The organism is Enterobacter sp. DNB-S2, from assembly GCF_019443845.1.
GTDB classification, from domain to species: Bacteria; Pseudomonadota; Gammaproteobacteria; order Enterobacterales; family Enterobacteriaceae; genus Enterobacter; species Enterobacter asburiae_B.
This window is the reverse complement of record NZ_CP050520.1, coordinates 3880729-3937544: the sequence shown is the minus strand read 5'-3', so window position 1 is coordinate 3937544 and position 56816 is coordinate 3880729. Positions and strand designations below refer to the sequence as shown.

Genomic DNA, 56816 nt, shown 5'->3' with positions numbered 1-56816 from the left:
TGCGCCAGTCTTCTGATCCGTACATTATGGTGCGTGAAGCGTACTTCCAGAATCATGACTTTATTGCCAACGGCGGTAAGCTGAAGCCGGAAGAGAATCCAAACGCGAAGGCGATCGAAAACGAACTAAAAGATATCGATTCGGAGTAAATAAAAAAGGTGAGCAATGCTCACCTTTTTTGATTCCAGCGCGATTAGAACGCGTAGTTGAAGTTCGTACCGAACAGCCAGGCTTTACCTTCAGAGGTAAACTCGTACGGACCTTCCTTGAACGTTACTTTCTGACCGTGCATATAAGATACGCCCGCATCGATGGATGCATTTTCGTTCAACGCATAGGTCGCACCAGCACTTAACCAGAAGCGGTCCTGATCCGGAATGGAAATGGAACGTTTGTCTGCCGGAACCGGGCTGTCGTCAAATGCGATACCGGAGCGGAAAGTCCAGTTTTTATCGTAGTAGTAGGTGGTACCCAACGCTATACGATAGGCATCGTGGAAGCTTTCGTCCTTATAGAACAGCGTTTGACCATTGGTTCCGGTCGCTTTCAGCTCCTGGAACTGGCTCCAGCTGGTATAGGCCAGGCTATAGTGAATAGCCCATTGTGGTGCAACGCGGTTGTAACCGGAGACTTCCCACATTTCTGGCAAATGCAGCGACAGTGAACCCGGAACGGTCTGGTTGGACGTTCCCCAAGGAATGGTAGTGCCTGCACCTGGAACCAGATTGTTCACAGGCGTCAGGATGCCGCTCTTGTAATCGCCGTCGAAGTCAATTTTCACTTCGGAACGATAGGTCAGGCCCCAACGGTTGTTTTTGTCCAGCTCGTACAGGATACCGGCGTTCCAGCCATAGCCCCACTCATCACCTTCAAGACTGGCAATTTTATTGCTGTTTTTAGGCAGGCGAGCGGTCTGTTCCCCGGAATAACGTTCGATCTTCGCATCGGCGTAGACGGCATCAAAGCCCAGGCCAAAACTCCAGTTATCGTTCAGGCGATACGCACCGCTCAGGTTGAGGTTCAGCGTAGTAAGGTCTGTTTTACCGCCGTATTCACCAGCCGGGTAGTTGTTATTGAACTCGGTAGCCAGGCCGTAGTTAGACGTTACCGATGCACCCCAGCCAAACTGTTCGTTGATAGGTGCAACGAAGTGCAGGTTTGGGATCCATGCTGTTGGGGCAATATTGTCCGCTTTAAGGCTCGCACCCGTGTAAGGCGACTTACCAGAAACGTTGACATCAGGATCGATATAAACCGCACCGGCAGAGAAAGTCGGACGATCGAACATCATGATCAACGCGGGGTTACGACTTGCGTTACCCGCATCATCAGCGATAGCGCCTTCCCCGGAATACGCACGGCCAAGGCCAGAGGAAGAAAATTCGTTTAACTGAAAGCCCGCTGACCAGGCGGAAGTGGAGACGAGTGCCACTGCGACTGCCAGCGCAGTCTTGTTGAACAGGGTTTTCTGGCTCATGACCATAACCTCATTGAGTTATTTTTATTCAATAATTGTTACATACCGTAACAGGAGCGCGAAGTGTAGGGTCTGAGGTATGACAGACAAATCAGACCAGTGGCCAGAGTATAGGTCTGACCAGCCGGAATGTTGCAAGTTTGTTTATTAATATTTTCAAACATGTTTCGTGAAACGAGATCTGGTTGGCAAAATTGTGACCATAACGACTCACCCAAAAGTGTGGTTTTTGTTTTAGATCATTTTTTAGTGTGATATTGGTCACTTATCCGATTTTGCGCCATTAACGGCTGGAGAGCGCCCGCTCCGGGGCGTAAAATATCAGCATCGTGTCTATCTCGCGCGCTGCGCGAATACAGAGGAAATTGAGCTATGAGTAAATGCAGTGCTGATGAAACCCCGGTTTGCTGCTGTATGGATGTTGGGACCATCATGGACAACACCGATTGCACCGCCTCTTACAGCCGTGTATTCACCAACCGTGCCGAAGCGGAAGAGACCCTGACCGCGCTGAGCAAGCGTGCGCGTGACGTTGAATCCGATCCGTGTGAAATCAAGTCTACCTTTACCGAAGTGGAAGGCGGCGTGAAGCTGGACATCGACTTTGTCTTTGCCTGTGAAGCAGAAACGCTGATTTTCCAGCTGGGCCTGCGTTAATCTCTGCGGCCTGATGCCCTTCCCCCCAGCCCTCTCCCACGGGAGAGGGTGCAAACACTAAAAACGGTAACCTATGGGTTACCGTTTTGCTTTTTCCTTAGGGGCATTTTCTTTTTCTTCTCTGTGTTTTAGCTCGCACTTTTTCGTTTCCCCGATTGGCTGAATGTAAAAAAATGGTTAAGACTATTATCAGGTCAGACCACTTTATGTTTGCGAAAATTTTTTACAGGGGAGTGTTATGAGTCAGGCATTACCGCTTATTACCCGTCAGGGCGATCGCATTGCCATAGTCAGTGGATTGCGCACGCCATTTGCGCGTCAGGCAACGGCGTTTCATGGCATACCGGCCGTCGACCTGGGGAAAATGGTAGTGGGGGAGATGCTGGCTCGCAGCGAAATTCCGCCTGAGGTCATCGAACAGCTGGTATTCGGTCAGGTCGTGCAGATGCCTGAAGCCCCCAATATTGCGCGTGAAATCGTCCTCGGTACCGGGATGAACATGCATACCGATGCCTACAGCGTCAGCCGCGCCTGCGCAACCAGCTTCCAGGCTGTGGCTAACGTCGCTGAAAGCCTGATGGCGGGCACTATTCGCGCCGGGATTGCGGGTGGAGCGGACTCCTCTTCGGTGCTGCCAATTGGGGTCAGTAAAAAGCTGGCGCGCATCCTGGTGGATGCCAATAAAGCCCGCACGACGGGTCAGAAACTCAAACTCTTCTCGCGTTTACGCCTGCGCGACCTTATGCCTGTACCACCTGCCGTAGCGGAATACTCCACCGGCCTGCGCATGGGCGATACCGCCGAGCAGATGGCGAAAACGTACGGCATTACGCGTGAACAGCAGGATGCCCTGGCGCATCGCTCGCATCAGCTTGCGGCAAAAGCCTGGTCGGAAGGCAAGCTGACCGACGAGGTCATGACCGCCTATATTCCCCCCTACCGTGAACCGCTTGCGGAAGATAACAATATTCGCGGCACCTCAACGCTGGCGGATTACGCCAAACTGCGCCCGGCGTTTGACCGCAAACACGGCTCGGTGACGGCGGCGAACAGTACGCCGCTGACGGATGGCGCCGCCGCCGTGATCCTGATGACCGAATCCCGCGCGAAGGAGCTGGGCATCACTCCCCTGGGATATCTACGCAGCTATGCCTTCACCGCCATTGATGTCTGGCAGGACATGCTGTTAGGTCCGGCGTGGTCCACGCCGCTGGCGCTGGAGCGCGCGGGGCTGACGCTGGCTGATTTAACCCTGATTGATATGCATGAAGCGTTTGCCGCGCAAACCCTGGCAAACGTACAGCTGCTGGCAAGCGAGCGTTTCGCGCGCGATGTGCTGGGCCGCGCCCATGCCACAGGCGAAGTGGATCAAAGTAAATTCAACGTGCTGGGCGGCTCTATCGCCTACGGTCATCCATTTGCCGCCACAGGGGCGAGGATGATCACGCAAACTTTACATGAACTCCGTCGCCGTGGCGGCGGGTTTGGCCTCGTTACCGCCTGTGCGGCGGGTGGCCTTGGCGCAGCAATGGTTCTGGAGGCTGAATAATGGATATGTCATCTGCATTTAATCTGACGGTTCGCCTCGATAACGTGGCCGTTATCACTATTGATGTGCCTGATGAAAAGATGAATACCCTGAAGGCCGAATTTGGTGTTCAGGTGCGCGCGATGCTAAAGCAGATCCGCGACAACAAAGCGATTCGTGGTCTGGTCTTTATCTCTGCCAAGCCGGATAACTTTATCGCCGGCGCGGATATCAACATGATCGCCCGGGCGCAAAGCGCTCTGGAAGCCGAAGAGCTGGCGCGTCAGGGCCAGCAGGTGATGGCGGAGATCAACGGTCTGCCGATCCCGGTTATTGCCGCGATCCACGGTGCCTGTCTGGGCGGCGGGCTTGAGCTGGCGCTGGCCTGTCACAGCCGGATTTGCACCGACGATGCGAAAACGATTCTGGGTCTGCCGGAAGTGCAGCTGGGCCTGCTGCCTGGCTCCGGCGGAACGCAACGGCTGCCGCGCCTGGTCGGCGTCAGCACGGCGCTGGAGATGATATTAACCGGTAAACAGCTGCGCGCCCGTCAGGCGCTGAAAGCCGGTCTGGTCGATGACGTCGTGCCGCAGTCCATTTTGCTGGAGGCCGCCGTTGAGCTTGCGCTGAAAGGGCGTCAGGCAAAACGTCCTCTGCCGGTACGTGAGCGCGTGCTGGCCGGCCCGCTGGGAAGAACGCTCCTGTTCAACATGGTGGGCAAAAAGACCGAACAAAAAACCAAAGGCAATTACCCGGCGGCAAAGCGGATCCTCGAAGTGATCGAGACCGGGCTGTCGCAGGGAAGCAGCAGCGGCTATGCCGCGGAGGCCAAAGCCTTTGGCGAACTGGCGATGACGCCGCAGTCGCAGGCGCTGCGCAGCATCTTCTTCGCCAGCACGGACGTGAAAAAGGATCCGGGCAGCGAGGCGCAGCCTGCGCCGCTGCGTGCGATTGGCGTACTGGGTGGGGGGCTCATGGGTGGCGGAATCTCTTTTGTTACCGCCAGCAAAGGCAAATTGCCTGTACGAATCAAAGACATTAATCCTAAGGGGATCAACCACGCGCTGCAGTACAGCTGGCAGAACCTTGATCAAAAGGTCAAGCGCCGCCATATCAAGGCAAGCGAGCGCGATAAAACCCTGGCGATGATATCCGGTACGACGGATTACAGCGGTTTTGCGCACCGCGATCTGGTGATTGAAGCCGTGTTTGAAGATCTGGCGCTTAAGCAGCAGATGGTGGCAGACGTTGAGCAACATTGCGCCCCGCATACCATTTTTGCCTCCAATACGTCGTCATTACCGATTGGCGATATCGCTGCGAAAGCCGCGCGTCCTGAGCAGGTGATTGGGCTGCACTTCTTTAGCCCGGTCGAAAAAATGCCGCTGGTGGAAGTTATTCCACACGCGACTACCAGCCCGCAAACTGTTGCCACCGTGGTGAAGCTGGCGAAAAAACAGGGCAAAACCCCGATTGTGGTAGCGGACAAAGCTGGCTTCTACGTCAACCGCATTCTGGCTCCCTACATTAATGAAGCAATGCGGTTGCTGACGGAAGGGGAGAAGATTGAGCACGTCGACGAGGCGCTGGTAAAGTTTGGTTTCCCCGTTGGCCCAATCCAACTTTTGGATGAGGTGGGAATAGACACCGGCACTAAAATTATACCAGTGCTGGAAGCTGCATATGGCGATCGTTTTAGCCCACCTGCAGACATTGTTTCTGCGATTTTGAAGGACGATCGCAAAGGCAGAAAAAATGAACGCGGTTTCTATCTTTACGGCGCGAAAGGGCGTAAAAGCAGGAAACAGGTCGACCCTTCGGTATATGGACTCATTTCGACCACAGGTCAGGGAAAACTGTCCGCCGTTCAGTGCGCTGAGCGCTGCGTGATGATGATGCTCAATGAAGCGGCGCGCTGCTTTGATGAGCAGGTGATTAAGAGTGCACGCGATGGTGACATCGGCGCGGTATTTGGCATTGGTTTCCCGCCGTTCCTTGGCGGCCCGTTCCGTTACATGGATACGCTCGGCGCGGGTGAAGTGGTTGCTATCCTGCAACGTCTGGCTTCGCAATATGGTCCACGGTTTACACCGTGTGACGAATTATTGCAGATGGCGGAACGCGGCCAGACATTTTGGCCTGCAAGGGAAACTGTCCTCGTAAGCTGAGGTCAAAGAAGGGTAAATCCTGAAGTGAATGGACCTGTTCTGGCGATTTTGTAAACAGAGATTGACTATACTTACGCCATTGAGGTAAAAAACAGCGTTTCATTCACCGAATGGATCAGGCACAATGCCCGGCCATCGGGTTTTCTACCTCTTAGCATTTATCGCGGGTAGTTAACGCCGGTGATTCTGGTTAACAAAAGCGGTGCAATATGCAAGTTTTTATCATGCGTCACGGCGACGCGGCACTCGATGCCGCCAGTGACTCAGTACGTCCTTTGACCGTCTGTGGCTGCGACGAATCTCGTCTGATGGCGACCTGGCTTAACGGTCAAAAAGTGGACATCGAACGCGTTCTGGTGAGTCCGTTCCTGCGTGCAGAACAGACGCTGGATGTGGTAGGGGAGTGTATGAACCTGCCGACCAGTGTAGATGTTCTCCCTGAACTCACCCCGTGTGGCGATGTAGGCCTTGTCAGCGCTTATCTTCAGGCTCTGTGCAATGAAGGTGTCGCTTCCGCGCTGGTCATTTCCCACCTGCCACTGGTTGGCTATCTGGTATCTGAGCTGTGCCCGGGGGAGACCCCGCCGATGTTCACGACATCCGCCATTGCCAATGTTTCTCTCGACGAAACGGGCAAAGGTGTCTTCAACTGGCAAATGAGTCCGTGCAACCTGAAGATGGCAAAAGCGATCTGACGTGACGTGCGATATGGCGGGGTGCAATGTGCTTCCCGCCATTCTGTCAGGGCAACTCTGGCGGCTGCCACTCTTCCACTTCAATCAACACCAGCAACGCGGCATCTCCGCCGTACTCTTTCGGTGCCTGATGAAAAGCCATTACGTGTGGGTGCTGAGCCAGCCACAGCGGCGTTTGTTGCTTGAGGATATGTTTACCGTGGCCGTGCATCACGCAGGCGCAAAAAACATGTTCACGGCGACAGGCGGCGATCAACGCCCCCAGCTCTTGTTTCGCCTGCATCTGCGTTAAACCGTGCAGATCGAGAAACAGCTCCGGCGAATAATCCCCGCGGCGTAATTTTTTCAGCTCAAAATGGCTGACGTCTTCGCGTACGTACTTCACAGCCCCTTGCGTGTTGAGCAGCGGCTGAAATTCATCTGAAAAATAGTGGCTGTTATCGGCCTGCTCCTGCAGAAGACGCTTGACCGGTACTTCGCTGATTTTTTTACGCAGCGGGCGATGGACGATGGTGTCCTGCGTGATTTTACGCGTCCCGGTCATCAGCTGACGGAAGAGCGCCTGATCCTCCTCGCTGAGCGATGTTTTCTTTTTCATTCGTCATTCTCATCTCGTATTTCCGACAGTGTACCCGACTAAACGCATTTTTTAACCTCAAGCGCGACGCGTCATTGCTGATTTATCGCCGTCTTCATGGCAAACTAGCCGCCGAAAATTATGCGAGCATGCCCTGGAGGAAAGAGTGGATAAAATATTTGTCGATGAAGCAGTAAACGAACTGCATACCATACAGGACATGTTGCGCTGGTCGGTTAGCCGCTTCAGCGCCGCCAATATCTGGTACGGTCACGGTACCGATAATCCGTGGGATGAAGCCGTACAGCTGGTGCTGCCGTCTCTCTACCTGCCGCTGGACATTCCGGAAGACATGCGCACCGCGCGCCTGACTTCCAGCGAAAAACACCGCATCGTTGAGCGCGTGATCCGCCGCGTGAACGAGCGCATTCCGGTCGCCTACCTGACCAACAAAGCCTGGTTCTGCGGCCACGAGTTCTATGTCGATGAACGCGTGCTGGTGCCGCGCTCGCCGATTGGCGAGCTGATCAACAACCACTTTGAAGGCCTGATCGGCCATCAGCCGCAGCACATTCTGGATATGTGTACCGGCAGCGGCTGCATCGCGATTGCCTGCGCGTACGCCTTCCCGGAAGCGGAAGTGGACGCGGTAGATATCTCCACCGACGCGCTGGCCGTGACCGAGCACAACATCGAAGAGCACGGCCTGATCCATCACGTTACGCCAATTCGCTCCGACTTGTTCCGCGATCTGCCGACGCTGCAGTACGATCTTATCGTCACCAACCCGCCGTACGTTGATGCGGAAGACATGTCCGATCTGCCGAACGAATACCGTCACGAGCCGGAGCTGGGTCTGGCGTCAGGCTCTGATGGCCTGAAGCTGACCCGCCGCATTCTGGCCTGCGCGCCGGATTACCTGACCGACGACGGCGTTCTGATTTGTGAAGTGGGCAACAGCATGGTACATCTGATAGAGCAGTACCCGGATGTGCCGTTCACCTGGCTTGAGTTCGACAACGGCGGTGACGGCGTCTTTATGCTGACCAAAGCGCAGCTGCTCGACGCGCGCGAACACTTCAGCATCTATAAAGATTAATCCAGCGGGCTTCGGCCCGTTTCACAACGCTCAAACACAAACTACAACATCGGAGCCGTGATGGCAGGAAACAGTATTGGACAGTTATTCCGCGTGACCACCTTTGGCGAGTCGCACGGGCTGGCGCTGGGCTGTATCGTTGATGGCGTACCGCCAGGCATCGAACTGACCGAAGCCGATTTACAGCACGACCTCGACCGTCGTCGCCCGGGCACCTCTCGCTACACCACGCAGCGTCGCGAGCCGGATCAGGTCAAAATTCTCTCCGGCGTCTTTGAAGGTCGCACCACCGGGACCAGCATTGGCCTGCTGATCGAAAACACCGATCAGCGCTCCCAGGACTACGGCGCCATCAAAGACGTCTTCCGTCCGGGCCACGCCGACTACACCTACGAACAAAAGTATGGCTTCCGCGACTATCGCGGCGGCGGACGTTCTTCCGCGCGTGAAACCGCGATGCGCGTGGCGGCAGGGGCGATTGCTAAGAAATACCTGCAGCAGAAATTTGGCATCGTTATCCGCGGCTGTCTGACCCAGATGGGCGACATTCCGCTGGCGATAAAAGACTGGGATCAGGTTGAACAAAACCCGTTCTTCTGCGCCGATGCCGACAAGCTTGAGGCGCTGGACGAACTGATGCGTGGCCTGAAAAAAGAGGGCGACTCCATTGGCGCGAAAGTGACCGTGGTGGCCGACGGCGTCCCGGCTGGCTGGGGCGAGCCGGTATTTGACCGTCTCGACGCCGACATTGCCCACGCGCTGATGAGCATCAACGCGGTGAAGGGCGTAGAGATTGGCGACGGCTTTGACGTGGTTCAGCTTCGCGGCAGCCAAAACCGCGATGAGATTACGAAAGCGGGCTTCCAGAGCAACCATGCGGGCGGCATCCTGGGCGGTATCAGCAGCGGGCAGCAGATTGTTGCCAACATCGCGCTGAAGCCAACTTCCAGCATCACCGTGCCGGGCCACACGATTAACCGCGATGGCGAAGAAGTTGAGATGATCACCAAAGGACGTCACGATCCGTGCGTGGGGATCCGCGCGGTGCCGATCGCAGAAGCGATGCTGGCGATCGTGCTGATGGATCACTTCCTGCGCCAGCGCGCGCAGAATGCGGATGTGACGACCACCATTCCACGCTGGTAAACATGAAAAAAACCGCAATTGCTCTGCTGGCGCTGCTTGCCAGTGGAGCCAGTCTGGCCGCGACGCCATGGCAAAAAATCACCCACCCGGTGGCGGGGAGCGCGCAGTCCATTGGCGCCTTTTCCAACGGCTGTATCGTCGGTGCCCAGGAGCTTCCTCTCCAGTCTGATACCTATCAGGTGATGCGCACCGATCAGCGACGTTATTTCGGCCACCCGGATCTGGTGCTGTTCATCCAGCGTCTGGGAAACCAGGTGCATAACCTTGGGCTGGGCACGATGCTGATTGGCGATATGGGGATGCCTGCCGGCGGTCGCTTTAACGGTGGACACGCCAGCCACCAGACCGGACTGGATGTCGATATCTTCCTGCAGCTGCCGAAAACGCGCTGGACCTCCGCCCAACTGCTGAAACCGCAGGCGCTGGATCTGGTGGCGAGCGACGGTAAGCGCGTGGTGCCGTCCCTGTGGACGCGGGACGTATCCAGCATGATCAAGCTGGCCGCGGAAGATAACGACGTCACGAGGATTTTCGTTAACCCGGCCATCAAGCAGCAGCTCTGCCTGGATGCCGGAACCGATCGCGACTGGCTGCGCAAAGTGCGCCCGTGGTTCCAGCATCGTGCGCATATGCACGTTCGTCTGCGCTGCCCGGCGAATAGCCTGGAATGTGAAGATCAGCCGCTACCTCCGCCAGGCGATGGCTGCGGTGCGGAACTGCAAAGCTGGTTTGAGCCGGCAAAACCTGGAACCTCTAAGCCTGAGAAGAAGACACCGCCTCCGTTGCCGCCTTCCTGCCAGGCGCTACTGGATGAGCATGTACTTTAATGGATAATTTCGTCGATCTGTTTATGGTGTCGCCGCTGCTGCTGGTGGTGCTGTTCTTTGTGGCCATGCTGGCCGGTTTTATCGACGCGCTCGCGGGCGGCGGCGGGTTGTTAACCGTGCCCGCGCTGCTGGCGGCGGGCATGAGCCCGGCGCAGGCGCTTGCCACCAACAAGCTGCAGGCCTGCGGCGGTTCGCTCTCGGCGTCGCTCTATTTTATCCGCCGCAAGGTGGTGAGCCTTGCCGATCAGAAGCTCAATATCCTGATGACCTTTATCGGCTCCACGTCGGGCGCGCTGCTGGTTCAGCACGTGCAGTCCGATATTTTGCGCCAGATCCTGCCGATTCTGGTCATCTGCATCGGGCTTTACTTCCTGCTGATGCCAAAGCTCGGTGAAGAAGACCGCCAGCGTCGCCTGTACGGCCTGCCGTTTGCCCTGATTGCCGGGGGCAGCGTGGGTTTTTACGACGGTTTCTTCGGGCCGGGGGCGGGTTCATTTTATGCGCTGGCGTTCGTGACGCTGGCCGGGTTTAACCTCGCCAAATCCACCGCCCATGCCAAAGTGCTCAACGCGACCTCAAACGTCGGCGGCCTGCTGCTGTTTATCATCGGCGGCAAGGTTATCTGGGCAACCGGATTTGTGATGATGGCAGGGCAGTTCCTGGGCGCGCGCGCGGGCTCGCGTCTGGTATTAAGCAAAGGACAAAAACTTATTCGCCCGATGATCGTCATCGTCTCGGCCGTAATGAGCGCCAAACTTCTTTATGACAGCCATGGACAGGAGATCCTCACCTGGTTGGGGATGCACTAATGAACAGTACGCATAAATACGAACAGCTGATTGAGATTTTCGACGGCTGTTTTGCTGACGATTTTAATACCCGTCTGATTAAAGGCGACGACGAACCGATCTATCTTCCTGCTGATGCGGAGGTTCCGTATAACCGCATCGTCTTTGCCCACGGCTTTTATGCCAGCGGCTTGCACGAGATTTCGCACTGGTGCATTGCGGGGAAAGCGCGGCGCGAGCTGGTGGACTTCGGTTACTGGTACTGCCCGGACGGACGTGATGCCGCCACTCAGGGCCAGTTTGAAGATGTGGAAGTGAAGCCGCAGGCGCTGGAATGGCTATTCTGCGTCGCGGCGGGTTTCCCGTTCAACGTCAGCTGTGACAACCTCGAAGGCGACTTCGAGCCAGACCGTATCGTCTTCCAGCGCCGCGTTCACGCGCAGGTGATGGAATATCTTGAGAAAGGCATCCCGGAACGTCCGGCACGTCTGATCGAGGCCTTACAGAATTATTACCACACGCCGGTTATCACGGCGGAATGCTTCCCTTGGCCGGAAGATCTTTAACAGAGGAAAGAAGATGATCGCAGAATTTGAATCACGCATTCTGGCGTTAATTGATGACATGGTGGAACACGCCAGTGATGATGAGCTGTTCGCCAGCGGTTATCTGCGTGGTCACCTGACGCTCGCGGTAGCCGAGCTGGAAGCGGGGGACGATCACTCTGCCGACGCCGTTCACGCTGAAGTCACTCGCAGCCTGGAAAAAGCCATTCTGGCCGGGGAGCTCTCGCCGCGCGACCAGTCGCTGGTGCTGGGCATGTGGGACACTTTGTTCCAGCAGGCGAAAGCCAAGTAAGTGTTTCACCACCCTCTCCCTGTGGGAGAGGGTTAGGGTGAGGGCACCAGACCGCACCTTACTTAACCTTCTTCCCCTTCAGCAGTTTCCGTACCCACAAGCGATTCGGATTCAGCCCTGCAAGCGTAACCCTGTCCAGCGGCATCGGCTCGCCGCTCATTTGTGCGGCTAACACTTCTGCCAGTAGCGGTGCGGAACAGAGCCCGCGAGATCCTAATCCACCCAGCATAAACAGCTCCGGATAAACCGGCGCGCTTACCGCGTTATCCCGGTTATCAGCAAGATCCTGATAGGCCTCAAGCGTCGCATCGTAGTCCGGCACATTTCCCGCCATCGGCAGATGATCGCGGGTGGCGCAGCGCACGCCGCAGCGCGCGTCACCCTCGCTGACGTCAACCTCTCTCGCCCACGCCGCATCCGGGAAACAGTCAATCAGGCGCTGGCGGTTCTGGGCCTGATCCGCGTCGCTGTAGCGCATATCCGTTTCGCCACGATGATAGCTGGCCCCGATGCAGTGGTGGCCGTTAGACGTATTTTGCGGCGTCAGATAGCCGTCATAGCACAGCACCTGACGCAGTTTGTTCAGTTCGGGCGCGGAAGGAATATGGCTTACCTGGCCGCCGACCGGATAAACCGGCAATGACTCTGTCTGGATAAACTGGCTGATGTTATGTCCGTTTGCCAGCACAACGCTGGCATGGCTTGCCTCTTTGCCATCAGCAAAACGCAGATTCCAGCGTTCTGTCCGGCTCAACGATTCAACCTTGTGAGCATAATGCGCCGTCAGCCCGCGCGACTGCGCCAGCGCAATGACCGCCGAGGTCAGTTCAGCCGGGCACAGCCAGCCGCCGAGCGGATACTGAATGCCCCCCCACCCGGTTTCCACGCCAGCGGTGTCTGCCACCTCTTGCGCACTTACCGCACGGGCAATCTCGTCAGGCAGACCCAGCGACAGCATCTGCGTGATTTTTTGCTGGCTCTTTTCATCCCAGCCGAGCTGCGTCACGCCGCACCAGTCATGCTCGAACGCCACCGGCAGGGCGTCATACAGGCGACGAGCGAAGGTAAACGCCGCCGGGAAAAACTGGAACAGGGCCGGGTCGTGCGCGCTTAAAAGCGGATAGAGCGCACCCTGACGGTTGCCGGATGCGCCGCTTGCTGGCGCGTCGTCGGCACAGTAGAGCGTGACCTGCCAGCCGCGGTGGAGAAGCGCGAGAGACAGCAGAGCGCTGGCGATTCCCCCGCCGACTATCGCCACCTCACGGGATGCGCTGGTGCCGCGTGCAAACCAGGGGGTACTTGCGGGGATGTCCAGCGTCTGCTCCATTCTGCCGACCAGCATGTCGCGCTTGCGGCCAAAACCTTTGGTTTTCTGCATGGTAAAGCCCGCCTCCTGCAGCCCGCGGCGGACAAAGCCTGCCGAGGTGAAGGTGGCAAGCGTTGCGCCCGGGCGCGCCAGCCGCGCCATCGCGCTAAACAGATGCTGGCTCCACATGTCCGGGTTTTTGGCGGGGGCAAAGCCGTCAAGGAACCAGGCGTCCACCGTCTGGTTCATTGAATCATCGAGCGTATCGGTCAGGTCATTGATGTCGCCAAGCCATAAATCCAGCGTCACGCGACCGCCGTCCAGAATCAGACGGTGGCAGCCGCCGATGTGGGGTGGCCACTGCGCCTGAAGCTGCTCCGCCCAGGCTGCAAGCTCTGGCCAGCGCTGATGAGCGAGCCGCAGATCGTGCGCGGTGAGCGGGAATTTTTCGAAACTGATGAAATGTAATCTTTGTAGCGTAGCCTCAGGGTGGGCAGCGTGAAACTGGTCAAACGCCTGCCAAAGGGTCAGAAAATTGAGCCCGGTACCGAATCCGCTTTCCGCGACCACAAACAGGCTCCGCGGATGCTCCGGGAAGCGGGTGCTGAGCTGGTTTCCGTCGAGGAAAACATAGCGAGTTTCTTCGAGTCCGTTATCATTAGAAAAATAGACGTCATCAAAATCTCGGGAAACAGGTGTACCCTCAGCGTTGAATTCGAGGTTGGCGGGTTGTATAGCGTTTTGTTTCACGTAAGTTACTCGTCTGACAGGCAGTGGCACGATCTTAACGATGTGAGTCCATCGGTGCAAATTTCCGCAGAAAATGTCTGATCGGACTTGTTCGGCGTACAAGTGTACGCTATTGTGCGACTCGAAACTTACTATAGTGCGACTTACAGAGGTATTGAATGAAACGTGCAGTGATTACTGGCCTGGGCATTGTTTCCAGCATCGGTAATAACCAGCAGGAAGTCCTGGCATCTCTGCGTGAAGGACGCTCCGGGATCACTTTCTCTGAAGAGTTTAAAGATTCAGGTATGCGTAGCCACGTATGGGGTAACGTCAAACTGGACACCACCGGTTTGATTGACCGCAAAGTGGTTCGTTTCATGAACGATGCCTCTATTTATGCTTATCTCTCCATGCAGGAAGCGATCAAAGATTCCGGCCTGAGTGAAGAGGTTTATCAGAACAACCCGCGCGTGGGTCTGATCGCCGGTTCCGGCGGCTCATCAAAAGCGCAGGTATTCGGCGCTGACGCAATGCGTAGCCCGCGTGGTCTGAAAGCTGTAGGTCCGTACGTGGTCACCAAAGCTATGGGTTCTGCGGTTTCCGCGTGCCTGGCGACCCCATTCAAAATCCACGGTGTGAACTACTCCATCAGCTCCGCGTGTGCGACTTCCGCGCACTGCATCGGTAATGCTGTTGAGCAGATCCAGCTGGGTAAACAGGACATCGTATTTGCTGGCGGCGGCGAAGAGCTGGGCTGGGAAATGGCCTGTGAATTCGACGCGATGGGCGCACTGTCCACCAAATACAATGAAACCCCGGATAAAGCCTCCCGTACCTATGATGCGCACCGTGACGGTTTCGTTATCGCTGGCGGCGGCGGTATGGTTGTGGTTGAAGAGCTGGAGCATGCCCTGGCACGTGGCGCGCACATCTACGCTGAAATCGTGGGCTACGGTGCAACGTCTGACGGCGCCGACATGGTTGCGCCATCCGGCGAAGGCGCGGTGCGCTGCATGAAGATGGCGATGCACGGCGTTGACACCCCAATCGACTACCTGAACTCCCACGGTACCTCTACTCCGGTAGGCGACGTGAAAGAGCTGGGTGCGATCCGTGAAGTCTTCGGCGATAACAGCCCGGCGATCTCCGCGACCAAAGCCATGACCGGTCACTCTCTGGGTGCGGCTGGCGTGCAGGAAGCGATCTACTCTCTGCTGATGCTGGAAAACGGCTTTATCGCGCCAAGCATCAACATCGATGAGATGGACGAGCAGGCTGCTGGCCTGAACATCGTGACCAAACCAACGGAAGCGACGCTGACCACCGTCATGTCAAACAGCTTCGGCTTCGGTGGCACCAACGCCACGCTGGTTATGCGTAAGCTGAAAGCATAAGTTTTACGTTTGATTCCGGAAGGGAGCCATAAGGCTCCCTTTTTTATGCATTGACAAGCGGCTGATCTCACAGGCAAACTTCACCCCTCAACATTATCCTCACGATAATGCGTAAGCGTTTAACGTCAACCAACGCACCTTAATCCTGATAATCAGGTAGAGGGGGCGTGGCATTTCCCCGCCTTACTCTTCATTTCGGAGTAAAGCATGACTGCAGTAACTCAAACAGAAACAACCCCTTCAGCGAACGTCTCGCTGTTCCGTATCGCTTTCGCGGTATTTCTAACCTATATGACCGTCGGCCTGCCGCTGCCGGTGATCCCGCTGTTCGTTCATCAGGAGCTGGGCTATGGCAACACCATGGTCGGCATTGCCGTGGGCATTCAGTTTTTAGCCACGGTATTGACCCGCGGTTACGCCGGACGGCTGGCGGATCAGCACGGTGCAAAACGCTCGGCGCTACAGGGGATGTTTGCCTGTGGGCTGGCGGGCGGCGCATGGCTGCTGGCTTCTCTCCTGCCGGTAGACGCCGCGTATAAGTTTGCGCTGCTGGTGCTGGGCCGCTTAATCCTGGGCTTTGGTGAAAGCCAGCTGCTGACCGGCACCCTGACCTGGGGAATGGGTCTGGTGGGGCCGGCACGCTCCGGCAAGGTGATGTCCTGGAACGGTATGGCCATCTATGGCGCGCTGGCCGCAGGCGCACCGCTTGGGCTGCTGATCAATAGCCAGTTTGGATTTGCGGCGCTGGCTGCCACCACCATGGTTTTACCCCTGCTGGCGTGGGCGTTTAACGGCTCGGTGCGTAAGGTGCCCGCGCACAAAGGCGAGCGTCCTTCCCTGTGGAGCGTGGTCGGCCAAATCTGGCAGCCGGGTCTTGGCCTGGCGCTGCAGGGCGTGGGTTTTGCGGTGATTGGTACCTTCGTCTCGCTCTATTTTATGAGCCGCGGCTGGGCGATGGCCGGTTTTACGCTCACCGCGTTTGGCGGCGCGTTTGTGCTGATGCGCGTGCTTTTCGGCTGGATGCCGGATCGCTTTGGCGGCGTGAAGGTGGCGGTGGCGTCGCTGGTGATTGAAACCATCGGTCTGCTGCTGCTGTGGAATGCACCCGTTGCATCCGTTGCGCTGCTTGGCGCGGCGCTGACCGGCTGCGGCTGTTCACTGATCTTCCCGGCGCTGGGCGTTGAAGTGGTGAAGCGCGTGGCCCCGCAGGTGCGCGGTACGGCGCTGGGCGGCTATGCGGCCTTTCAGGATATCTCATACGGGGTAACCGGACCGCTGGCCGGGGTGTTAGCCACCTCGTTTGGTTATCCGTCCGTCTTTCTGGCCGGTGCGGTTTCCGCAGTGGTGGGGATCGTGGTGACGCTGGTGGCGTTTCGCAGGACTTGAGCCGTTGTTGCCGGGGGGGCTATACCTTACCCGGCCTACGGTTCGAGCCGCTGTAGGCCCGGTAAGCGCAGCGCCACCGGGCAAAATATCAGGCAACCAGCCAGAAAATCGCCAGCGCAATCAGTAACGCAATAAACATCAATCCCGGACGCGCAGAGAGCGTTCTGAACGTCTCCACGACTGGCGCAAACAGCGGGCTGTAGATCGGCTGAATGTTTCTCACCTCCGGCACGCCGCCCTCGCGCTCGGCGCGGCGAACGAAGATTTGATTGAGCAGATCCTGCACCTGCGCGGTGGTCAGAACCGTTTGCGGCGTGGCCTGCCAGTTTTGCTGGGCGTAATCCCGAATGACTTCAAACTCGTGCGGCTCAAGCGGCTGCTTCAGTGCCGCCTGGACGGTATGCAGGGTAGGGGCATTCTGGGTGCTGAGCGTCTGGCGCGCCTGGAGCCAGGTCACCAGATGCGTAAACTGTTTGGCCGGGATCAGCTCACCCGCCTTCACGCCGGACAGCTCCAGCATGGATTGCCAGATAAGCTTCGTCGGTTCGCCGGTGGCCGCAGCCAGCTTCGTCACCATCTGCTTGAGCGTGTTGTGCTCGGCAGGCAGCAGCGGACGCTCGGTCGCCTGGCGCACCTGAGGCTGCGGAATAGACAGCTCGTTGTTCTGCAGCAGGGTCAGCACGGTTTTGAGCTGGTCGGGCGTCAGCTGGCCCAGCGCGGTCTGACCATACTGCTGGCGAATAAAATCGCTCACCGCCTGCCGGTTATTACCCTGGCCCAGCAGCTCCGTCAGCTGAGCGACAATCTGGCGCGTGGTGTGGTTCTGCTGCGCGGTATTAATACGCTGGTTCAGGTTTTGCTCGGCCGCAGGGAAATGGCGCGACTGCAGCGGTGCGTCGTTCCTCACGCCTAAATCATGCTTTACCCCGGCCCAGACTTCCGCGTTTTGCTGTGAAGTCAGCGCAATCAGGCGCGTGATCAGTCGCTCCAGCACGGTGCGCTGTTGCGTGGATAGCGGTTGTTCACCGGCAACGTTTGGCGTGACGGGGCCTTCACCCGGAGGGCGTGGCGGCGTACCTGAAATGGGCTGCATCGTCAAAAATCCTTAAAGTCAAAACTCAGCGTAAACCAGGCATACATATATGCCTGGCGGCGAGATTATGGCACACTTGGCAGGTTTTCTTCCTCTCAAACAGGTACTCAGACGTGAAAATCCTCGTTGATGAAAATATGCCTTACGCCCGTGAGCTGTTTAGCCGCCTGGGTAACGTTAAGGCTGTCCCTGGTCGCCCGATCCCGGTCAACGAACTGGATGACGCAGACGCGCTGATGGTGCGCTCGGTGACTAAAGTAAATGAGGCGTTGCTCGCCGGTAAAGCGATTAAGTTTGTCGGAACCGCAACGGCAGGGACCGATCATGTGGATGATAAATGGCTGAAGCAGGCCGGAATCGGTTTTTCCGCCGCGCCGGGCTGTAACGCCATTGCCGTTGTGGAATACGTTTTCTCCTCCCTGCTGATGCTGGCCGAGCGCGACGGGTTTGCGCTGAAGGACCGCACCGTGGGGATTGTCGGCGTGGGTAACGTCGGCGGGCGCCTGCAAAAGCGCCTTGAAGCGTTAGGGATCCGCACGCTGCTGTGCGATCCGCCGCGTAAAGATAACGGCGATGACGGGGATTTCCGCTCGCTGGATGAGCTGGTTGAACAGTGTGACGTGCTGACGTTCCACACGCCGCTGTTTAAAGAGGGGCCGTATAAGTCGCTGCATCTTGCTGACGAGGCGCTAATCCGTCGTCTGAAGGCTGGCACTATTCTGATAAATGCCTGCCGTGGTCCGGTGGTAGATAACGCCGCGCTGCTGACATGCCTGAACGAAGGACAAGACCTCAGTGTAGTGCTGGACGTCTGGGAGCCGGAGCCGGATCTCAACGTTGAGCTGCTTAACAAGGTAGACGTGGGCACGGCGCATATCGCCGGTTATACCCTCGAGGGGAAAGCGCGCGGCACGACGCAGGTCTTCGAAGCCTACAGCGCTTTTATCGGCCATCCGCAGCAGGTGGCGCTGGATACCTTACTCCCCGCGCCTGAGTTTGGCCGCATTACCCTGCACGGCCCGCTCGATCAGGCAACGCTGAAAAGGCTGGTGCATTTGGTGTATGATGTGCGCCGCGATGATGCGCTGCTGCGTAAAGTGGCGGGGATCCCGGGTGAATTTGATAAGCTGCGCAAGAACTACGTTGAGCGCCGCGAGTGGTCTTCCCTGTATGTAATATGCGACGACGCCCCGGCGGCGACGCTGCTGCATAAGCTGGGGTTTAACGCCGTTCATCACCCGGCGCATTAATGTCTTCTTAATGCTCCCTGTCGGATACTCCGACAGGGACGCTTTTTTATTTCTGGAGTAAACCACCATGTCTGAAGGCTGGAACATTGCCATTTTAGGTGCCACGGGTGCCGTGGGCGAAGCCCTGCTCGAAACCCTTGCTGAGCGTCAGTTCCCGGTGGGCGATATCTATGCGCTGGCCCGTACCGACAGCGCAGGTGAGCATCTGCGTTTTAACGGTAAATCCGTCATGGTTCAGGACGCGGCCGCGTTCGACTGGACGCAGGCGCAGCTGGCATTTTTCGCCGCGGGCGCTGAAGCGACGGCTGCTTACGTTGAAGAGGCGACCAACGCTGGCTGCCTGGTGATCGACCTGAGCGGTCTGTTCTCAATGGAGCCGGATGTGCCGCTGGTGGTGCCGGACGTGAACCCGTTTGTGCTGGCTGACTACCGCAACCGTAACGTCATTGCGGTTCCGAACAGCCTCACCAGCCAGCTGCTGACCGCGCTGAAACCGCTGATCGACGACGGCGGCCTGTCGCGCATTTCCGTCACCAGCCTGCTGTCCGCGTCCGCGAACGGCAAAAAGGCCGTTGACGCCCTGGCCGGGCAGAGCGCGAAGCTGCTGAACGGTATCCCGATTGACGAAGATGATTTCTTTGGCCGCCAGCTGGCGTTCAACATGCTGCCGCTGCTGCCGGACCGCGAGGGCTCCGTGCGCGAAGAGCGTCGTATCGTCGATGAAGTGCGTAAAATTCTGCAAGACGATGGCCTGATGATTTCCGCGAACGTCGTGCAGTCTCCGGTCTTCTACGGCCACGCGCAGATGGTCGGCTTTGAAGCCCTCCGTCCGCTGGCGGCAGAAGAGGCGCGCGACGCGTTTGGCCGCGGTGAAGACATCGTGCTCTCTGAAGAGAGCGAGTTTCCGACCCAGGTTGGCGATGCCACCGGTAGCGCGCATCTTTCCGTTGGCTGCGTGCGTAACGATTACGGCATGCCGGAGCAGGTTCAGTTCTGGTCCGTTGCCGATAACGTTCGCTTCGGCGGCGCGCTGATGGCGGTCAAAATCGCGGAAAAACTGGTGCAGGAGTACCTGTACTGATGTCAGACGTGGAACAAAAGCCGGTCCATAGAATTGCCCTCGGAATTGAGTACGACGGCAGTAAATATTATGGCTGGCAGCGTCAGAACGAGGTGCGCAGCGTCCAGGAGAAGCTGGAGAAAGCGCTCTCTCAGGTGGCAAACGAGCCGATTAACGTCCTGTGCGCGGGACGTACGGACGCGGGAGTTCACGGCACGGGGCAGGTGGTGCACTTTGAAACCACCGCCGTGCGTAAGGATGCCGCCTGGACGCTGGGTGTAAATGCGAATTTGCCTGGTGACATTGCGGTGCGTTGGGTAAAAGCTGTGCCGGATGATTTTCACGCGCGCTTCAGCGCCACGGCGCGTCGCTACCGTTATGTCATCTACAACCAGCGCCTGCGTCCGGCGGTGTTAAGCCAGGGCGTCACGCATTTTTATGAACCGCTTGATGCAGAACGTATGCATCGCGCGGCGCAGTGTCTGATTGGTGAAAATGACTTTACGTCGTTTCGTGCGGTGCAGTGTCAGTCCCGCACGCCGTGGCGCAACGTCATGCACATAAACGTCAGCCGTTTTGGCGCGTATGTGGTGGTGGATATCAAAGCCAATGCCTTTGTACATCATATGGTTCGGAATATTGTAGGCAGCCTGATGGAAGTGGGTGCCGGACACCAGCCGGAGAGCTGGATTGCAGACCTGCTGGCAGCGAAGGACAGAACGCTTGCGGCAGCCACGGCGAAAGCGGAAGGATTGTATCTGGTCTCAGTAGACTATCCGGATCGATTTGACCTGCCGAAACCGCCAATGGGCCCGCTGTTTTTAGCGGACTAAACAAAGGTGCAATTAGGGCTTAGACAATATGGACGTAATACGTTTTCTGATTGATTTCATTCTGCATATTGATGTTCACCTGGCAGAGCTGGTCGCGCAGTATGGCGTCTGGGTTTACGCCATTCTGTTCCTCATTCTGTTTTGTGAAACCGGTCTGGTCGTTACCCCATTCCTGCCAGGGGATTCACTGCTGTTCGTTGCCGGGGCGCTATCGGCGTTACCCACTAACGATCTGAATGTGCATCTTATGGTTGTGCTGATGGTGATTGCCGCCATTGTCGGTGATGCGGTCAACTATACGATTGGACGGGTGTTCGGTGAGCGGCTTTTCAGCAATCCTGATTCGAAAATTTTCCGTCGCAGCTATTTAGACAAAACCCATGCGTTTTATGAACGCCATGGCGGGAAAACCATTATCCTTGCGCGTTTTGTGCCTATTGTGCGCACATTTGCACCGTTTGTGGCGGGAATGGGGCATATGTCCTATCGTCATTTTGCGGCATACAACGTGGTTGGCGCGCTGCTGTGGGTACTGCTGTTTACCTACGCAGGCTATCTGTTTGGCGATCTTCCGGTGGTGCAGGAAAACCTTAAGTTACTGATTGTAGCGATTATTGTGCTTTCCGTACTGCCTGGCGTTATCGAAATCATTCGTCACAAACGTGCGGCGGCAAAACAAGCGAAGTAAATGCACACTGGCGGTTCGACCACTTTTTTATCCAAAGTTTCGGGCTGTTATGTTTTAATGTGCAACATTCATGGTCTGTTGGAGGCAAAAATGGCATTATTCGCCTCTTATAGCAAAACTGGCATACGACCAGGTTCAGGCAGAAAGGTTATCAATGAGCTGGATTGAACGAATTAAAAGCAACATTACCCCAACGCGCAAAGCGAGCATTCCTGAAGGGGTATGGACGAAGTGTGATAGCTGCGGTCAGGTTCTGTATCGCGCAGAGCTGGAGCGCAACCTTGAGGTGTGTCCGAAGTGTGATCACCATATGCGTATGTCGGCGCGCAACCGCCTGCATAGCCTGCTGGACGAAGGCTCTCTGGTAGAGCTGGGCAGCGAACTTGAGCCAAAAGACGTGCTGAAGTTCCGCGATTCCAAAAAATACAAAGATCGTCTGGCCTCTGCACAGAAAGAGACCGGCGAGAAAGACGCGCTGATCGTCATGAAAGGCACCCTGCATGAGATGCCGGTTGTCGCCGCTGCCTTTGAGTTCTCCTTTATGGGCGGCTCAATGGGCTCCGTGGTCGGTGCGCGCTTCGTGCGTGCCGTTGAGCAGGCGCTGGAAGACAACTGTCCTCTGATCTGTTTCTCTGCCTCCGGCGGTGCACGTATGCAGGAAGCGCTGATGTCGCTGATGCAGATGGCGAAAACCTCTGCTGCGCTGGCGAAAATGCAGGAGCGCGGTCTTCCGTACATCTCCGTGCTGACCGACCCAACCATGGGCGGCGTCTCCGCGAGCTTCGCGATGCTGGGCGACCTGAACATCGCTGAGCCAAAAGCGCTGATCGGCTTTGCGGGTCCTCGCGTTATCGAGCAAACCGTTCGTGAAAAACTGCCGCCGGGCTTCCAGCGCAGTGAGTTCCTCATTGAGAAAGGCGCTATCGATATGATCGTCCGCCGTCCGGAAATGCGCCTGAAGCTGGCGAGCATTCTGGCGAAGCTGATGAATCTGCCAGCGCCGAACCCGGATGAGCCGCGCGAAGGCGTGGTGGTACCGGATCAGGAACCCGAGGCCTGATAACTGAAAAGGGCAGGGCCGGTTGGCGCTGCCCTTTTGCTTTCTAATCTGTTAATGACAACCGGGCATTATGGAAAATAAAAGCATTCCCCAAGCCACGTCGCCCCTGGCCGCGTGGCTTTCTTATCTGGAAAACCTGCACAGTAAAACCATCGATATGGGGCTTGAGCGCGTAAGCCAGGTCGCCGCGCGTCTTGATGTGCTCAAACCGGCACCTTTTGTGTTCACCGTCGCGGGCACCAACGGTAAGGGCACAACCTGCCGCACGCTGGAATCTGTCCTGATGGCTGCGGGTTACAGGGTAGGCGTTTACAGCTCTCCACACCTGGTCCGCTACACCGAGCGGGTTCGCGTGCAGAACAGCGAGCTGCCGGAATCGGCGCATACGGCGTCGTTCGCGGAAATTGAAGCCGCACGCGGTGAGATCTCATTAACCTATTTTGAATACGGCACCCTGTCGGCGCTGTGGCTGTTCAAACAGGCGCAGCTGGATGTCGTGATCCTTGAGGTTGGCCTCGGCGGACGTCTTGATGCGACCAATATGGTGGATGCGGACGTGGCGGTGGTCACCAGCATCGCGCTGGACCATATCGACTGGCTGGGACCGGATCGTGAAAGCATTGGCCGCGAGAAGGCCGGTATTTTCCGGGCGAATAAACCCGCCGTGGTCGGCGAGCCGGACATGCCGCACACCATTGCTGACGTGGCAAACGAGAAGGGCGCGCGTCTGCTGCGCCGCGGCGTTGACTGGCAGTATGAGGTTCAGGATAACGGCTGGCGCTTCAGCGATGCCCAGGGAGCGCTGGACAACCTGCCGCTGCCGCAGGTGCCGCAGCCGAACGCGGCCACCGCGCTGGCGGCACTGCGCGCCAGCGGATTAGCGGTCAGCGAGCAGGCAATTCGCGACGGCATTCAGAGCGCAATTCTGCCCGGGCGCTTCCAGATTGTCAGCGAGTCACCGCGCCTGATTCTGGACGTGGCGCATAACCCGCATGCGGCGGCGTATCTCGCGGGACGTCTCAAATCGTTACCAAAAACCGGGCGCGTGCTGGCGGTTATCGGTATGCTTCATGATAAAGATATCGGCGGGACGCTGGCCTGCATGGAGACTGTGGTAGATAGCTGGTATTGTGCTCCTCTGGAGGGGCCGCGCGGCGCGACGGCTGAGCAGTTGATGGAACATCTCGGCAAAGGCGCAATCTATAGTAGCGTGGCGCAGGCCTGGCATGCCGCGATGGCGGATGCTAAACCAGAAGATACCGTGCTGGTGTGTGGTTCATTCCACACGGTGGCACATGTCATGGAAGTGATGGACGCGGGGAGAACCGGTGGCGAGTAAGTTTCAGAACCGTTTAACAGGAACCATTGTGCTGGTCGCGCTCGGGGTGATTATTCTCCCGGGTCTGCTCGACGGGCAGAAAAAGCATTATCAGGACGAGTTTGCCGCTATTCCGCTGGTGCCGAAACCGGGTGACCGCGATGAGCCGGATATGCTTCCCGCGGCGACGCAGGCGCTGCCTGCTCAGCCTCCGGAAGGGGCGGCGGAAGAGGTGCGCGCAGGCGATGCCGCCGCCCCGTCGCTCGATCCGTCTCGTCTGGCGGCAGCGAGCAGCAGCGATATCGATCCGGTGCCGGTAGAGCAGCCTAAACCCGTTGAAAAACCGAAGCCGGTTGAGAAGCCGCAGCCGAAACCGCAGCGGGATAAAGCCGCAGAGCAGCTGGCTGCCGCATCAGAAACCCCACCGCCGGCAAAACAAGACGCGGCACCGACCGGAAAAGCGTACGTTGTGCAGCTCGGCGCGCTGAAAAACGCCGACAAAGTTAACGAGGTCGTGAGCAAACTGCGCAGTGCGGGATATCGTGTTTACACTTCACCTTCCACGCCGGTGCAGGGTAAAATTACCCGTATCCTCGTGGGGCCAGAAGCGTCCAAAGATAAGCTTAAAGGTTCGCTCGGCGAGCTGAAGCAGATCTCCGGCCTGAGCGGTGTGGTGATGGGCTACAGCGCGAACTGATAAGATCTTACCCAACCTCGGAGTGGTTTGCTCCCTCTCCCTTGAGGAAGAGGGCCGGGGTGAGGGGGAGCAGACGTCCACAGAGACGTCAAATGAACCGTGGCGTTGAACATTTTTTCAGCGCCTTTTTTATTTACGCGCGGGAAGGAAATCCCTACGCAAACGTTTTCTTTTTCTGTTAGAATTCGCCCCGAACTGGATGACAGGGCGTTAAATCGTGGGACACATATGGTCTGGATTGATTACGCCATCATTGCGGTGATTGGTTTTTCCTGTCTGGTTAGCCTGATCCGTGGCTTTGTTCGTGAAGCGTTATCGCTGGTAACCTGGGGTTGTGCTTTCTTTGTTGCCAGTCATTACTACACTTACCTGTCTGTCTGGTTCACGGGCTTTGAAGATGAACTGGTCCGAAACGGAATTGCCATCGCGGTGCTGTTTATCGCAACGCTGATTGTCGGCGCTATCGTGAATTACGTGATAGGTCAGCTGGTCGAGAAAACCGGTCTGTCAGGAACGGACAGGGTGCTCGGGATCTGTTTCGGGGCGTTACGAGGCGTGCTGATTGTAGCCGCGATCCTGTTCTTCCTGGATACCTTCACCGGGTTCTCCAAAAGCGAAGACTGGCAGAAATCGCAGCTCATTCCAGAATTCAGCTTCATCATCAGATGGTTCTTTGACTATCTGCAAAGCTCGTCGAGTTTTTTGCCCAGGGCATAAACCCTGAGATGTGGCTTAACGAGGAAAAGACGAATGTGCGGTATTGTCGGTATCGCCGGTTTCATGCCGGTAAACCAGTCGATTTATGACGCGTTAACGGTGCTTCAGCACCGTGGGCAGGATGCTGCGGGTATCATCACCATTGATGCAAACAACTGCTTCCGTTTACGCAAGGCGAATGGCCTGGTAAACGATGTGTTTGAAGCCCGCCATATGCAGCGTCTGCAAGGTAATATGGGGATCGGTCACGTTCGTTATCCTACTGCTGGCAGTTCCAGCGCCTCTGAGGCACAGCCTTTCTACGTCAACTCACCGTATGGCATCACCCTTGCTCATAACGGCAACCTGACCAACGCGCATGAGCTGCGTAAAAAGCTGTTCGAAGAGAAACGTCGCCACATTAACACCACCTCTGATTCTGAAATCCTGCTCAATGTGTTCGCCAGCGAGCTGGATAACTTCCGTCACTACCCGCTGGAAGCAGACAACATCTTTGCTGCGATTGCCGCGACCAACCGCCAGATCCGCGGCGCGTACGCCTGCGTAGCGATGATTATCGGTCACGGCATGGTGGCCTTCCGCGATCCAAACGGCATTCGTCCCCTGGTGCTCGGCAAGCGCGACCTTGGCGATGGCCGTACCGAATATATGGTTGCCTCTGAGAGCGTGGCGCTGGATACCCTGGGCTTTGAGTTCCTGCGTGACGTTGCGCCGGGCGAAGCGGTCTATATCACCGAGAAGGGCCAGCTGTTTACCCGCCAGTGTGCCGATAACCCGGTCAGCAACCCGTGCCTGTTTGAATACGTTTACTTTGCCCGCCCGGATTCCTTCATCGACAAGATTTCCGTCTACAGCGCGCGCGTCAACATGGGCACCAAGCTGGGCGAGAAGATTGCCCGCGAGTGGGACGATCTCGACATCGACGTGGTTATTCCTATCCCGGAAACCTCCTGCGATATCGCGCTGGAGATCGCCCGCATCCTGGACAAGCCATACCGTCAGGGCTTCGTGAAGAACCGCTACGTTGGCCGCACCTTTATCATGCCGGGCCAGCACCTGCGCCGTAAGTCCGTGCGCCGCAAGCTGAACGCCAACCGCGCGGAATTCCGCGACAAGAACGTTCTGCTGGTGGATGACTCCATCGTTCGCGGCACCACCTCTGAGCAGATTATCGAGATGGCGCGCGAAGCGGGTGCGAAGAAAGTCTACCTGGCCTCTGCTGCGCCAGAGATTCGCTTCCCGAACGTGTACGGCATCGATATGCCAACCGCCAACGAGCTGATCGCTCACGGCCGTGAAGTGGATGAAATTCGCCAGATCATCGGTGCCGACGGCCTGATTTTCCAGGATCTGAACGATCTCATCGACGCGGTGCGTGCCGAGAACCCGGAAATTCAGCAGTTTGAATGTTCCGTGTTCAACGGTATTTACGTGACCAAAGACGTTGACCAGCAGTATCTCGACTATCTTGATTCGCTGCGCAACGACGATGCGAAAGCCGTTCAGATGCAGAACGATCTTGAAAGCTTAGAGATGCACAACGAAGGTTGATGCTCCGGCAGGTGAGGGCGAATGCCCTCACTTGCAACTCCCCGCAAAATCCTGCACAGTCTGCCCTGAAATCAGTAAGGGCGAAAATCATGAAACGACTCATTGTTGGGCTCAGCGGCGCCAGCGGCGCGATTTACGGCGTACGTCTGTTACAGGTTCTGCGTAACGTGGCGGAAGTCGAGACCCATCTGGTGATGAGCCAGGCGGCGCGGCAGACCCTCTCTCTGGAAACCGATCTCTCCCTGCGCGATGTTCAGGCACTGGCGGACGTGGTTCACGATGCCCGTGATATTGCCGCCAGCATCTCCTCAGGCTCGTTTAAAACGGCCGGCATGGTTATCCTGCCCTGTTCGATTAAAACGCTCTCCGGCATTGTGAACAGCTATACCGACACCCTGGTGACGCGCGCGGCGGATGTGGTGCTGAAGGAGCGTCGTCCTCTGGTGCTCTGCGTGCGGGAAACGCCGCTGCATCTCGGCCATCTGCGTTTAATGACCCAGGCCGCCGAGCTTGGGGCCATCATCATGCCGCCGGTTCCGGCGTTTTATCATCGCCCGACCTCGCTGGACGACGTGATTAATCAGACCGTTAACCGCGTGCTGGATCAGTTTGACATCGACCTGCCTGAAGATCTCTTCACCCGCTGGCAAGGGGCCTGATTCTGTGCACAAACAGAGTGCATGAAAAGAGACGTTGCCCTGTTTCAGGGCAATTATGCAACGGCGATCATATCCTCGACATTTAATTCGTTTTTTCCCTTTTTCTCTTTCCGGTTCGTTCGGCAGACCTGCTATCTTTCACCATTAAGGCAATATCGCAACGTTTTATTAACATATTTAACGTCGAAGTTTTGACCAGACGGCAATGTGGCATAAGACCTGCAAGATGAAGCCTGCAACACAACACACAACACAATACATAATAAAATCACGGTACTTGAGGGTAAATGTATGAAGAAGACGGTTCTGGCTCTGTCTTTGCTCGTGGGGTTAAGTGCGGCAGCAGGTAGCTACGCAGCGCTTCCACAGACGGTTCGTATCGGTACAGACGCAACCTATGCGCCATTCTCTTCCAAGGATGCGAAAGGCGATTTCGTGGGGTTTGATATCGATCTGGGAAATGAAATGTGCAAACGCATTGCGGTGAAATGCACATGGGTGGGCAGCGACTTTGACGCGTTAATCCCGTCGCTGAAAGCCAAGAAAATCGACGCCATTATCTCTTCTCTTTCCATCACCGAAAAACGCCAGCAGGAGATTGCCTTCTCTGACAAGCTCTACGCCGCGGATTCTCGCCTGATTGCGCCGAAAGGCTCCCCGATTAAGCCCACCATCGACTCGCTGAAAGGCAAGCATGTTGGCGTGCTTCAGGGGTCGACGCAGGAAGGTTATGCCAACGCGACCTGGCGTGAGAAGGGCGTAGACGTGGTGGCTTACCAGAACCAGGATCTGATTTACTCTGACCTGGCCGCAGGCCGTCTGGATGCGGCATTCCAGGATGAAGTCGCCGCGAGCGAAGGCTTCCTGAAACAGCCTGCGGGTAAAGACTATGCGTTTGCGGGCCCGTCGGTAAAAGACAAAAAATACTTTGGTGACGGCACCGGTATTGGCCTGCGTAAGGATGATACCGAGCTGAAAGCCGCCTTCGACAAAGCCTTTGCAGAGCTGCGTAAAGACGGTACTTACGACAAACTGGCGAAGAAATACTTCGACTTCAACGTATACGGTGAATAATGCCTGACGCTAACGCACCGCAAAGGTGCGTTGCGGGAGCGGTTGACCCAATGCGGTGCATTTGTTGCACCGTATTGGATCGCTTTGTGCATACTTACGCATTTATAATGCAAAAATTCCCGCCTTAAGGGCATTAGTCTTTGCCTGAAAGAGGGGATTAATGGCACATTAGCACCACCCCGTCGTCGTAAAAATCCCGTATGAAGACAGTTTGTTGAGGACAAATATGAAAAAACTCGTGTTGTCACTATCTCTGGTGCTGGCCTTTTCCAGCGCCACCGCGGCATTCGCAGCCATTCCGCAGAAAATTCGGATTGGTACCGATCCAACCTATGCGCCGTTCGAATCGAAGAATTCAAAGGGTGAACTGGTCGGTTTTGACATCGATCTGGCCAATGAGCTGTGCAAACGCATCAAAGCACAGTGTACCTACGTTGAGAACCCGCTGGATGCGCTGATCCCGTCCCTGAAAGCGAAAAAAATCGACGTGATTATGTCCTCGCTCTCCATCACCGAAAAACGCCAGCAGGAGATTGCCTTCACCGACAAACTCTACGCGGCCGATTCTCGTCTGGTGGTGGCTAAAGCTTCTGACATTCAGCCAACGCTGGAGTCCCTGAAAGGCAAACGCGTCGGCGTGCTGCAGGGCACCACGCAGGAAACCTACGGCAACGAACACTGGGCGCCGAAGGGGATTGAAATCGTCTCCTATCAGGGCCAGGAAAATATCTACGCTGACCTGACGGCAGGCCGAATTGATGCGGCATTCCAGGATGAAGTCGCGGCAAGCGAAGGCTTCCTGAAAACGCCGGTGGGTAAAGATTACAAGTTTGGCGGCCCGTCCATTAAGGACGTGAAGTTGTTTGGTGTGGGCACCGGCATGGGCCTTCGCAAAGAAGACAACGAGCTGCGTGAGGCGCTGAACAAAGCGTTTGCTGAAATGCGCGCTGACGGCACCTATGACAAGCTGGCGAAAAAGTACTTTGATTTTAATGTTTACGGCGGCTAATCGCCCCGTCAAATAACGTGCGGCCCCTCCCGCAGTGGGAGGGGAAAAGACACGGTTCCACCACTCACGATACGACAGGGCTCGCGGTATGCTGTACGGATTTTCTGGCGTTATTTTACAGGGCGCGCTTGTCACCCTTGAGCTGGCTATCAGCTCCGTGGTGCTGGCGGTGCTGATAGGTCTGGCGGGCGCAGGGGCGAAGCTTTCGGCTAACAAACCGCTGGCGCTAATTTTTGAAGGCTACACCACGCTTATTCGCGGCGTTCCCGATCTGGTGCTGATGCTGCTGATCTTTTACGGTCTGCAGATTGCGTTGAACAGCGTGACGGACGCGATGGGCATGGGACAAATTGATATCGACCCGATGGTGGCCGGTATTATTACCCTCGGTTTTATCTACGGTGCCTACTTCACCGAAACCTTCCGCGGTGCCTACATGGCCGTGCCGAAAGGCCACATTGAGGCGGCAACCGCATTTGGTTTTACCTCTTCACAAACGTTTCGTCGGATTATGTTCCCGGCCATGATGCGTTATGCGCTCCCGGGCATCGGCAACAACTGGCAGGTTATCCTCAAAGCGACAGCGCTGGTCTCGCTGCTCGGTCTGGAAGACGTCGTGAAAGCGACTCAGCTGGCGGGCAAGAGCACCTGGGAGCCGTTCTACTTTGCGGTGGTCTGTGGCGTGATTTATCTGGTCTTTACGACCGCCTCCAATGGTGTGCTGCTTCTGCTCGAGCGTCGCTACTCCGTGGGTGTGAAGAGGGCTGACCTGTGATTGAGATTATTCAGGAATACTGGAAATCGCTGCTGTGGACGGATGGCTACCGCTTTACCGGCGTGGCGATTACGCTCTGGCTGCTGATCTCCTCCGTGGTGATGGGCGGCATTCTGGCGGTGTTTCTTGCCATTGGCCGCGTGTCGAATAATAAATTTATCCAGTTCCCGATCTGGCTGTTTACCTACGTGTTTCGCGGTACGCCGCTGTACGTTCAGCTGCTGGTGTTCTATTCGGGGATGTATACGCTTGAGATCGTAAAAGGCACTGAGATGCTGAATGCGTTCTTCCGCAGCGGTCTGAACTGTACGGTGCTGGCGTTGACGCTCAACACCTGCGCCTACACCACCGAGATTTTCGCCGGGGCAATTCGCTCTGTCCCTTACGGTGAGATTGAAGCGGCGCGCGCGTACGGCTTTTCCTCAGTGAAACTTTATCGCTGCATTATTCTGCCGTCGGCACTGCGTATCGCGTTACCGGCGTACAGTAACGAAGTGATTTTGATGCTGCACTCCACCGCGCTCGCCTTTACCGCGACGGTGCCGGATCTGCTCAAAATCGCGCGCGATATTAACTCCGCGACCTATCAGCCGTTTACCGCGTTTGGCATTGCGGCGGTGCTCTATTTAATTATCTCTTATGTTCTGATTAGCCTGTTCCGTAAGGCTGAAAAACGCTGGTTGCAGCATATAAAACCTTCTTCGACGCACTGAGAAAGATGATGGCTGAGAACAAATTAAACGTTATTGATTTGCACAAACGCTACGGCGAACATGAAGTGCTGAAAGGGGTATCGCTGCAGGCGAATGCGGGCGACGTGATCAGTATTATCGGCTCATCCGGCTCGGGTAAAAGTACCTTCCTGCGCTGCATTAACTTCCTCGAAAAACCGAGCGAAGGCTCGATTGTGGTGAGCGGGCAGAATATTAACCTGGTCCGTGATAAAGACGGCCAGCTGAAGGTCGCGGATAAGCACCAGCTGCGACTGCTGCGTACGCGCCTGACGATGGTGTTCCAGCACTTCAACCTCTGGAGCCACATGACGGTGCTGGAGAACGTGATGGAAGCACCGATTCAGGTGCTGGGCCTGAGCAAGCAGGAAGCCCGCGAGCGCGCGGTGAAATACCTGGCGAAAGTGGGTATCGACGAGCGCCAGCAGATGAAATACCCGGTGCATCTCTCCGGCGGTCAGCAGCAGCGTGTCTCTATCGCGCGCGCGCTGGCGATGGAGCCCGAAGTGCTGCTGTTCGACGAACCGACTTCCGCGCTGGACCCTGAACTCGTTGGCGAAGTGCTGCGCATCATGCAGAAGCTGGCCGAAGAGGGCAAAACGATGGTGGTGGTGACGCACGAGATGGGCTTCGCCCGTAACGTCTCGAACCACGTTATCTTCCTGCATCAGGGGAAAATTGAAGAGCAGGGCCACCCGGACGAGGTGCTGGCGAACCCGCAAAGCCCGCGCCTGCAGCAGTTCCTGAAAGGGTCGTTGAAGTAGGTTTTGCCTTTCCCCCTCTCCCTGTGGGAGAGGGCATCAAGCCGCACTGTACTCCAGCCGATACACCCAGTCGTCATAGCGCACGCCGTCAATTTCATACGCCTTTTCCAGCACCTGCGTACGCACAAACCCGGCTTTCTCCAGCACCCGCACCGAACCGCCGTTATCTGCCAGCACGTACGCGTTAATCGCTTTCACGCGGGTCTGGTTAAACGCGTAATCACACACCGCGCGCAGCGCCTCGCTGGCAATCCCTTTTCCCTGCGCGGCAGGCACAACCGTATAGCCAATATCGGCCTCTTCACGATTCTCAGGGCTGATTTGCAGGCCGATATCGCCCAGCGGCGTATCGTCCTCCAGAGAGCGGATCACAAAGACATGCTCCGCCATCAGGCGTGCGGCAAACGTGCGTCGGGTCTCTTTTTCCGGCGCGATGGCGGCCATGTAGCGCATGATGCTGCGATCTTCACGCAGCGAACGGAAGAAGGCCCAGTCAGTGGGTTCGAAAGGAGTGAGGTGAAGCCGGGGTGTGGTGATGGTTGCCATTGTTACGCCATTTCTTCGGAACATGGCCTGTCACTGTAACATATTCACCGCACCACATCCCCCAGCGCCTCTTCTAATTCATACCAGCGGAACGCAAAGCCGGCCGCTTCCAGCCGTTTTGGCAGCGCCCGCTGTCCGCCTAGTACAAGCACGGACGCTTCACCCATCATCAGGCGAATGACCGTGGCAGGCACGCGCAAAATCGCCGGGCGGTGCAGGGCATGACCCAGCGCGTGGGCGAACTGTTCGTTACGCACCGGATACGGCGCAACCATGTTAAACGGCCCGCGCAGATCGTTATCCAGCAGCCAGAGAATACCGTTGACCATATCGTCGATATGGATCCAGGCCAGATACTGACGGCCATTACCGATCGGCCCACCGAGTCCAAGCCGGAAGGGGGGAAGCATCTTCGCCAGAATGCCGCCCTTCGGCGCAAGCACGACGCCGGTCCGCAACAGGCAGACGCGGGTGCGATCGCTCTGCGCCGCACAGGCGATACGCTCCCACTGTGCGCAGAGCTTATGGGTAAACTCGTTATGCGGCGGCTCTTCCTCGGTCACCACCACCTCGCCGAGATCGCCGTAATAGCCCACGGCTGAACCCGAAATCAGCACCGAAGGCGGCGTGTGGCTATTGCGGATCAGCTCGACCAGCTTTTCGGTGATGTTCCACCGACTGCTGCATAACAGCTGTTTTTGCTCTTCCGTCCAGCGCTTATCGGCGATGGGTTCCCCCGCGAGGTTAATGACGGCGTCGAAGCCGTCCAGATTTTGCTGCTCGGCCAGATTTTTCCAGATATCGATACCCGCCCCGAGCACCTGGCGCGCTTTCTCCGGGCTGCGCGTGACCACGGTAATGTCGTGATGCAAGGCCTGCAGACGTGCAATGAGGTGACGACCAATAAGGCCCGTGCCGCCGGTCAGCAAAATCTTCATACAACCTCCAGGATTACGCCTGGCGTCGCCAGCTTAGCGTCATGGAGACGGAATCGGCGTAGCGCAGGGCGTGAAGTTTATCGATCTCAACTTCAGCATAAGTGACCCAGTGATGTTCGCGTGCGATATCGAGCACATCCTGAGTTAATTTTTCCAGCAGAGAGAAGCGGTTATTCTCCACGTACTGAATGATGTTTTTGGTTATTGTGCGGTAGTTCAGCGCGTCGTTGATGTCTTCGCTGGCCCGCGCTTTGTCTGCGGGATAGTGAATTACCACGTTAATGACAATATCCTGACGGTTGGCGATCTCTTCCTCTTTGATACCGATGAAGGTACGCAAGCGTAAATTTTTTATACGAATAATAGCGTCTGGCTGTGACATTGCAGGTCTTCTCCGTGTCAGTATTTCACGCTCATCATACATGAGAGGCTCGCGGGCACCCAGCCTCATAGAGGGTTAAATCTGCTGGATTTTTTGCATCGCCCGCTCGGTGGCCGGGCGGGTCCGAATGCGCTCAAACCAGTTATTCACCGCCGGGTAAGCGGCCAGGTCAATTCGGTGTTTTTCATGCGTATTCACCCAAGGCCAGCAGGCGATATCGGCAATACTGTAATGATCGCCCCCGAGCCACGGCGTTTTCTTCAGCCGACGGTTCAGAACGTCATACAGCCGTTGAGTCTCAACCTGATAGCGTTCGATCGCGTAGGGAATGGGCTGCGGGGCGTAAGCGGTAAAATGATGATTTTGCCCCAGCATGGGCCCCAGCCCGCTCGCCTGCCAGAAGAGCCATTGCAGGGTATGGTGACGCTCGCGCAGTTCGCCGCTCAGCAGTTTGCCGGTTTTCTCCGCCAGGTAGAGCAAAATTTCACCGGATTCAAACAGGCTCAGCGGCCTGCCCCCGTCCGCTGGCTGGTTATCAATAATGGCCGGGATTTTATTATTCGGCGAGATAGCCAGAAAGAGAGGGCTGAACTGTTCGCCTTTGCTGATATCCACGCGAATGATCCTGTAATTCAGCTCGGCTTCTTCAAGAAAGAGGGTGATCTTATGGCCGTTTGGGGTAGGGGCGTAATAAAGGTCGATCATTCTCAACTCCTGTCCATGCGAATAGTGGTGCCATGACAAATGAGTATAGGTGGTTGTTGTAAATCGTGAGTTTTCATCAAGTGACAGCGAGGCAAAGAGATTATATGTTGAGTAAAAACCCGATCAGCCGATGAGGATGTTATGAACCAGCCCGTAATCACGTTGTGGTCCGATGCGAATTTCTTTTCTCCCTATGTTATGAGCGTATACGTTGCGCTGGCCGAAAAAGGACTCACTTTTACGCTGAAGACCGTTGATCTCGACGGCGGTGAGCATCTCAAGCCACAGTGGCAGGGTTACGACCTGACCCGACGCGTGCCGGTGCTGGAGATCGACGGTTTTGCCCTGAGCGAATCGTCGGCGATTGATGAATATCTGGAAGATAGGTTCGCGCCGCCCGAGTGGGAGCGGATCTATCCGCACGACCTGCAAAAACGCGCGCGGGCGCGGCAGATCCAGGCGTGGCTGCGAAGCGATCTGGTGCCAATTCGCGTGGAACGCTCAACGGACGTCGTGTTTGCCGGGGTCAAAAAGCCAGCGCTCAGCGCAGAAGGCCGTGAAAGCGCGCAAAAACTGATTGAAACCGCCACCTCGCTCCTCGCACACGGCAACCCGAACCTGTTCGGCGAGTGGTGCATCGCCGACGCCGATCTGGCGTTGATGCTAAACCGCCTGATCCTCAACGGCGATGAGGTGCCGCAGCAGCTGGTGGATTATGCCGCGTTTCAGTGGCAGCGCGCCTCCGTGCAGCGCTATGTGGCACTCTCGGCTAAGCGCGCGGGCTGATAAGCCCTGACGCTTCAGGTATGATGGGGGCAGTCTGTTTTCCCGAGGAGTGACTGATGAAACTGATGTTTGCGTCGGATATCCATGGATCGCTGCCCGCTACCGAGCGTGTCCTTTCCCTGTTTGCACAAAGCGGCGCGCAGTGGCTGATTATTCTGGGGGATGTCCTCAACCACGGCCCGCGCAACGCGCTGCCGGAGGGCTACGCCCCGGCGCAGGTCGCGGAAAAGCTCAACCCGTACGCCTCGCGCATCATTGCCGTTCGCGGCAACTGCGACAGCGAGGTGGACCAGATGCTGCTGCATTTTCCCCTTACCGCGCCATGGCAACAGGTGCTGCTGGAACAAAGCCGCCTGTTCCTGACGCACGGGCATCTTTTTAGCCCTGATAATCTCCCGGCGCTCGCGGCTGGCGATGTCCTGGTTTACGGTCATACTCATATTCCGGTTGCTGAAAAACGCGGTGAGATTTATCACTTCAATCCGGGTTCGGTCAGCATACCGAAAGGCGGTTATCCTGCGAGCTATGGCATGCTGGATGGAAATACCCTGAGCGTTATCGCACTTAATGATCAGCAAGTTATTGCGCAGGTAGCGATTAATCCGTAAGTTACACCTCAACTGCAAACGCGCCGAAAGAGCGCTTAGAAGAGAAGGTTTCCCGATGGTGGAGCAGAGTCATTTGGCAAGTACAGAGTGGGTTGACATTGTCAGCGAAGAGAATGAAGTGATCGCGCAGGCCAGCCGCGAACAAATGCGTGCGGAGCGTCTGCGCCACCGCGCAACATACATCGTTGTGCATGACGGGATGGGCAAAATTCTGGTCCAGCGCCGCACGGACACCAAAGATTTTCTCCCGGGTATGCTGGATGCCACCGCTGGCGGTGTTGTTCAGGCAGATGAAGTGCTGCTGGATTCCGCACGTCGCGAAGCAGAAGAAGAGTTAGGCATCGCCGGTGTGCCGTTTGCCGAGCACGGTCAGTTCTATTTCGAAGACGAAAACTGCCGCGTCTGGGGCGGGCTGTTTAGCTGCGTCTCCCACGGCCCGTTCGCTCTCCAGGAAGAAGAGGTGAGTGAAGTCAGCTGGATGACGCCAGAAGAGATCACCGCGCGCTGCGACGAGTTCACGCCGGATTCGTTAAAAGCGCTGGCGCTGTGGATGACCCGCAACGCCAAAAACGAATCGACCAAATCAGAGAAAGAGGAAGAAGCTGAGTAAGCGTCAGCAACTCTCTCTCAGACACAGACTGGACGCGATGGGCTTTTGATCGCGCCAGTCCCCGTCATTCAGACGCTCCAGTAGCGCTTTCCCGGCTTCAACGCCAATCTTACGATGCGGCACCGCCATCGTCGTCAGCGGCGGCTGACAGACGCGGCTCACATCGCTATCGCCAAAGCCTACCACCGCCAGATCGTCCGGCACCTTGATTCGCCTGCGCTGGCACTCGTACAGCGCGCCGCAGGCCAGCTCGTCAGAGACGCATACCAGCGCATCCAGCTCCGGCCACGCCAGCAGGAATTCTGGCAGCTGTGCCGCGCCGGTCGAGAAGCTCGGCGGCATCGCCGCGTTAATCACACGGTTCGGCGACATATGGTGGCGAAGCATGGCTTTGTACCAGCCCTGCAGATGCTGCTGGAAAATCCACTGCTCCTGGTTGGCGCAAAGCAGGCCAATATTTTGGTAGCCGCGCTTAATCACCATTTCCGTAAGTTCATACATGGCCGCTACGTTATCAATCCCGATATTCATATCAATCGGGTCGGCGCGCATGGCACCCATCTCCATCACCGGAATAGAGGCATTTTTCAGCCAGTGGCGAACGGTATCGGTATGTTCAACGCTGAGCAGGATAGCGGCGGCAATATTCGACGCCAGCAGCGTCTCCAGCAATTTCTCCTCCTGCTCAAGACGATGCTGGGATTCAGCCAGCATGATCTGATACCCGGCAGGCTGTAACACCTGCTGTAGCCCGGCGAACATCTCCGAGCATCCGGCTTCGGAGAGATTTGGCACCACCATGGCTATCGTCCACGACGACGCCGAGGCCAGCGCGCTGGCGGCAAGATTAGGCATATAACCCAGTTCCTGCACGGCAGCTTCAATTTTTTCTCGTAGTTTATCGGAAACCTGTTCGGGCGTGCGGAGTGCACGGGACACGGTCATCGTGCCCACACCGGCAAGCTGTGCGACATCGGCGAGTGTCACTTTACCGGTACTGCGCCGTTTTCGGGTTAGAGACATACACCTTCCTGCTGACCAGACGCGTTCTTCATTTCCTTCGCTTCACGTGACAGGCAGTATACGCCTTAAATCCCTTTTTTTGCTGTGATTTAGCACCGTGATCGCAATTTGATAGCGCTATCACATTTCTGCATGTTAACGGTTGGTAGCGCTATCTTTGTGATCGCGATCGCAGTCATTCAGCGATGTGTTGAATAAAGTTTGCTCATCTTTAGCGTGTAGCGGGAGTAAAAAGTGCTCAAAAAATGGATATATGATACAACCATCACGCTGCAGGACAGCGTGGAAAACTGGCCGCAGGCGCTGGAGCTGTGCGCGAAGCCGCTTCTGGATTTGCAGGTGATTGAGCCTGAATACGTCACTGCCATCATCCAGCAGCACCGCACGTTAGGACCCTATTATGTGCTGGCACCAGGGCTGGCGATGCCGCATGCGCGGCCGGAGGAAGGCGCCAAAGGACTGGGGTTGTCTTTATTAAAACTAAAACAGGGCGTCTCGTTTGGTGCCGGTGAGCTTGACCCTGTCGATGTCATTATTATGCTCGCGGCACCGGATAAACATAGCCATATCGAAATGATATCCGCACTCGCAGAATTATTTTCCAGCGACGAGGATATGGAGAAACTGCATCAGGCGAATACCCTGGAGGAAATTAAAACGATTATTGACCGCTTCTGATTTAATTTTTTAATCCGATTATTCACAACATTACGCGACAGCGTGATGGGGCGTGCTCTACTCAAAATAAGGGGACAACAATGAAAATCATGGCTATTTGCGGCTCCGGCCTGGGCAGCAGTTTTATGGTCGAAATGAATATTAAAAAGGTGCTTAAAAAACTGGAGATTGAGGCTGAGGTTGAACATTCCGATCTCTCCTCGGCCACGCCGGGCGCAGCCGATCTGTTCGTGATGGCAAAAGACATTGCGGCCAGCGCCAGCGTGCCGGAAAGCCAGCTGGTGGTGATTAACAACATCATCGACATCAACGAACTTGAAGCGCAGCTGCGCGCCTGGTTCGAAAGACAATAACCCTGATAAGGCGAGGTGGATATGTTTATCCTTGAAACGCTGAATTTCGTTGTTGATATTTTAAAAGTCCCTTCGGTGCTGGTCGGCTTAATTGCGCTTATTGGTCTGGTTGCGCAGAAAAAAGCGTTTTCGGACGTGGTGAAAGGGACGATTAAAACCATTCTTGGCTTTATTGTGCTGGGCGGCGGCGCCACGGTGCTGGTGGGGTCATTAAATCCTTTGGGCGGTATGTTTGAACACGCCTTTACGATTCAGGGCATTATTCCAAACAATGAAGCGATTGTGTCAATTGCGCTGGAAAAATACGGTGCAGCGACCGCGCTTATTATGGCCTTCGGCATGGTGGCGAATATTATCGTCGCGCGCTTTACCCGCCTGAAGTACATCTTCCTGACCGGACACCACACGTTTTACATGGCGTGCATGATTGGCGTGATCCTGACGGTGGCAGGCTTTGAGGGCGTGGGTCTGGTCTTTACCGGCTCGCTGATCCTCGGCCTGATCATGGCCTTCTTCCCGGCGATTGCGCAGCGCTACATGAAGCGCATTACCGGCAACGATGAGATTGCATTCGGCCACTTTGGCACGCTGGGCTACGTGCTGTCCGGCTGGATTGGCAGCAAGGTCGGCAAAGGCTCTCGCTCAACCGAAGAGATGAACCTGCCGAAGAACCTGAGCTTCCTGCGCGACAGCTCGATCTCGATCTCCCTGACCATGATGATTATCTACCTGATCATGGCGGTGAGCGCCGGACGTGAGTACGTGGAGGCTACCTTCAGCGGCGGTCAGAACTACCTGGTCTACGCCATCATCATGGCGATCACCTTCGCGGCGGGCGTGTTCATCATCCTGCAGGGCGTACGCCTGATTCTGGCGGAAATCGTTCCGGCCTTTACCGGCTTCTCGGAAAAACTGGTGCCGAACGCGCGTCCTGCGCTGGACTGCCCGGTGGTGTATCCGTATGCGCCAAACGCGGTGCTGATTGGCTTCCTGTTCAGCTTCCTCGGCGGGATTGTAGGCTTGTTCATCTGCGGTCAGTTTAGCTGGGTGCTGATTCTCCCGGGCGTCGTGCCGCACTTCTTCACCGGCGCAACGGCGGGCGTGTTCGGTAACGCCACCGGCGGACGCCGCGGGGCAATGATTGGCGCCTTTGCTAACGGCCTGCTGATCACCTTCCTGCCGGTTCTGCTGCTGCCGGTGCTGGGCGCCATTGGCTTTGCCAACACTACCTTCTCGGACGCCGACTTCGGCGCGGTCGGAATTGTCCTCGGCAACCTGGCGCGCTTCCTGTCGCCGCTTGCCATCACCGGACTGGTTGTGGCGTTGTTCGCGCTGCTGGTGGCGTACAACGTCTTCGCGAAAAACAAACCTGCGGGCGGTAACGCGCAGGAAAACACCGGAGCCAAATCATGAATGAGAAAGAGATAACCGAACTCGCGCGTCAGATCCGTCTTGAGACGCTGAAATCCCTGACGCAGCTGGGCTTTGGGCACTATGGCGGCAGTATGTCGGTGGTCGAAACCCTGGCCGTGCTGTACGGCGCGGTGATGAAAATCGACCCGGCGGATCCGGACTGGCCGGAGCGAGACTATTTTGTCCTGTCGAAAGGCCATGCGGGCCCGGCGCTCTACAGCACGCTGGCGATCAAGGGCTACTTCCCGGTGGAAGAGCTGAGCACCCTGAACCAGAACGGCACGCGCCTGCCAAGCCACCCGGACCGTCTGAAAACGCGCGGCGTGGACGCCACCACCGGTTCGCTGGGGCAGGGGATCTCAATTGCCGGCGGTATGGCGCTCTCGCACAGGCTGGCGGGGCGACCGAACCGCGTCTTCTGCATCGTCGGTGACGGCGAGCTGAACGAGGGGCAGTGCTGGGAAGCCTTCCAGTTTATCGCTCATCATCGCCTTAACAACCTGACGGTGTTCGTGGACTGGAACAAACAGCAGCTCGACGGCGAGCTGGACGAAATTATCAGCGCGTTCGACCTGGAGGGGAAATTCCGCGCCTTTGGCTTTGACGTGGCGACGGTGAAGGGCGACGACATCCCGGGACTGCTGGCGGTGACGTCGCGGGTCCCGGCTGCCGACGCGCGTCCGATAGTCGTCATCCTCGACAGCATCAAAGGGCAGGGGGTGCCGTACCTGGAACAGCTCAGCAACTCGCACCACCTGCGGTTGACCGCGGAGAGCAAAGCGGCCCTCAACGAGACGATTCGCCAACTGGAGGCTTCACATGATTAAGGTTGCACCGGCAGGAGAGAAAGACGCCGTTGAGATGCGTAAGGTCTACGCGGGCTTCGTGGCAAAGCAGATTGAGGCAGGAAGCGAGATTATCGCCCTGGAAGCGGATCTGATGAGCTCGATGGCGATGGACGGCGTGGCGCGCGATTATCCGCAGCACGTGATTAACTGCGGCATTATGGAGGCCAACGTCATCGGCACGGCGGCGGGGCTGTCGCTTACCGGGCGTAAACCGTTCGTTCATACCTTCACCGCGTTTGCCAGCCGTCGCTGCTTCGACCAGCTGTTTATGTCCCTGGACTATCAGCGCAACAACGTGAAGGTGATTGCCTCGGATGCGGGCGTGACGGCCTGTCACAACGGCGGGACGCATATGTCGTTTGAGGATATGGGCATCGTACGCGGTCTGGCGCATTCGGTGGTGCTGGAGGTGACCGACGCGGTGATGTTTGAGGACGTGCTGCGCCAGCTTATCGACCTCGAAGGCTTCTACTGGGTACGCACCATCCGCAAGCAGGCGCCGAGCGTGTATGCGCCGGGGTCAACCTTCACCATTGGTAAAGGCAATGTGCTGCGCGAAGGAACCGATATCACCCTGATTGCCAACGGCATCATGGTGGCGGAAGCGCTGGAAGCGGCGCGCCAGCTTGAGCAGGAGGGGGTCAGCGCGGCGGTCATCGACATGTTTACCCTGAAGCCCATCGACCGGATGCTGGTGAAAAACTACGCCGAGAAAACCGGTCGCATCGTCACCTGTGAAAACCACAGCATTCACAACGGGCTGGGATCGGCGGTGGCGGAAGTCCTGGTGGAAACCTGCCCGGTACCGATGCGGCGGGTGGGCGTCAAGGAGCGTTACGGCCAGGTGGGGACACAGGATTTCCTGCAGAAGGAGTATGGCCTGACGGCACATGACATTGTATCGGCGGCGCGAGAGCTGCTGTAAATAAAAAAGGCGACCCGTTAAGTGGTCGCCTTTTTGTTGCCCGGTAAGCGCTAGCGCCACCGGGCTTTTTAACATTACTGCTGCTGCGAAGACTGGATCGCGGTCAGCGCGATGGTGTAGACGATATCGTCAACCAGCGCGCCACGAGACAGGTCGTTCACAGGTTTGCGCATGCCCTGCAGCATTGGCCCGATGGAGATCAGGTCTGCTGAACGCTGCACCGCTTTATAGGTGGTGTTACCGGTGTTCAGATCCGGGAAGATGAACACGGTAGCGCGACCTGCAACCGGCGAGTTTGGCGCTTTGGATTTCGCAACGTCGGCCATTACGGCGGCGTCGTACTGCAGCGGACCGTCGATCATCAGGTCAGGACGTTTTTCCTGCGCCAGACGGGTCGCTTCACGCACTTTCTCTACGTCGCTACCAGCACCAGAGGTACCGGTGGAGTAGGAGAGCATTGCTACGCGCGGTTCGATACCGAAGGCAATCGCGGAGTCTGCGGACTGGATAGCGATTTCTGCCAGCTGCTCTGCGGTTGGATCCGGGTTGATCGCGCAGTCGCCGTAAACGTAAACCTGTTCAGGCAGCAGCATGAAGAACACGGAAGAAACCAGAGAGCTGCCCGGTGCAGTTTTGATCAGCTGCAGCGGTGGACGGATGGTGTTCGCCGTGGTGTGAACCGCACCGGAAACCAGACCGTCAACTTCGTCCTGCTCAAGCATCAGCGTGCCCAGCACCACGTTGTCTTCCAGCTGTTCGCGCGCAACGGCTTCGGTCATGCCCTTGCTCTTACGCAGCTCAACCAGACGGGCAACGTAGCTTTCGCGAACCACTTCAGGGTCAACGATTTCGATGCCAGCGCCCAGCTCAACGCCCTGAGACGCCGCAACGCGGGTGATCTCATCCGGGTTACCCAGCAGCACGCAGGTCGCGATGCCGCGCTCTGCACAGATAGCAGCCGCTTTAACGGTACGTGGTTCGTCGCCTTCTGGCAGAACAACGCGTTTGCCCGCTTTACGCGCCAGCTCGGTCAGCTGATAACGGAATGCTGGAGGAGACAGGCGGCGGCTGCGCTCGGAGGTTGCAGTCAGGGATTCGATCCAGTCTGCGTTGATGTAGCCCGCAACGTATTCCTGAACTTTCTCGATACGCTCGTGGTCATCAACCGGCACTTCCAGGTTGAAGCTCTGCAGGCTCAGGGAGGTCTGCCAGGTGTTGGTGTTCACCATGAAGACCGGCAGGCCGGTCGCAAACGCGCGTTCGCACAGCTTGCTGACGCGTGGGTCCATCTCGTAGGCACCGGTCAGCAGGATCGCACCGATTTCCACGCCGTTCATCGCGGCCAGGCAGGCGGCAACCAGCACGTCAGGACGGTCTGCGGAGGTTACCAGCAGGGAACCTGCGCGGAAGTGTTCCAGCATGTGCGGAATGCTGCGCGCACAGAAGGTCACGGACTTCACGCGGCGGGTGTTGATGTCGCCTTCGTTAACGATGGTAGCGTTCAGGTGACGCGCCATATCGATTGCACGGGTTGCAATCAGATCGAAGCTCCATGGCACCGCGCCCAGTACTGGCAGAGGGCTGGATTCCTGCAGCTTAGCCGGGTCAACTTTGATGACTTTCGCTTTGGAAGAGTCGTCGAAAATCTCGGACAGGTCAGGGCGAGTACGTCCCTGCTCATCCACCGGTGCGTTCAGCTTGTTCACGATCACGCCGGTGATGTTGGTATTTTTCGCGCCGCCGAAGCTGCTGCGCGTCAGTTCGATACGCTCGTTCAGCTGCTCTGGGGTGTCGGTGCCCTGAGACATCACGAAAACGATCTCTGCGTTCAGGGTTTTCGCGATTTCAAAGTTAAGAGACTGGGCAAACTGGTGTTTGCGCGTCGGGACCAGGCCTTCAACCAGCACCACTTCCGCGTCCTGCGCGTTAGCATGATAGTTAGCGATGATCTCTTCCATCAGCACGTCTTTCTGGTTGCTGGACAGCAGAGACTCAACGTGGCTCATCTTCAGCGGTTCAGCCGCTGGCAGATTGGAGTTCTTGCGAACGATAGTGGTGGTCTGGTCTGGCGCATCGCCACCGGCACGTGGCTGGGCGATTGGCTTAAAGACGCTCAGACGAACGCCTTTGCGTTCCATAGCACGGATAACGCCAAGGCTGACGCTGGTCAGGCCGACGCTGGTTCCGGTAGGGATCAGCATAATAGTACGGGACACGGTTTATCCTCTTTCGTTACCGCCGCAATTGGGCGGGTTACAAAACAGCACCGCCAGCATTGCTGGCGGTGTGGAATCAGGCAGTCAGGCGGTGCGCGTCTTGCGCAATGACCAGTTCTTCGTTAGTTGGGATAACGAGAGCAGGGCGGGTGCCTTCTTTGTTGATGAAGCCAGACTTGCCGAAGCGGGCAGCCAGGTTACGCTCGTGATCAACGTCGAAGCCCAGAACGCCCAGTTTGCCCAGGGACAGTTCACGAACCATTGCCGCGTTCTCACCGATACCACCGGTGAAGATAACCGCGTCCAGACGACCGTCCATCAGCGCAGTGTAAGAGCCGATGTACTTCGCCAGACGGTGGCAGTAAACGTCCATTGCACGTTTAGCGTCTTCTTTCTCTGCGTAGTTGTCTTCAACGTAACGGCAGTCGCTGGTGACTTCGGTCAGACCCAGCAGGCCAGACTCTTTGGTCAGCATTTTGTTGATCTGGTCAACGCTCATGCCCAGGGTGTCGTGCAGGTGGAAGATGATCGCCGGGTCGATGTCACCGGAACGGGTACCCATCACCAGACCTTCCAGCGGGGTCAGACCCATGGAAGTATCAACACATTTACCGTTGCGGATAGCAGAAACAGAACCACCGTTGCCCAGGTGGCAGGTGATGATGTTCAGTTCTTCAACCGGCTTGTTCAGAACTTTTGCGGCTTCCTGAGTTACATAGAAGTGGCTGGTGCCGTGCGCGCCGTAGCGACGTACGCCGTGTTCTTTGTACAGGCTGTATGGCAGGGCATAGAGGTAAGACTCTTCCGGCATGGTCTGATGGAACGCGGTGTCGAATACGGCCACGTTTTTGTCTTTCAGATTCGGGAAGGATTTCAGCGCTTCAGCGATACCGATCAGGTGAGCCGGGTTGTGCAGCGGTGCGAAGGACGCAGAGTCCTTGATGCCCTGGATCACAGATTCGTCGATCACGACGGAGCTGGTGTATTTTTCGCCGCCGTGGACGATACGGTGACCAATCGCAGTCAGCTGAGCAGACAGTTCTGGTTTTTGTGCCAGAATAGTGTTAACGATAAAGTTCAGCGCTTCACTGTGAGCGGCGCCTGCACCTAAAGCCGCTTCTTGTTTGCTGCCGTCCATCTTCCACTTGATACGTGCTTCAGGCAGATGGAAACATTCGGCCAAACCAGAGAGGTATTCGTCACCGTTGAGCGCATCGATGATGGCGAATTTCAGTGAGGAGCTACCGCAGTTCAGAACCAGTACTAACTTACTCGACATGGAAGTACCTATTATTGATACGTGGCTAAAAAAACGTCAGTGAGTCTAACAGCGTAACGCATGAGGACTCAGACATTTATGATTAACATCATGCCAAACGAACATTGTGGCATGATGGAAGAAATAACTATGATTTTATGCCATTTTGCACAATTTTCAGCCAATGGCATAATATGCAATAATTTGACGAGTTAATGATTCTCGTCTAGGGCCCTATCAGGCTGGCACAGGATACCCGATACGGGGTAGAGATGACAAAATATTTTGAACGTTGTCATAGCTTGTTGTGGTTTTGCACGAAAATTTTAATTTTTACATGTGAAGTTGAGGTACAGCCATGTCGACACCAGAGAACCCGTCCGTAAATTTCTTTAGTCTGTTTCGTCGGGGACAGCATTACGCAAAGACGTGGCCGATGGAAAAGCGCCTTGCGCCAATGTTCATTGAGAATCGCACCATCCGCGCTACGCGCTATGCGATTCGCTTTATGCCGCCTGTCGCTGTCTTTACGCTGTGCTGGCAGATTGCGTTGGGCGGGCAGCTTGGTCCTGCAGTCGCGACGGCGCTCTTCGCCTTAAGCCTGCCGATGCAGGGCCTGTGGTGGTTAGGTAAACGCTCCATCACTCCGCTTCCCCCTTCTATTTTACACTGGTTTTATGAAGTGCGCGGAAAACTGGAGGAGGCCGGACAGGCGCTCGCCCCGGTCGAAGGCAAGCCGGACTACCAGGCGCTGGCGGACACGTTAAAGCGCGCTTTTAAGCAACTGGATAAAACATTCCTCGATGATTTGTGATTGATCATCGAAACGACGACGAAAAGAAGGCACAGTAACAATCAGTTACCGTGTCTTTTTTTTAAAGTGCAATGCGCTACAGGAGTCGAAAGATGGAAATGACCCATGCTCAACGTCTGATTTTGTCCAACCAGTACAAGATGATGACTATGCTTGATCCCGATAACGCTGCGCGCTACAGCCGCCTGCAAACCATCGTCGAACGCGGTTTTGGTTTGCAAATGCGCGAACTGGACCGCGAGTTTGGCGAGCTGAAAGAAGAAACCTGTCGCATCGTGATCGACATTATGGAGATGTATCACGCCCTGCACGTGTCCTGGACGAATCTCAAAGATCAGCAGTCCATCGACGAGCGCCGCGTGACCTTCTTAGGCTTTGATGCCGCAACGGAAGCGCGTTATCTGAGCTATGTTCGCTTTATGGTGAATACAGAAGGGCGCTATACCCACTTTGACGCGGGCACCCACGGCTTCAACGCGCAGACCCCTATGTGGGATAAATATCAGCGAATGCTAAGCGCGTGGCACGCCTGCCCGCGTCAGTACCATTTAAGCAGCAACGAAATTCAACAAATCATTAATGCCTGACGGAGGTGCGTGTGCAGTGTAGAGGTTTTCTGTTTGATCTGGACGGTACGCTGGTGGATTCGCTGCCGGTTGTGGAGCGTTCCTGGTGCCATTGGGCTGACAGACATGGCATCGACCATCAGGACGTGCTGAATTTTATCCATGGCAAACAGGCCATCACCTCGCTACGGCACTTCCTGGCCGGACGCTCTGAGGACGAAATTCAGGCGGAGTTCAAATACCTGGAACACATTGAAGCCACGGATATGGACGGCATCACAGCCTTACCGGGCGCTCGCGAGCTGCTTGAGCATCTGAACGAAGCGCAGATCCCGTGGGCTATCGTTACCTCAGGCTCCATTCCCGTCGCCCACGCCCGTCACAAGGCGGCTGGTCTGCCGACGCCAGAAGTGTTTATCACGGCGGAGCGCGTAAAGCGCGGTAAACCGGAGCCAGACGCTTTTTTACTGGGCGCTGAACTGCTGGGCCTCGCCCCAGAAGAGTGCGTGGTGGTGGAAGACGCGGCCGCTGGCGTACTGGCCGGGCTGAACGCCGGAAGCCACGTTATTGCGGTGAATGTTCCGGCGGGATCTCCCCGCCTGGAGGAGGCAGACTTTGTGCTGGATTCGCTGACGGCGCTGGCTGTTTCGAAAGCCTCTGACGGGGTTGTAACCGTCTCGCTAAAAATGTAATCACATGATATAGCCCCACATTGCTGGGGCTTTTTTATGGCAAAATTCCTCATCTCCCACTGACAAGGACATGTTGTGAACGGTGAACTGATTTGGGTCCTGAGCCTGCTTTTAATCGCCATCCTTCTTTTTGCAACGGGCAAGGTACGCATGGACGCCGTCGCCTTGTTTGTCATCGTCGCGTTTGTGCTGAGCGGTACGCTCACGCTGCCGGAAGCCTTCTCCGGGTTTAGCGATCCCAACGTTATCCTGATTGCCGCCCTTTTTATTATTGGTGATGGGCTGGTGCGTACCGGCGTGGCGACCATCATGGGGTCGTGGCTGGTGAAGGTGGCGGGCAGCAGCGAAACCAAAATGCTGATCTACCTGATGGTGACCGTCGCCGGGCTGGGAGCGTTTATGAGCTCAACGGGCGTGGTCGCCATCTTTATCCCGGTGGTGCTGAGCGTCTCCATGCGGATGCAGATCTCGCCGTCGCGCCTGATGATGCCCCTGAGTTTTGCCGGTTTGATCAGCGGCATGATGACGCTGGTGGCAACGCCGCCGAACCTGGTCGTCAACAGTGAGCTGATCCGGGAAGGATTCCAGGGCTTCAGTTTTTTCAGCGTCACCCCGCTTGGGCTGGTCATTCTGGTGATGGGCGTGGTCTACATGCTGCTGACCCGGTTTGCCCTGAAAGGTGAAAAACAGGACAAAAATAAAGAAGGGTGGAAGCGACGCACCTTCCGCGATCTGATTAAGGAGTACCGCCTTACCGGGCGCGCGCGCCGTCTGGCTATTCGCCCCGGCTCGCCGATGGTGGGACAGCGTCTTGACGACCTGAAGCTGCGTGAGCGCTATGGCGCAAACGTGATTGGCGTAGAGCGCTGGCGTCGTTTTCGCCGGGTTATTGTCAACGTCAACGGGGTGTCGGAATTCCGCGCGCGGGATGTCCTGCTGATTGATATGTCCACCGCGGACGTGGATCTGCGCGAGTTTTGCAGCGAGCAGCTGCTGGAACCGATGGTACTGCGCGGGGAGTATTTCTCCGATCAGGCACTGGATGTCGGCATGGCCGAAGTATCGCTGATCCCGGAATCGGAACTGCTGGGCAAAACCGTGCGGGAAATGGGGTTCCGAACCCGCTATGGCCTGAATGTCGTGGGGCTGAAGCGCGATGGCGTAGCGCTGGAGGGGGCGGTGGTGGATGAGCCGATCCTGCTGGGCGATATCTTCCTCGTTGTCGGTAACTGGAAGCTGATTAGCCAGCTCGGGCAAAAAGGTCGCGATTTTGTAGTGCTCAACATGCCTGTCGAGGAGAGCGACGCGTCGCCTGCGCACAGCCAGGCGCCCCACGCGATTTTTTGTCTGGTGCTGATGGTGGCGCTGATGCTGACCGATGAAATCCCCAATCCGGTCGCGGCAATTATCGCCTGCCTGTTGATGGGGAAATTCCGCTGCATTGACGCCGAAAGCGCGTATAAAGCTATTCACTGGCCGAGCATTATCCTCATTGTCGGGATGATGCCTTTTGCCCTGGCGCTGCAAAAAACCGGCGGGGTGGATCTGATCGTTAGAGGCTTAATGGACGTTGGCGGCGGGTATGGGCCGTACATGATGCTGGTCTGTCTGTTCATTATGTGCGCCACCATCGGTCTGTTTATCTCCAATACCGCGACGGCGGTACTGATGGCGCCGATTGCGCTGGCGATGGCCAAATCTATGGGCGTGTCGCCGTATCCCTTTGCGATGATGGTCGCAATGGCGGCCTCCGCGGCATTTATGACGCCGGTCTCTTCACCGGTGAATACGCTGGTGCTGGGGCCCGGGAATTATAAGTTCAGTGATTTCGTGAAGCTGGGCGTGCCGTTCACCGTGCTGGTGATGGTGGTGTGCGTGGTATTGATACCGGTCCTGTTCCCGTTCTGATAATTTTGCCGGGCGGCGGCTGCGCCTTACCCGGCCTGTAACCCGCAGGCCCCGCAAACGCAGCGCCGCTGGGCAAACAGATTACAAAGGTGAATCCTGGCTAATCTCATCCAGCGACAGATGGAAGCTCGGCACAAACACCTGCATAAAATAGTCCATCTCTTCGCTGCGGCGAGATTCCAGCGTTTTTTCCAGACGCGTTTTTGCCAGTAAAAATTCGTTATTCCCCGCAGACAGCTCTTCCAGACACTTCAGATAGGCGCAGAGCGCGTCGGCCTGCTTGACCAGCGACTTTTCATCTTCCGTGTACTGATGCTCATCGATGAGCGGCTCAAAAATGTCGCGCAACTCATCCGGCACCATGTCAATCAGCTTCTGCTGGGCAATTTTCTCGATGGCCTTATATTCCTGCGCAATTTGCGAGTTGAAATATTTCACCGGCGTGGGCAGGTCGCCGGTCAGCACTTCCGACGCATCGTGGTACATCGCCAGCAGGGCGATGCGCTCTGGATTGACCTGGCCGTTGAATTTGCGGTTTTTAATGGCGGCCAGCGCATGAGCAACCATGGCAACCTGCAGACTGTGCTCTGACACGTTCTCTGTGCGCACGTTGCGCATCAGCGGCCAGCGGTTGATGAGTTTCAGGCGGGAGAGGTGGGCGAAGAAATGACTCTGACTCATAGGTTACCTTTTGTCTTCACTGCGACAGGCGTTCATTGTGCGGGGAGGGGAGGGAAGATGCAAATCAGGCTACCGAAGTAGCCTGATTTTAAGATTACTGATGGTATCCGGAGAGGAAGCGCCCGAAGCGGCTGATGGCCATTTCGAGGTCATCTTCGCGCGGCAGCGTCACGATGCGCACGTGATCCGGCCACGGCCAGTTAAACGCCGTCCCCTGAACCAGGAGCACTTTTTCCTGAAGCAGGAAATCCAGCACCATTTTCTGGTCGTCATGAATATTGAAGCGCTTCGCGTCAATTTTCGGGAACATATACAGCGCGCCATTCGGCTTCACGCAGGAGACGCCCGGGATATCGTTGATCAGCTCCCACGCGCGGTTGCGCTGTTCATACAGGCGACCACCGGGAACGATGAACTCGCTAATGCTCTGATAGCCGCCGAGCGCCGTCTGGATCGCGTGCTGCGCCGGCACGTTGGCGCATAAACGCATCGAGGCCAGCATCTCCAGCCCTTCGATATAGCCTTTGGCGTGCTTTTTCGGACCGTTTAATACCATCCAGCCCTGACGGAAACCGGCCACGCGATAGGTTTTAGACAGGCCGTTAAAGGTGACGGTCAGCAGGTCCGGAGCCAGCGCAGCGATTGAGTGGTGCTGTGCCGCGTCGTACAGGATCTTGTCGTAGATTTCGTCGGCAAAGATGATCAGGTTGTGCTGGCGGGCGAGCTCGACGATCTCCATCAGCAACTCTTTTGAGTACACTGCACCCGTCGGGTTGTTCGGGTTAATGATCACGATGCCGCGCGTGCGGGGCGTGATTTTTGCGCGAATATCATCGAGGTCCGGGAACCAGTCGGAGGACTCGTCGCACAGATAGTGCACGGCTTTCCCGCTCGACAGTGATACGGCAGCCGTCCACAGCGGATAGTCCGGCGCGGGAACCAGCATTTCGTCCCCGCTGTTCAGCAGCGCCTGCATCGCCTGCACGATCAGTTCGGAAACGCCGTTGCCGATATAGATATCTTCAACGGTCACATCACGCATACCGCGTGCCTGGTAGTGCTGCATGATGGCTTTACGTGCGGAGTAAAGTCCTTTTGAATCGCAATAGCCTTGTGCAGTAGGAAGGTTGCGGATCACATCAACCAGAATTTCATCCGGCGCTTCAAAACCAAATGGCGCAGGGTTACCAATGTTGAGTTTCAGAACCTTGTTGCCTTCCTCTTCAAGGCGTTTTGCCTCTTTCAGAACCGGGCCGCGGATGTCATAACAGACGTTATCTAGCTTGCTGGATTTTTCGATAGGGGACATGAACCTTTAACCTTTTCGCTATTATTGCCGCTCCCTGCCGTGGAAGTCAGCACGGAATAATGTACTCCCCCCTCGCTTCGTTTTGAAGGGTGTGCAGTAGAAGATTTTGTGCCGGGAGCAAAATTTTGATAAATCTTTTTCGCTGTGCGTTAGCTTTTTTACTGTCTTAAAGTTGTGCGCATGGCACGATGATAGGTTAAATGTGCTATTCATTTGTCAGAATTCTGTATATTGTGCTGGTAAAAATAAGTGGTGAACCTGACAAGGGTAGCAATCACCCTGCGTGACTTTTCGTAAAACCTGAATGCTTGATACATGTTCCTGTAAAAGCGTAATGTGGCTAAAAGTTACTCATGTGAAATTAATGTTAAGTGCCATTAATGAATGGTCTTAATCTAAATTAAAATTTATTTATTATTAACCTATAAAATGCAACTTTAGTTAATTTTAATAAAATTAGTTTAGAAGCTTAACATTCTTCTTTAATCCTCAATATTGCAATAAGACTTATAAATAAAGTGGATTTGGGTTAAGATGTCTTTAAGGAAAGCAGAGGACAGATGCAAGAATTTTGTATATCTGGCACTGACTTTTCGAATTAATTGATTGTTATTGTTGGAGTTATCTCTGGCTGGAATGTGTCGCACATCTCCTGCTACGTTGACAGCGCTGCGATAAAGATGGCAGAAAAGGTGTTATACCTTTAATGTAATTTACATAAACCTGCGAACATCTAAATATCCTGAACGTTTAAGAGAATAAAAATAACGTCATGAAACGTGCTTTCTGACTGTTGATATAAAGCAGCACAATAACTATCTGTCAGGCAGTCTGCCGGGCCGGGATGCGAGGGAAAACCTTCAGAGGGAATTGCTTAACTGTTACACACAGCTTCAACCCGGGCAGCTCCGCACGAGCAACCTGAAAGTGAATAGATATGATAAATGCAAATCGTCCGATAATGAATCTCGACCTCGATCTGCTGAGAACGTTTGTTGCGGTCGCCGATCTCAACACTTTTGCAGCAGCTGCTGCCGCCGTTTGCCGAACTCAGTCCGCCGTTAGCCAGCAAATGCAGCGGCTGGAGCAACTGGTTGGTAAAGAGCTTTTTGCACGTCACGGGCGTAATAAGCTCTTAACGGAACACGGTATTCAGCTACTGGGTTATGCCAGGAAAATTCTTCGCTTTAATGATGAAGCATGTATGTCATTAATGTTTAGCAACCTTCAAGGGGTGCTAACGTTAGGCGCATCTGATGAGTCAGCGGATACTATATTGCCGTTTCTTCTCAACCGTATTAGTTCGGTTTATCCGAAGCTTGCGCTGGACGTTAGCGTAAAACGTAATGCCTTTATGGTTGAGATGTTAAATGAGCATAAAGTCGACCTTGTGGTGACGACGCATCGTCCCGGGCAGTTTGATTGCCTGACGCTGCGCACATCACCTACGCACTGGTATTGCGCAGCCGAGTACGTGCTGCAAAAAGGGGAGCCGGTTCCGCTGGTCTTGCTGGATGACCCGAGCCCGTTCCGCGATATGGTGCTCACGGCGCTGAATGAGGCCAACATTCCGTGGCGTCTGGCGTATGTGGCTTCCACGCTGCCAGCGGTTCGTGCCGCCGTGAAGGCCGGTCTGGGCGTAACGGCCCGTCCGGTAGAGATGATGAGCCCCGATCTGCGCGTTCTGGGGAAATCCGACGGTCTTCCTGCGCTGCCGGATACGGAGTATCTGCTCTGCCACAATTCGTCCAGCCATAACGAGTTGGCCAAAGTGGTGTTCGAGGCGATGGAAAACTACCATAACCCGTGGCAATTCGAGCGCGTTACCTCCGAAGGGGGGGATGACTCCCTGATCGTCGAAGGGGATTTTGAGTGATCGATAGCTCAATATTCTGGTAACAAAATGTAAGTGTAAAAAACAGCCACTCGTGTGATTTTCACATGCAGTGGCTTTTTTTACGCAATAATACCCGCTTATGGCGCAAGGGTTTTCAGGATACTCTCTTATTTATCAATAAGCTGAATACTTTTGCTTAAAACTTGTCCGTTTTCCGTTCTAACTTCGCCCATATCCCTCTCATGTTAAAAAAACAGGAAATATGTTGCCGTTTTCCATGTTGAATTAACAAAAGCGTGTCGCAGATCAAGAAAATACTCCTATTTGGGGGGAGGAATCGTTGGCAAATCCTGTCAAAATAGGAGGGTTATTTTTTTTACTTCCGAAACGGACACGATTCAACAACATACATTTGACGGAAAGTCATGCACCCACCAGGGTTAAAGGGCACCAAATGTTAATGAGAATCGCTCGATGTAATTTAATGTGAAGAAACCTTTGTTAAAGTTGACAATAGGTTATAGAAAGGAGTAAAAACCCCCATCATTTTGCTGTCTACGTCTCATTTCTGACAGTTAGTGTAAGGTTATTTGTTCCTCCCCATGAATCGATGTGATGCCCATCTGCCAGCAAGAGCAGTGTCGTTGGTATCACTTTTGATGAGTAAGCAATGAGTATGTCAACATCCACAGAAGTCATCGCTCATCACTGGGCATTCGCAATCTTTCTTATTGTAGCCATTGGCCTGTGCTGCCTGATGTTAGTCGGCGGCTGGTTCCTGGGCGGTCGCGCCCGTGCAAGGCACAAAAACACACCTTTCGAATCAGGTATTGATTCAGTAGGTTCCGCTCGCTTACGCCTGTCTGCCAAGTTCTATCTGGTAGCCATGTTCTTCGTCATCTTCGACGTGGAAGCGCTTTACCTTTTCGCATGGTCAACGTCCATCCGCGAAAGTGGTTGGGTGGGCTTTGTCGAGGCCGCAATTTTCATTTTAGTGCTACTGGCCGGTCTGGTTTATCTGGTGCGTATTGGCGCGCTTGACTGGACGCCTGCGCGTTCACGTCGTGAACACATCAACCCGGAAAACAGTATCTCTAATCGTCAGCAGTAACAGCGAGGCAATAAGATGGATTATACGCTCACCCGCATAGATCCTAACGGTGAGAATGACCGTTACCCCCCGCAAAAACAGGAGATCGTAACCGACCCCCTGGAGCAAGAAGTCAATAAAAGCGTGTACATGGGCAAGCTCGAACATGCCATGCACGATATGGTCAACTGGGGTCGTAAGAACTCCATCTGGCCTTACAACTTTGGCCTTTCTTGCTGCTACGTTGAAATGGTGACGTCATTCACTGCGGTGCATGACGTTGCGCGTTTTGGGGCCGAGGTACTCCGTGCTTCCCCGCGTCAGGCTGACCTGATGGTGGTTGCCGGTACGTGCTTTACCAAGATGGCACCTGTTATTCAGCGTCTGTATGACCAGATGCTGGAGCCAAAATGGGTTATCTCCATGGGCGCATGTGCAAACTCTGGCGGTATGTACGACATTTATTCCGTCGTGCAGGGCGTAGATAAATTTATCCCAGTGGATGTGTACATCCCGGGTTGTCCGCCACGTCCGGAAGCCTACATGCAGGCGCTGATGCTGCTGCAGGAATCTATTGGTAAAGAACGTCGCCCACTGTCGTGGGTTGTTGGCGATCAGGGTGTGTATCGCGCGAACATGCAGTCTGAGCGCGAGCGTAAACGTGGTGAACGTATTGCCGTCACCAATCTGCGTACGCCTGACGAAATTTAATTTGCGCCTGTAGGCCTGGAGAACACCTTCGCATATCACTACTCAAATAGCGCGAAGCCAGGCTCAACAGTCACCACGGACCATTTGCAATGGTGAACAATATGACCGACTTAACCGCGCAAGAAGCCGCCTGGCAGACCCGGGATCATCTGGATGACCCAGTCATTGGCGAACTGCGCAACCGTTTTGGGCCGGATGCCTTTACTGTTCAGGCTACCCGCACCGGGGTACCCGTTGTTTGGGTGAAGCGTGAGCAATTGCTGGAAGTTGTCGATTTCCTCAAGAAATTGCCAAAACCGTACGTCATGCTGTTTGACTTACACGGCATGGATGAACGTCTGCGTACCCACCGCCAGGGTCTCCCTGCTGCGGATTTTTCCGTTTTCTACCACCTGATCTCAATAGACCGTAATACGGATATCATGCTCAAGGTGGCATTGTCTGAAAACGACATGCATCTGCCGACGATCACCAAACTTTTCCCGAACGCGAACTGGTATGAGCGTGAAACCTGGGAAATGTTCGGCATGACCTTCGACGGCCACCCGCATCTGACGCGCATCATGATGCCGCAGACCTGGACCGGCCACCCGCTGCGTAAAGACTACCCTGCGCGTGCAACCGAATTCGATCCGTTTGAGCTGACCAAAGCCAAGCAGGATCTGGAGATGGAAGCGCTGACCTTCAAGCCGGAAGACTGGGGCATGAAGCGCGGTACCGACAACGAGGACTTTATGTTCCTTAACCTCGGTCCAAACCACCCGTCTGCGCACGGTGCATTCCGTATTATCCTTCAGCTTGATGGCGAAGAGATTGTCGACTGTGTTCCGGACATCGGCTACCACCACCGTGGTGCTGAGAAGATGGGCGAGCGTCAGTCCTGGCACAGCTACATTCCGTATACCGACCGTATCGAGTACCTCGGCGGCTGCGTCAACGAAATGCCATACGTGCTGGCCGTTGAGAAACTGGCGGGTATCGTTACGCCGGATCGCGTTAACGTGATTCGCGTTATGCTGTCAGAACTGTTCCGTATCAACAGCCACCTGCTGTACATCTCCACGTTCATTCAGGACGTCGGCGCGATGACCCCGGTCTTCTTCGCCTTTACCGACCGTCAGAAAATCTACGATCTGGTGGAAGCGATTACCGGTTTCCGTATGCACCCGGCCTGGTTCCGTATCGGCGGCGTGGCACACGATCTGCCGCGCGGCTGGGACCGTCTGCTGCGTGAATTCCTCGACTGGATGCCAAAACGTCTGGCGTCTTATGAGAAAGCCGCGCTGCGTAACACCATCCTGAAAGGCCGTTCCCAGGGCGTTGCTGCCTACGGCGCGAAAGAAGCGCTGGAGTGGGGTACGACAGGTGCAGGCCTGCGTGCGACCGGTATTGATTTCGACGTGCGTAAAGCGCGTCCATACTCTGGCTACGAGAACTTCGACTTTGAAGTCCCGGTGGGCGGCGGTGTTTCCGACTGCTACACCCGCGTGATGCTGAAAGTGGAAGAGCTGCGCCAGAGTCTGCGCATCCTTGAGCAGTGCCTCAACAACATGCCGGAAGGCCCGTTCAAGGCGGATCACCCGCTGACGACGCCGCCACCGAAAGAGCGCACGCTGCAGCATATCGAAACCCTGATCACCCACTTCCTGCAGGTTTCCTGGGGTCCGGTCATGCCGGCGCAAGAATCCTTCCAGATGATTGAAGCGACCAAGGGTATTAACAGTTACTACCTGACCAGTGACGGCAGCACCATGAGCTACCGTACCCGCGTGCGTACGCCGAGCTTTGCGCACCTGCAGCAGATCCCGTCAGCAATCCGCGGCAGTCTGGTCTCCGACCTGATTGTGTATCTGGGTAGTATCGATTTTGTTATGTCAGATGTGGACCGCTAATTATGCACGAGAATCAACAACCACAAACCGAGGCTTTTGAGCTGAGTGAAGCAGAACGTGCCGCGATTGAGCACGAGATGCACCACTACGAAGACCCGCGTGCGGCGTCC

Annotated in this window: 58 protein-coding genes (2 of these 58 only partly in view); 45 read left to right on the top strand and 13 right to left on the bottom strand. The window is 55.9% G+C overall.

The genetic code is table 11. From position 1 onward, the window contains the following. On the top strand, positions 1–149 hold the 3' portion of the coding sequence (gene mlaA, locus HB664_RS18795) for a phospholipid-binding lipoprotein MlaA (RefSeq protein ID WP_023312585.1). It extends 604 nt beyond the left edge of the window; 149 of the gene's 753 nt are visible here — the last part of the coding sequence; the start codon falls outside the window, past its left edge; the stop codon is at positions 147–149. Positions 150–193: 44 nt separating this feature from the next. Here the strand turns inward: mlaA and fadL are convergent, their stop codons facing one another. After that, complete coding sequence (gene fadL, locus HB664_RS18790; RefSeq protein WP_064672903.1) at positions 194–1477, bottom strand: long-chain fatty acid transporter FadL; 1284 nt, start codon at positions 1475–1477, stop codon at positions 194–196. 372 nt (positions 1478–1849) lie between these two features. On the opposite strand from fadL, the gene HB664_RS18785 reads away from it, so the two are divergent. The 4 genes from HB664_RS18785 (at position 1850) to sixA (ending at position 6525) form a co-directional block, all read left to right on the top strand. Next, on the top strand, positions 1850–2134 hold the full coding sequence (locus tag HB664_RS18785; protein ID WP_024907659.1) for a YfcZ/YiiS family protein: 285 nt from the start codon (positions 1850–1852) through the stop codon (positions 2132–2134). 238 nt (positions 2135–2372) lie between these two features. After that, a complete protein-coding gene (fadI, locus tag HB664_RS18780; protein ID WP_219939977.1) occupies positions 2373–3683 on the top strand; it encodes an acetyl-CoA C-acyltransferase FadI in 1311 nt (436 codons plus the stop codon). Then, positions 3683–5830: a fatty acid oxidation complex subunit alpha FadJ gene (gene fadJ, locus HB664_RS18775; protein WP_219939976.1), complete on the top strand. Its 2148-nt coding sequence runs from the start codon at positions 3683–3685 to the stop codon at positions 5828–5830. Before fadI ends, fadJ begins: the two co-directional genes overlap by 1 nt. Before the next feature lie 209 nt (positions 5831–6039). Then, complete coding sequence (gene sixA, locus HB664_RS18770) at positions 6040–6525, top strand: phosphohistidine phosphatase SixA (protein WP_032659231.1); 486 nt, start codon at positions 6040–6042, stop codon at positions 6523–6525. A gap of 46 nt (positions 6526–6571) precedes the next feature. On the opposite strand, the gene smrB is transcribed toward sixA, so the two are convergent. Further along, positions 6572–7123 (bottom strand): endonuclease SmrB, encoded by a 552-nt coding sequence (gene smrB / locus HB664_RS18765; RefSeq protein WP_033146105.1) that lies wholly within the window; start codon positions 7121–7123, stop codon positions 6572–6574. Positions 7124–7268: 145 nt separating this feature from the next. Between smrB and prmB the strand changes: the two genes are divergently transcribed. From prmB to HB664_RS18735, 6 genes are read left to right on the top strand one after another with little or no spacing between them, the layout of a single operon-like run. Beyond that, positions 7269–8201 (top strand): 50S ribosomal protein L3 N(5)-glutamine methyltransferase, encoded by a 933-nt coding sequence (prmB, locus tag HB664_RS18760; protein ID WP_008502612.1) that lies wholly within the window; start codon positions 7269–7271, stop codon positions 8199–8201. Between the two features lie 60 nt (positions 8202–8261). Continuing rightward, positions 8262–9347, top strand: a complete 1086-nt coding sequence (gene aroC / locus HB664_RS18755) for a chorismate synthase (protein ID WP_029742149.1) — start codon at positions 8262–8264, stop codon at positions 9345–9347. A 2-nt stretch (positions 9348–9349) separates the two neighbouring features. Then, positions 9350–10174: a penicillin-insensitive murein endopeptidase gene (gene mepA / locus HB664_RS18750; RefSeq protein ID WP_024908935.1), complete on the top strand. Its 825-nt coding sequence runs from the start codon at positions 9350–9352 to the stop codon at positions 10172–10174. Then, a complete protein-coding gene (locus tag HB664_RS18745) occupies positions 10174–10983 on the top strand; it encodes a sulfite exporter TauE/SafE family protein (RefSeq protein ID WP_038417370.1) in 810 nt (269 codons plus the stop codon). Before mepA ends, HB664_RS18745 begins: the two co-directional genes overlap by 1 nt. Continuing rightward, complete coding sequence (locus HB664_RS18740) at positions 10983–11528, top strand: elongation factor P hydroxylase (protein WP_033146101.1); 546 nt, start codon at positions 10983–10985, stop codon at positions 11526–11528. Before HB664_RS18745 ends, HB664_RS18740 begins: the two co-directional genes overlap by 1 nt. A gap of 13 nt (positions 11529–11541) precedes the next feature. Next, positions 11542–11820, top strand: a complete 279-nt coding sequence (locus HB664_RS18735) for a YfcL family protein (RefSeq protein WP_029740204.1) — start codon at positions 11542–11544, stop codon at positions 11818–11820. Between the two features lie 58 nt (positions 11821–11878). Here HB664_RS18735 and mnmC read toward each other — a convergent pair whose 3' ends face one another. Next, complete coding sequence (gene mnmC, locus HB664_RS18730; protein ID WP_219939975.1) at positions 11879–13876, bottom strand: bifunctional tRNA (5-methylaminomethyl-2-thiouridine)(34)-methyltransferase MnmD/FAD-dependent 5-carboxymethylaminomethyl-2-thiouridine(34) oxidoreductase MnmC; 1998 nt, start codon at positions 13874–13876, stop codon at positions 11879–11881. 158 nt (positions 13877–14034) lie between these two features. Between mnmC and fabB the strand changes: the two genes are divergently transcribed. Both fabB and HB664_RS18720 read left to right on the top strand, forming a co-directional pair. Then, positions 14035–15252: a beta-ketoacyl-ACP synthase I gene (gene fabB, locus HB664_RS18725; RefSeq protein ID WP_023336433.1), complete on the top strand. Its 1218-nt coding sequence runs from the start codon at positions 14035–14037 to the stop codon at positions 15250–15252. 207 nt (positions 15253–15459) lie between these two features. Continuing rightward, a complete protein-coding gene (locus tag HB664_RS18720) occupies positions 15460–16638 on the top strand; it encodes an MFS transporter (RefSeq protein WP_039263239.1) in 1179 nt (392 codons plus the stop codon). A gap of 88 nt (positions 16639–16726) precedes the next feature. Here HB664_RS18720 and flk read toward each other — a convergent pair whose 3' ends face one another. Then, positions 16727–17731, bottom strand: a complete 1005-nt coding sequence (flk, locus tag HB664_RS18715; protein WP_219939974.1) for a flagella biosynthesis regulator Flk — start codon at positions 17729–17731, stop codon at positions 16727–16729. Positions 17732–17844: 113 nt separating this feature from the next. On the opposite strand from flk, the gene pdxB reads away from it, so the two are divergent. The 15 genes from pdxB (at position 17845) to hisP (ending at position 31917) form a co-directional block, all read left to right on the top strand. Next, on the top strand, positions 17845–18981 hold the full coding sequence (gene pdxB / locus HB664_RS18710) for a 4-phosphoerythronate dehydrogenase PdxB (protein ID WP_032659211.1): 1137 nt from the start codon (positions 17845–17847) through the stop codon (positions 18979–18981). 67 nt (positions 18982–19048) lie between these two features. Then, entirely contained in the window at positions 19049–20062 is a 1014-nt protein-coding gene (locus HB664_RS18705; RefSeq protein ID WP_032659209.1) for an aspartate-semialdehyde dehydrogenase, read from the top strand. After that, complete coding sequence (gene truA, locus HB664_RS18700; protein WP_023312566.1) at positions 20062–20874, top strand: tRNA pseudouridine(38-40) synthase TruA; 813 nt, start codon at positions 20062–20064, stop codon at positions 20872–20874. The genes HB664_RS18705 and truA overlap by 1 nt, the downstream gene beginning before the upstream one ends. 28 nt (positions 20875–20902) lie before the next feature. Next, entirely contained in the window at positions 20903–21562 is a 660-nt protein-coding gene (locus tag HB664_RS18695; RefSeq protein ID WP_039263236.1) for a DedA family protein, read from the top strand. A gap of 154 nt (positions 21563–21716) precedes the next feature. Beyond that, positions 21717–22622 carry an acetyl-CoA carboxylase, carboxyltransferase subunit beta gene (gene accD / locus HB664_RS18690; RefSeq protein WP_003861408.1) on the top strand — a complete coding sequence of 302 codons (906 nt, stop codon included), beginning with the start codon at positions 21717–21719 and terminating at the stop codon, positions 22620–22622. A gap of 70 nt (positions 22623–22692) precedes the next feature. Next, positions 22693–23961, top strand: coding sequence for a bifunctional tetrahydrofolate synthase/dihydrofolate synthase (folC, locus tag HB664_RS18685; RefSeq protein ID WP_219939973.1), 1269 nt, complete (start codon positions 22693–22695; stop codon positions 23959–23961). Further along, a complete protein-coding gene (dedD, locus tag HB664_RS18680) occupies positions 23951–24637 on the top strand; it encodes a cell division protein DedD (protein ID WP_039263233.1) in 687 nt (228 codons plus the stop codon). Before folC ends, dedD begins: the two co-directional genes overlap by 11 nt. A gap of 228 nt (positions 24638–24865) precedes the next feature. After that, complete coding sequence (gene cvpA / locus HB664_RS18675) at positions 24866–25354, top strand: colicin V production protein (RefSeq protein ID WP_000262116.1); 489 nt, start codon at positions 24866–24868, stop codon at positions 25352–25354. Between the two features lie 33 nt (positions 25355–25387). Continuing rightward, positions 25388–26905 carry an amidophosphoribosyltransferase gene (gene purF, locus HB664_RS18670; protein ID WP_024908947.1) on the top strand — a complete coding sequence of 506 codons (1518 nt, stop codon included), beginning with the start codon at positions 25388–25390 and terminating at the stop codon, positions 26903–26905. Between the two features lie 89 nt (positions 26906–26994). Next, entirely contained in the window at positions 26995–27564 is a 570-nt protein-coding gene (locus tag HB664_RS18665) for a UbiX family flavin prenyltransferase (RefSeq protein WP_029740194.1), read from the top strand. A gap of 291 nt (positions 27565–27855) precedes the next feature. Continuing rightward, positions 27856–28638 carry a lysine/arginine/ornithine ABC transporter substrate-binding protein ArgT gene (argT, locus tag HB664_RS18660; RefSeq protein ID WP_023312560.1) on the top strand — a complete coding sequence of 261 codons (783 nt, stop codon included), beginning with the start codon at positions 27856–27858 and terminating at the stop codon, positions 28636–28638. Positions 28639–28864: 226 nt separating this feature from the next. Further along, positions 28865–29647 carry a histidine ABC transporter substrate-binding protein HisJ gene (gene hisJ, locus HB664_RS18655; RefSeq protein WP_023336423.1) on the top strand — a complete coding sequence of 261 codons (783 nt, stop codon included), beginning with the start codon at positions 28865–28867 and terminating at the stop codon, positions 29645–29647. Between the two features lie 88 nt (positions 29648–29735). After that, positions 29736–30422, top strand: a complete 687-nt coding sequence (locus HB664_RS18650; protein WP_023336422.1) for a histidine ABC transporter permease HisQ — start codon at positions 29736–29738, stop codon at positions 30420–30422. After that, the gene (locus HB664_RS18645; protein ID WP_008502590.1) at positions 30419–31135 is read left to right on the top strand and encodes an ABC transporter permease; all 717 of its coding nucleotides are present in this window, start codon (positions 30419–30421) and stop codon (positions 31133–31135) included. Before HB664_RS18650 ends, HB664_RS18645 begins: the two co-directional genes overlap by 4 nt. 8 nt (positions 31136–31143) lie before the next feature. Next, positions 31144–31917, top strand: coding sequence for a histidine ABC transporter ATP-binding protein HisP (gene hisP / locus HB664_RS18640; protein ID WP_023312558.1), 774 nt, complete (start codon positions 31144–31146; stop codon positions 31915–31917). A gap of 36 nt (positions 31918–31953) precedes the next feature. Here the strand turns inward: hisP and HB664_RS18635 are convergent, their stop codons facing one another. The 4 genes from HB664_RS18635 to yfcG form a co-directional block, all read right to left on the bottom strand. Then, positions 31954–32463, bottom strand: coding sequence for a GNAT family N-acetyltransferase (locus HB664_RS18635; protein ID WP_219939972.1), 510 nt, complete (start codon positions 32461–32463; stop codon positions 31954–31956). Between the two features lie 44 nt (positions 32464–32507). Further along, positions 32508–33401, bottom strand: coding sequence for a TIGR01777 family oxidoreductase (locus HB664_RS18630; RefSeq protein WP_033146089.1), 894 nt, complete (start codon positions 33399–33401; stop codon positions 32508–32510). Positions 33402–33414: 13 nt separating this feature from the next. Next, the gene (gene folX / locus HB664_RS18625; RefSeq protein ID WP_023312555.1) at positions 33415–33783 is read right to left on the bottom strand and encodes a dihydroneopterin triphosphate 2'-epimerase; all 369 of its coding nucleotides are present in this window, start codon (positions 33781–33783) and stop codon (positions 33415–33417) included. Between the two features lie 75 nt (positions 33784–33858). Then, positions 33859–34488: a GSH-dependent disulfide bond oxidoreductase gene (gene yfcG, locus HB664_RS18620; RefSeq protein WP_219939971.1), complete on the bottom strand. Its 630-nt coding sequence runs from the start codon at positions 34486–34488 to the stop codon at positions 33859–33861. Between the two features lie 141 nt (positions 34489–34629). Here yfcG and yfcF point away from each other — a divergent pair, with 141 nt between their 5' ends. From yfcF to yfcD, 3 genes are read left to right on the top strand one after another with little or no spacing between them, the layout of a single operon-like run. Further along, a complete protein-coding gene (yfcF, locus tag HB664_RS18615) occupies positions 34630–35274 on the top strand; it encodes a glutathione transferase (RefSeq protein WP_214538576.1) in 645 nt (214 codons plus the stop codon). Positions 35275–35330: 56 nt separating this feature from the next. After that, a complete protein-coding gene (gene yfcE / locus HB664_RS18610) occupies positions 35331–35882 on the top strand; it encodes a phosphodiesterase (protein WP_032659187.1) in 552 nt (183 codons plus the stop codon). Between the two features lie 55 nt (positions 35883–35937). Then, a complete protein-coding gene (gene yfcD, locus HB664_RS18605) occupies positions 35938–36492 on the top strand; it encodes an NUDIX hydrolase YfcD (RefSeq protein ID WP_023312551.1) in 555 nt (184 codons plus the stop codon). A 3-nt stretch (positions 36493–36495) separates the two neighbouring features. On the opposite strand, the gene HB664_RS18600 is transcribed toward yfcD, so the two are convergent. Then, positions 36496–37515 carry a LacI family DNA-binding transcriptional regulator gene (locus HB664_RS18600; RefSeq protein WP_126329804.1) on the bottom strand — a complete coding sequence of 340 codons (1020 nt, stop codon included), beginning with the start codon at positions 37513–37515 and terminating at the stop codon, positions 36496–36498. Positions 37516–37749: 234 nt separating this feature from the next. On the opposite strand from HB664_RS18600, the gene HB664_RS18595 reads away from it, so the two are divergent. From HB664_RS18595 to HB664_RS18575, 5 genes are all read left to right on the top strand, one after another. After that, positions 37750–38193 carry a PTS sugar transporter subunit IIA gene (locus HB664_RS18595; RefSeq protein WP_219939970.1) on the top strand — a complete coding sequence of 148 codons (444 nt, stop codon included), beginning with the start codon at positions 37750–37752 and terminating at the stop codon, positions 38191–38193. An 80-nt stretch (positions 38194–38273) separates the two neighbouring features. After that, positions 38274–38546 carry a PTS sugar transporter subunit IIB gene (locus HB664_RS18590; protein WP_003861447.1) on the top strand — a complete coding sequence of 91 codons (273 nt, stop codon included), beginning with the start codon at positions 38274–38276 and terminating at the stop codon, positions 38544–38546. Positions 38547–38567: 21 nt separating this feature from the next. Then, positions 38568–39959 (top strand): PTS ascorbate transporter subunit IIC, encoded by a 1392-nt coding sequence (locus HB664_RS18585; RefSeq protein ID WP_023312548.1) that lies wholly within the window; start codon positions 38568–38570, stop codon positions 39957–39959. Beyond that, the gene (locus HB664_RS18580) at positions 39956–40786 is read left to right on the top strand and encodes a transketolase (protein ID WP_033146083.1); all 831 of its coding nucleotides are present in this window, start codon (positions 39956–39958) and stop codon (positions 40784–40786) included. The genes HB664_RS18585 and HB664_RS18580 overlap by 4 nt, the downstream gene beginning before the upstream one ends. Further along, a complete protein-coding gene (locus HB664_RS18575) occupies positions 40779–41732 on the top strand; it encodes a transketolase family protein (RefSeq protein WP_023312546.1) in 954 nt (317 codons plus the stop codon). Before HB664_RS18580 ends, HB664_RS18575 begins: the two co-directional genes overlap by 8 nt. Before the next feature lie 74 nt (positions 41733–41806). On the opposite strand, the gene pta is transcribed toward HB664_RS18575, so the two are convergent. Then, positions 41807–43948 carry a phosphate acetyltransferase gene (gene pta / locus HB664_RS18570; protein WP_023312545.1) on the bottom strand — a complete coding sequence of 714 codons (2142 nt, stop codon included), beginning with the start codon at positions 43946–43948 and terminating at the stop codon, positions 41807–41809. A gap of 76 nt (positions 43949–44024) precedes the next feature. After that, positions 44025–45227, bottom strand: a complete 1203-nt coding sequence (ackA, locus tag HB664_RS18565; RefSeq protein ID WP_033146081.1) for an acetate kinase — start codon at positions 45225–45227, stop codon at positions 44025–44027. Positions 45228–45564: 337 nt separating this feature from the next. Between ackA and yfbV the strand changes: the two genes are divergently transcribed. The 4 genes from yfbV (at position 45565) to HB664_RS18545 (ending at position 49186) form a co-directional block, all read left to right on the top strand. Beyond that, positions 45565–46020, top strand: a complete 456-nt coding sequence (gene yfbV / locus HB664_RS18560) for a terminus macrodomain insulation protein YfbV (RefSeq protein ID WP_023312543.1) — start codon at positions 45565–45567, stop codon at positions 46018–46020. Positions 46021–46112: 92 nt separating this feature from the next. After that, a complete protein-coding gene (locus tag HB664_RS18555; protein WP_008502874.1) occupies positions 46113–46607 on the top strand; it encodes a YfbU family protein in 495 nt (164 codons plus the stop codon). Positions 46608–46618: 11 nt separating this feature from the next. After that, the gene (locus tag HB664_RS18550) at positions 46619–47278 is read left to right on the top strand and encodes a sugar phosphatase (protein ID WP_219939969.1); all 660 of its coding nucleotides are present in this window, start codon (positions 46619–46621) and stop codon (positions 47276–47278) included. A gap of 75 nt (positions 47279–47353) precedes the next feature. Further along, a complete protein-coding gene (locus tag HB664_RS18545; RefSeq protein ID WP_213787813.1) occupies positions 47354–49186 on the top strand; it encodes an SLC13 family permease in 1833 nt (610 codons plus the stop codon). Positions 49187–49267: 81 nt separating this feature from the next. On the opposite strand, the gene yfbR is transcribed toward HB664_RS18545, so the two are convergent. Continuing rightward, on the bottom strand, positions 49268–49867 hold the full coding sequence (gene yfbR / locus HB664_RS18540) for a 5'-deoxynucleotidase (protein ID WP_023312539.1): 600 nt from the start codon (positions 49865–49867) through the stop codon (positions 49268–49270). Between the two features lie 94 nt (positions 49868–49961). After that, positions 49962–51176: an alanine transaminase AlaA gene (gene alaA / locus HB664_RS18535; protein ID WP_008500204.1), complete on the bottom strand. Its 1215-nt coding sequence runs from the start codon at positions 51174–51176 to the stop codon at positions 49962–49964. A gap of 937 nt (positions 51177–52113) precedes the next feature. Between alaA and lrhA the strand changes: the two genes are divergently transcribed. The 5 genes from lrhA to nuoE all read left to right on the top strand — a co-directional run. Further along, entirely contained in the window at positions 52114–53052 is a 939-nt protein-coding gene (lrhA, locus tag HB664_RS18530) for a transcriptional regulator LrhA (RefSeq protein ID WP_029741933.1), read from the top strand. 631 nt (positions 53053–53683) lie between these two features. Continuing rightward, on the top strand, positions 53684–54124 hold the full coding sequence (gene nuoA / locus HB664_RS18525) for an NADH-quinone oxidoreductase subunit NuoA (RefSeq protein WP_014171000.1): 441 nt from the start codon (positions 53684–53686) through the stop codon (positions 54122–54124). Positions 54125–54139: 15 nt separating this feature from the next. Then, a complete protein-coding gene (nuoB, locus tag HB664_RS18520; protein ID WP_219939968.1) occupies positions 54140–54814 on the top strand; it encodes an NADH-quinone oxidoreductase subunit NuoB in 675 nt (224 codons plus the stop codon). Positions 54815–54903: 89 nt separating this feature from the next. Beyond that, positions 54904–56706, top strand: coding sequence for an NADH-quinone oxidoreductase subunit C/D (nuoC, locus tag HB664_RS18515; RefSeq protein WP_023312537.1), 1803 nt, complete (start codon positions 54904–54906; stop codon positions 56704–56706). A gap of 2 nt (positions 56707–56708) precedes the next feature. After that, positions 56709–56816 carry the 5' end (the start) of an NADH-quinone oxidoreductase subunit NuoE gene (gene nuoE / locus HB664_RS18510; RefSeq protein WP_006176513.1) on the top strand. Its footprint extends 393 nt past the window's final position, so the window shows 108 of its 501 coding nt (coding positions 1–108); its start codon is at positions 56709–56711; its stop codon lies off the right edge, out of view.

Bases quoted from the DNA above. Each gene is read 5' to 3' on its own strand.
- lrhA (WP_029741933.1), top strand. From the start codon at position 52,114: ATGATAAATGCAAATCGTCCGATAATGAATCTCGACCTCGATCTGCTG.
- HB664_RS18650 (WP_023336422.1), top strand. From the start codon at position 29,736: ATGCTGTACGGATTTTCTGGCGTTATTTTACAGGGCGCGCTTGTCACC.
- HB664_RS18720 (WP_039263239.1), top strand. From the start codon at position 15,460: ATGACTGCAGTAACTCAAACAGAAACAACCCCTTCAGCGAACGTCTCG.
- fadL (WP_064672903.1), bottom strand. From the start codon at position 1,477: ATGAGCCAGAAAACCCTGTTCAACAAGACTGCGCTGGCAGTCGCAGTG.
- mepA (WP_024908935.1), top strand. From the start codon at position 9,350: ATGAAAAAAACCGCAATTGCTCTGCTGGCGCTGCTTGCCAGTGGAGCC.
- yfcG (WP_219939971.1), bottom strand. From the start codon at position 34,488: ATGATCGACCTTTATTACGCCCCTACCCCAAACGGCCATAAGATCACC.
- nuoC (WP_023312537.1), top strand. From the start codon at position 54,904: ATGGTGAACAATATGACCGACTTAACCGCGCAAGAAGCCGCCTGGCAG.
- HB664_RS18555 (WP_008502874.1), top strand. From the start codon at position 46,113: ATGGAAATGACCCATGCTCAACGTCTGATTTTGTCCAACCAGTACAAG.
- purF (WP_024908947.1), top strand. From the start codon at position 25,388: ATGTGCGGTATTGTCGGTATCGCCGGTTTCATGCCGGTAAACCAGTCG.
- yfcD (WP_023312551.1), top strand. From the start codon at position 35,938: ATGGTGGAGCAGAGTCATTTGGCAAGTACAGAGTGGGTTGACATTGTC.
- ackA (WP_033146081.1), bottom strand. From the start codon at position 45,227: ATGTCGAGTAAGTTAGTACTGGTTCTGAACTGCGGTAGCTCCTCACTG.
- nuoB (WP_219939968.1), top strand. From the start codon at position 54,140: ATGGATTATACGCTCACCCGCATAGATCCTAACGGTGAGAATGACCGT.
- argT (WP_023312560.1), top strand. From the start codon at position 27,856: ATGAAGAAGACGGTTCTGGCTCTGTCTTTGCTCGTGGGGTTAAGTGCG.
- yfbV (WP_023312543.1), top strand. From the start codon at position 45,565: ATGTCGACACCAGAGAACCCGTCCGTAAATTTCTTTAGTCTGTTTCGT.
- HB664_RS18590 (WP_003861447.1), top strand. From the start codon at position 38,274: ATGAAAATCATGGCTATTTGCGGCTCCGGCCTGGGCAGCAGTTTTATG.
- yfbR (WP_023312539.1), bottom strand. From the start codon at position 49,867: ATGAGTCAGAGTCATTTCTTCGCCCACCTCTCCCGCCTGAAACTCATC.
- fabB (WP_023336433.1), top strand. From the start codon at position 14,035: ATGAAACGTGCAGTGATTACTGGCCTGGGCATTGTTTCCAGCATCGGT.
- HB664_RS18575 (WP_023312546.1), top strand. From the start codon at position 40,779: ATGATTAAGGTTGCACCGGCAGGAGAGAAAGACGCCGTTGAGATGCGT.
- HB664_RS18705 (WP_032659209.1), top strand. From the start codon at position 19,049: ATGTCTGAAGGCTGGAACATTGCCATTTTAGGTGCCACGGGTGCCGTG.
- HB664_RS18740 (WP_033146101.1), top strand. From the start codon at position 10,983: ATGAACAGTACGCATAAATACGAACAGCTGATTGAGATTTTCGACGGC.
- hisJ (WP_023336423.1), top strand. From the start codon at position 28,865: ATGAAAAAACTCGTGTTGTCACTATCTCTGGTGCTGGCCTTTTCCAGC.
- folX (WP_023312555.1), bottom strand. From the start codon at position 33,783: ATGTCACAGCCAGACGCTATTATTCGTATAAAAAATTTACGCTTGCGT.
- HB664_RS18630 (WP_033146089.1), bottom strand. From the start codon at position 33,401: ATGAAGATTTTGCTGACCGGCGGCACGGGCCTTATTGGTCGTCACCTC.
- HB664_RS18785 (WP_024907659.1), top strand. From the start codon at position 1,850: ATGAGTAAATGCAGTGCTGATGAAACCCCGGTTTGCTGCTGTATGGAT.
- sixA (WP_032659231.1), top strand. From the start codon at position 6,040: ATGCAAGTTTTTATCATGCGTCACGGCGACGCGGCACTCGATGCCGCC.
- flk (WP_219939974.1), bottom strand. From the start codon at position 17,731: ATGCAGCCCATTTCAGGTACGCCGCCACGCCCTCCGGGTGAAGGCCCC.
- fadJ (WP_219939976.1), top strand. From the start codon at position 3,683: ATGGATATGTCATCTGCATTTAATCTGACGGTTCGCCTCGATAACGTG.
- yfcF (WP_214538576.1), top strand. From the start codon at position 34,630: ATGAACCAGCCCGTAATCACGTTGTGGTCCGATGCGAATTTCTTTTCT.
- truA (WP_023312566.1), top strand. From the start codon at position 20,062: ATGTCAGACGTGGAACAAAAGCCGGTCCATAGAATTGCCCTCGGAATT.
- fadI (WP_219939977.1), top strand. From the start codon at position 2,373: ATGAGTCAGGCATTACCGCTTATTACCCGTCAGGGCGATCGCATTGCC.
- aroC (WP_029742149.1), top strand. From the start codon at position 8,262: ATGGCAGGAAACAGTATTGGACAGTTATTCCGCGTGACCACCTTTGGC.
- folC (WP_219939973.1), top strand. From the start codon at position 22,693: ATGGAAAATAAAAGCATTCCCCAAGCCACGTCGCCCCTGGCCGCGTGG.
- hisP (WP_023312558.1), top strand. From the start codon at position 31,144: ATGGCTGAGAACAAATTAAACGTTATTGATTTGCACAAACGCTACGGC.
- HB664_RS18735 (WP_029740204.1), top strand. From the start codon at position 11,542: ATGATCGCAGAATTTGAATCACGCATTCTGGCGTTAATTGATGACATG.
- HB664_RS18600 (WP_126329804.1), bottom strand. From the start codon at position 37,515: ATGTCTCTAACCCGAAAACGGCGCAGTACCGGTAAAGTGACACTCGCC.
- accD (WP_003861408.1), top strand. From the start codon at position 21,717: ATGAGCTGGATTGAACGAATTAAAAGCAACATTACCCCAACGCGCAAA.
- nuoA (WP_014171000.1), top strand. From the start codon at position 53,684: ATGAGTATGTCAACATCCACAGAAGTCATCGCTCATCACTGGGCATTC.
- HB664_RS18635 (WP_219939972.1), bottom strand. From the start codon at position 32,463: ATGGCAACCATCACCACACCCCGGCTTCACCTCACTCCTTTCGAACCC.
- HB664_RS18585 (WP_023312548.1), top strand. From the start codon at position 38,568: ATGTTTATCCTTGAAACGCTGAATTTCGTTGTTGATATTTTAAAAGTC.
- HB664_RS18580 (WP_033146083.1), top strand. From the start codon at position 39,956: ATGAATGAGAAAGAGATAACCGAACTCGCGCGTCAGATCCGTCTTGAG.
- cvpA (WP_000262116.1), top strand. From the start codon at position 24,866: ATGGTCTGGATTGATTACGCCATCATTGCGGTGATTGGTTTTTCCTGT.
- yfcE (WP_032659187.1), top strand. From the start codon at position 35,331: ATGAAACTGATGTTTGCGTCGGATATCCATGGATCGCTGCCCGCTACC.
- HB664_RS18665 (WP_029740194.1), top strand. From the start codon at position 26,995: ATGAAACGACTCATTGTTGGGCTCAGCGGCGCCAGCGGCGCGATTTAC.
- alaA (WP_008500204.1), bottom strand. From the start codon at position 51,176: ATGTCCCCTATCGAAAAATCCAGCAAGCTAGATAACGTCTGTTATGAC.
- HB664_RS18695 (WP_039263236.1), top strand. From the start codon at position 20,903: ATGGACGTAATACGTTTTCTGATTGATTTCATTCTGCATATTGATGTT.
- HB664_RS18745 (WP_038417370.1), top strand. From the start codon at position 10,174: ATGGATAATTTCGTCGATCTGTTTATGGTGTCGCCGCTGCTGCTGGTG.
- smrB (WP_033146105.1), bottom strand. From the start codon at position 7,123: ATGAAAAAGAAAACATCGCTCAGCGAGGAGGATCAGGCGCTCTTCCGT.